The sequence below is a fragment of the Pseudomonas sp. D2002 genome, from assembly GCF_013385735.1.
GTDB lineage: Bacteria > Pseudomonadota > Gammaproteobacteria > Pseudomonadales > Pseudomonadaceae > Aquipseudomonas.
Map to the genome: position 1 here is coordinate 99840 of NZ_JACAPL010000002.1, position 45588 is coordinate 145427.

General features: G+C 60.8%; 48 protein-coding genes and 2 pseudogenes. 25 read left to right on the forward strand and 25 right to left on the reverse strand.

Annotated elements, in window-relative coordinates; genetic code table 11:
• Positions 1 to 69 precede the first annotated feature (69 nt).
• Positions 70 to 2268, reverse strand: a complete 2199-nt coding sequence (locus HX783_RS00795) for an OsmC domain/YcaO domain-containing protein (protein ID WP_159956186.1) — start codon at positions 2266 to 2268, stop codon at positions 70 to 72.
• 163 nt (positions 2269 to 2431) lie between these two features.
• Entirely contained in the window at positions 2432 to 3088 is a 657-nt protein-coding gene (locus tag HX783_RS00800; RefSeq protein WP_177015588.1) for an O-methyltransferase, read from the reverse strand.
• A gap of 111 nt (positions 3089 to 3199) precedes the next feature.
• Here HX783_RS00800 and HX783_RS00805 point away from each other — a divergent pair, with 111 nt between their 5' ends.
• From HX783_RS00805 to HX783_RS00815, 3 genes are all read left to right on the forward strand, one after another.
• Positions 3200 to 3832, forward strand: coding sequence for a TetR family transcriptional regulator (locus HX783_RS00805; protein ID WP_177015589.1), 633 nt, complete (start codon positions 3200 to 3202; stop codon positions 3830 to 3832).
• A 77-nt stretch (positions 3833 to 3909) separates the two neighbouring features.
• A complete protein-coding gene (locus tag HX783_RS00810) occupies positions 3910 to 4065 on the forward strand; it encodes a hypothetical protein (RefSeq protein ID WP_174245624.1) in 156 nt (51 codons plus the stop codon).
• Positions 4066 to 4114: 49 nt separating this feature from the next.
• A complete protein-coding gene (locus HX783_RS00815) occupies positions 4115 to 5428 on the forward strand; it encodes an FAD-binding oxidoreductase (RefSeq protein ID WP_177015590.1) in 1314 nt (437 codons plus the stop codon).
• Between the two features lie 5 nt (positions 5429 to 5433).
• Here the strand turns inward: HX783_RS00815 and HX783_RS00820 are convergent, their stop codons facing one another.
• From HX783_RS00820 to HX783_RS00830, 3 genes are all read right to left on the reverse strand, one after another.
• Complete coding sequence (locus HX783_RS00820) at positions 5434 to 6846, reverse strand: hypothetical protein (RefSeq protein WP_177015591.1); 1413 nt, start codon at positions 6844 to 6846, stop codon at positions 5434 to 5436.
• A gap of 96 nt (positions 6847 to 6942) precedes the next feature.
• On the reverse strand, positions 6943 to 7464 hold the full coding sequence (locus tag HX783_RS00825) for a GNAT family N-acetyltransferase (RefSeq protein ID WP_177015592.1): 522 nt from the start codon (positions 7462 to 7464) through the stop codon (positions 6943 to 6945).
• A gap of 30 nt (positions 7465 to 7494) precedes the next feature.
• Positions 7495 to 8880, reverse strand: coding sequence for a hypothetical protein (locus HX783_RS00830; RefSeq protein WP_177015593.1), 1386 nt, complete (start codon positions 8878 to 8880; stop codon positions 7495 to 7497).
• A 126-nt stretch (positions 8881 to 9006) separates the two neighbouring features.
• On the opposite strand from HX783_RS00830, the gene HX783_RS00835 reads away from it, so the two are divergent.
• Positions 9007 to 9567: a cysteine hydrolase family protein gene (locus HX783_RS00835; protein ID WP_177015594.1), complete on the forward strand. Its 561-nt coding sequence runs from the start codon at positions 9007 to 9009 to the stop codon at positions 9565 to 9567.
• Here the strand turns inward: HX783_RS00835 and HX783_RS00840 are convergent.
• Together HX783_RS00840 and HX783_RS00845 are read right to left on the reverse strand one after the other, a co-directional pair.
• On the reverse strand, positions 9564 to 10019 hold the full coding sequence (locus HX783_RS00840) for an NUDIX hydrolase (RefSeq protein WP_177015595.1): 456 nt from the start codon (positions 10017 to 10019) through the stop codon (positions 9564 to 9566). The genes HX783_RS00835 and HX783_RS00840 overlap by 4 nt on opposite strands.
• A 5-nt stretch (positions 10020 to 10024) precedes the next feature.
• Positions 10025 to 10657 (reverse strand): TetR/AcrR family transcriptional regulator, encoded by a 633-nt coding sequence (locus tag HX783_RS00845; RefSeq protein ID WP_177015596.1) that lies wholly within the window; start codon positions 10655 to 10657, stop codon positions 10025 to 10027.
• Between the two features lie 72 nt (positions 10658 to 10729).
• Between HX783_RS00845 and HX783_RS00850 the strand changes: the two genes are divergently transcribed.
• Positions 10730 to 11596 carry an aldo/keto reductase family oxidoreductase gene (locus HX783_RS00850; protein ID WP_177015597.1) on the forward strand — a complete coding sequence of 289 codons (867 nt, stop codon included), beginning with the start codon at positions 10730 to 10732 and terminating at the stop codon, positions 11594 to 11596.
• A gap of 8 nt (positions 11597 to 11604) precedes the next feature.
• Here HX783_RS00850 and HX783_RS00855 read toward each other — a convergent pair whose 3' ends face one another.
• From HX783_RS00855 to HX783_RS00870, 4 genes are read right to left on the reverse strand one after another with little or no spacing between them, the layout of a single operon-like run.
• Positions 11605 to 12051: a VOC family protein gene (locus HX783_RS00855; protein WP_177015598.1), complete on the reverse strand. Its 447-nt coding sequence runs from the start codon at positions 12049 to 12051 to the stop codon at positions 11605 to 11607.
• Positions 12048 to 12494: an HIT family protein gene (locus HX783_RS00860; protein WP_177015599.1), complete on the reverse strand. Its 447-nt coding sequence runs from the start codon at positions 12492 to 12494 to the stop codon at positions 12048 to 12050. The genes HX783_RS00855 and HX783_RS00860 overlap by 4 nt, the downstream gene beginning before the upstream one ends.
• A gap of 56 nt (positions 12495 to 12550) precedes the next feature.
• Positions 12551 to 12697: a helix-turn-helix domain-containing protein gene (locus tag HX783_RS00865; RefSeq protein WP_371317647.1), complete on the reverse strand. Its 147-nt coding sequence runs from the start codon at positions 12695 to 12697 to the stop codon at positions 12551 to 12553.
• Between the two features lie 54 nt (positions 12698 to 12751).
• On the reverse strand, positions 12752 to 14260 hold the full coding sequence (locus HX783_RS00870; RefSeq protein ID WP_177015600.1) for an FAD-dependent oxidoreductase: 1509 nt from the start codon (positions 14258 to 14260) through the stop codon (positions 12752 to 12754).
• 49 nt (positions 14261 to 14309) lie between these two features.
• Between HX783_RS00870 and HX783_RS00875 the strand changes: the two genes are divergently transcribed.
• From HX783_RS00875 to HX783_RS30165, 3 genes and pseudogenes are all read left to right on the forward strand, one after another.
• Entirely contained in the window at positions 14310 to 14807 is a 498-nt protein-coding gene (locus HX783_RS00875) for a MarR family winged helix-turn-helix transcriptional regulator (protein ID WP_371317648.1), read from the forward strand.
• A gap of 258 nt (positions 14808 to 15065) precedes the next feature.
• Positions 15066 to 16070 (forward strand): annotated as a pseudogene (locus tag HX783_RS30160) (cache domain-containing protein); the annotation flags it as partial.
• Positions 16071 to 16157: 87 nt separating this feature from the next.
• Positions 16158 to 16925, forward strand: coding sequence for a methyl-accepting chemotaxis protein (locus HX783_RS30165; RefSeq protein WP_371317652.1), 768 nt, complete (start codon positions 16158 to 16160; stop codon positions 16923 to 16925).
• 22 nt (positions 16926 to 16947) lie between these two features.
• Here HX783_RS30165 and HX783_RS00885 read toward each other — a convergent pair.
• The 4 genes and pseudogenes from HX783_RS00885 to HX783_RS00900 form a co-directional block, all read right to left on the reverse strand.
• A pseudogene (locus HX783_RS00885) lies at positions 16948 to 17097 on the reverse strand (alpha/beta hydrolase); the annotation flags it as partial.
• 19 nt (positions 17098 to 17116) lie between these two features.
• Positions 17117 to 17887, reverse strand: a complete 771-nt coding sequence (locus HX783_RS00890) for a nucleotidyltransferase domain-containing protein (RefSeq protein WP_177015601.1) — start codon at positions 17885 to 17887, stop codon at positions 17117 to 17119.
• A complete protein-coding gene (locus tag HX783_RS00895) occupies positions 17884 to 18363 on the reverse strand; it encodes an ATP-binding protein (protein WP_159956146.1) in 480 nt (159 codons plus the stop codon). The genes HX783_RS00890 and HX783_RS00895 overlap by 4 nt, the downstream gene beginning before the upstream one ends.
• Positions 18364 to 18403: 40 nt before the next feature.
• On the reverse strand, positions 18404 to 19432 hold the full coding sequence (locus tag HX783_RS00900; RefSeq protein WP_177015602.1) for a UV damage endonuclease UvsE: 1029 nt from the start codon (positions 19430 to 19432) through the stop codon (positions 18404 to 18406).
• Positions 19433 to 19607: 175 nt separating this feature from the next.
• Between HX783_RS00900 and HX783_RS00905 the strand changes: the two genes are divergently transcribed.
• The 3 genes from HX783_RS00905 (at position 19608) to HX783_RS00915 (ending at position 22299) form a co-directional block, all read left to right on the forward strand.
• Positions 19608 to 20024 (forward strand): DUF2231 domain-containing protein, encoded by a 417-nt coding sequence (locus HX783_RS00905; RefSeq protein WP_162530293.1) that lies wholly within the window; start codon positions 19608 to 19610, stop codon positions 20022 to 20024.
• Entirely contained in the window at positions 20021 to 21313 is a 1293-nt protein-coding gene (locus tag HX783_RS00910; protein ID WP_177015603.1) for a sorbosone dehydrogenase family protein, read from the forward strand. The genes HX783_RS00905 and HX783_RS00910 overlap by 4 nt, the downstream gene beginning before the upstream one ends.
• A 68-nt stretch (positions 21314 to 21381) precedes the next feature.
• A complete protein-coding gene (locus HX783_RS00915) occupies positions 21382 to 22299 on the forward strand; it encodes a helix-turn-helix domain-containing GNAT family N-acetyltransferase (RefSeq protein WP_177015604.1) in 918 nt (305 codons plus the stop codon).
• Positions 22300 to 22460: 161 nt separating this feature from the next.
• On the opposite strand, the gene HX783_RS00920 is transcribed toward HX783_RS00915, so the two are convergent.
• Together HX783_RS00920 and HX783_RS00925 are read right to left on the reverse strand one after the other, a co-directional pair.
• On the reverse strand, positions 22461 to 23864 hold the full coding sequence (locus HX783_RS00920; protein WP_177015605.1) for an MFS transporter: 1404 nt from the start codon (positions 23862 to 23864) through the stop codon (positions 22461 to 22463).
• 143 nt (positions 23865 to 24007) lie between these two features.
• Positions 24008 to 24538 carry a GNAT family N-acetyltransferase gene (locus HX783_RS00925; protein WP_177015606.1) on the reverse strand — a complete coding sequence of 177 codons (531 nt, stop codon included), beginning with the start codon at positions 24536 to 24538 and terminating at the stop codon, positions 24008 to 24010.
• A 153-nt stretch (positions 24539 to 24691) separates the two neighbouring features.
• On the opposite strand from HX783_RS00925, the gene proP reads away from it, so the two are divergent.
• Both proP and HX783_RS00935 read left to right on the forward strand, forming a co-directional pair.
• A complete protein-coding gene (gene proP / locus HX783_RS00930; RefSeq protein WP_177015607.1) occupies positions 24692 to 26194 on the forward strand; it encodes a glycine betaine/L-proline transporter ProP in 1503 nt (500 codons plus the stop codon).
• A 54-nt stretch (positions 26195 to 26248) separates the two neighbouring features.
• Positions 26249 to 26755, forward strand: coding sequence for a GAF domain-containing protein (locus HX783_RS00935; protein WP_177015608.1), 507 nt, complete (start codon positions 26249 to 26251; stop codon positions 26753 to 26755).
• On the opposite strand, the gene HX783_RS00940 is transcribed toward HX783_RS00935, so the two are convergent.
• Positions 26730 to 27662, reverse strand: a complete 933-nt coding sequence (locus HX783_RS00940; protein ID WP_177015609.1) for an AraC family transcriptional regulator — start codon at positions 27660 to 27662, stop codon at positions 26730 to 26732. The genes HX783_RS00935 and HX783_RS00940 overlap by 26 nt on opposite strands.
• A gap of 165 nt (positions 27663 to 27827) precedes the next feature.
• Here HX783_RS00940 and HX783_RS00945 point away from each other — a divergent pair, with 165 nt between their 5' ends.
• Positions 27828 to 28850, forward strand: a complete 1023-nt coding sequence (locus HX783_RS00945; protein ID WP_177015610.1) for an alpha/beta hydrolase — start codon at positions 27828 to 27830, stop codon at positions 28848 to 28850.
• Complete coding sequence (locus HX783_RS00950) at positions 28850 to 30037, forward strand: MFS transporter (protein ID WP_177015611.1); 1188 nt, start codon at positions 28850 to 28852, stop codon at positions 30035 to 30037. Before HX783_RS00945 ends, HX783_RS00950 begins: the two co-directional genes overlap by 1 nt.
• Here the strand turns inward: HX783_RS00950 and HX783_RS00955 are convergent.
• Positions 30030 to 30851 carry a helix-turn-helix domain-containing protein gene (locus HX783_RS00955; RefSeq protein WP_159956126.1) on the reverse strand — a complete coding sequence of 274 codons (822 nt, stop codon included), beginning with the start codon at positions 30849 to 30851 and terminating at the stop codon, positions 30030 to 30032. The genes HX783_RS00950 and HX783_RS00955 overlap by 8 nt on opposite strands.
• A 97-nt stretch (positions 30852 to 30948) precedes the next feature.
• Between HX783_RS00955 and HX783_RS00960 the strand changes: the two genes are divergently transcribed.
• The 4 genes from HX783_RS00960 to HX783_RS00975 all read left to right on the forward strand — a co-directional run bounded on the left by HX783_RS00960 (position 30949) and on the right by HX783_RS00975 (position 35367).
• Positions 30949 to 32160, forward strand: coding sequence for an MFS transporter (locus HX783_RS00960; protein WP_177015612.1), 1212 nt, complete (start codon positions 30949 to 30951; stop codon positions 32158 to 32160).
• A 110-nt stretch (positions 32161 to 32270) separates the two neighbouring features.
• A complete protein-coding gene (locus HX783_RS00965; protein WP_177015613.1) occupies positions 32271 to 33437 on the forward strand; it encodes a GGDEF domain-containing protein in 1167 nt (388 codons plus the stop codon).
• A gap of 192 nt (positions 33438 to 33629) precedes the next feature.
• Positions 33630 to 34427, forward strand: a complete 798-nt coding sequence (locus tag HX783_RS00970; RefSeq protein ID WP_177015614.1) for a M12 family metallopeptidase — start codon at positions 33630 to 33632, stop codon at positions 34425 to 34427.
• 193 nt (positions 34428 to 34620) lie between these two features.
• Positions 34621 to 35367 carry a M12 family metallopeptidase gene (locus HX783_RS00975; RefSeq protein ID WP_177015615.1) on the forward strand — a complete coding sequence of 249 codons (747 nt, stop codon included), beginning with the start codon at positions 34621 to 34623 and terminating at the stop codon, positions 35365 to 35367.
• A gap of 93 nt (positions 35368 to 35460) precedes the next feature.
• Here the strand turns inward: HX783_RS00975 and HX783_RS00980 are convergent, their stop codons facing one another.
• Positions 35461 to 35784, reverse strand: coding sequence for a DUF2834 domain-containing protein (locus HX783_RS00980; RefSeq protein ID WP_159956114.1), 324 nt, complete (start codon positions 35782 to 35784; stop codon positions 35461 to 35463).
• An 83-nt stretch (positions 35785 to 35867) separates the two neighbouring features.
• Here HX783_RS00980 and HX783_RS00985 point away from each other — a divergent pair, with 83 nt between their 5' ends.
• Together HX783_RS00985 and HX783_RS00990 are read left to right on the forward strand one after the other, a co-directional pair.
• Positions 35868 to 36656, forward strand: coding sequence for a helix-turn-helix domain-containing protein (locus HX783_RS00985; RefSeq protein WP_177015616.1), 789 nt, complete (start codon positions 35868 to 35870; stop codon positions 36654 to 36656).
• Positions 36657 to 36711: 55 nt separating this feature from the next.
• Entirely contained in the window at positions 36712 to 38421 is a 1710-nt protein-coding gene (locus HX783_RS00990; RefSeq protein ID WP_159961429.1) for an amidase, read from the forward strand.
• Between the two features lie 406 nt (positions 38422 to 38827).
• Here HX783_RS00990 and HX783_RS00995 read toward each other — a convergent pair whose 3' ends face one another.
• Genes HX783_RS00995 through HX783_RS01005 form a run of 3 tightly spaced genes read right to left on the reverse strand, consistent with a single transcriptional unit; the run spans position 38828 to position 40258 of the window.
• On the reverse strand, positions 38828 to 39565 hold the full coding sequence (locus HX783_RS00995; RefSeq protein ID WP_177015946.1) for a CPBP family intramembrane glutamic endopeptidase: 738 nt from the start codon (positions 39563 to 39565) through the stop codon (positions 38828 to 38830).
• Positions 39566 to 39572: 7 nt separating this feature from the next.
• Complete coding sequence (locus tag HX783_RS01000) at positions 39573 to 40043, reverse strand: RidA family protein (RefSeq protein WP_159956110.1); 471 nt, start codon at positions 40041 to 40043, stop codon at positions 39573 to 39575.
• Complete coding sequence (locus HX783_RS01005; protein ID WP_177015617.1) at positions 40040 to 40258, reverse strand: DUF6434 domain-containing protein; 219 nt, start codon at positions 40256 to 40258, stop codon at positions 40040 to 40042. Before HX783_RS01005 ends, HX783_RS01000 begins: the two co-directional genes overlap by 4 nt.
• A 258-nt stretch (positions 40259 to 40516) precedes the next feature.
• Here HX783_RS01005 and HX783_RS01010 point away from each other — a divergent pair, with 258 nt between their 5' ends.
• Positions 40517 to 40948, forward strand: a complete 432-nt coding sequence (locus HX783_RS01010; RefSeq protein WP_159956106.1) for a nuclear transport factor 2 family protein — start codon at positions 40517 to 40519, stop codon at positions 40946 to 40948.
• Between the two features lie 29 nt (positions 40949 to 40977).
• Here HX783_RS01010 and HX783_RS01015 read toward each other — a convergent pair whose 3' ends face one another.
• On the reverse strand, positions 40978 to 42303 hold the full coding sequence (locus HX783_RS01015) for a PLP-dependent aminotransferase family protein (protein WP_177015618.1): 1326 nt from the start codon (positions 42301 to 42303) through the stop codon (positions 40978 to 40980).
• 89 nt (positions 42304 to 42392) lie between these two features.
• Between HX783_RS01015 and HX783_RS01020 the strand changes: the two genes are divergently transcribed.
• Positions 42393 to 43283, forward strand: coding sequence for a DMT family transporter (locus HX783_RS01020; RefSeq protein ID WP_177015619.1), 891 nt, complete (start codon positions 42393 to 42395; stop codon positions 43281 to 43283).
• Here the strand turns inward: HX783_RS01020 and HX783_RS01025 are convergent.
• The gene (locus HX783_RS01025; RefSeq protein ID WP_371317653.1) at positions 43280 to 43834 is read right to left on the reverse strand and encodes a YceI family protein; all 555 of its coding nucleotides are present in this window, start codon (positions 43832 to 43834) and stop codon (positions 43280 to 43282) included. The two genes, HX783_RS01020 and HX783_RS01025, sit on opposite strands and share 4 nt — an antisense overlap.
• A 136-nt stretch (positions 43835 to 43970) precedes the next feature.
• Between HX783_RS01025 and HX783_RS01030 the strand changes: the two genes are divergently transcribed.
• Entirely contained in the window at positions 43971 to 44465 is a 495-nt protein-coding gene (locus tag HX783_RS01030) for a PaaI family thioesterase (protein ID WP_177015621.1), read from the forward strand.
• Positions 44466 to 44509: 44 nt separating this feature from the next.
• A complete protein-coding gene (yghX, locus tag HX783_RS01035) occupies positions 44510 to 45397 on the forward strand; it encodes a YghX family hydrolase (RefSeq protein WP_177015622.1) in 888 nt (295 codons plus the stop codon).
• The last annotated feature ends 191 nt before the right edge of the window (positions 45398 to 45588 follow it).

The window sequence follows — 45588 nt, forward strand, 5'->3', positions numbered from 1 at the left end:
CCCGCCTGGAAAGGCTGACGCGGAGCGTCACGGGATACATTCCCACGCAGAGCGTGGGAACGATCGGTGTCAGGCTGAGGTGATGTTGGCGCGCGCGCTGTGCAGCTTTTTATAGCTGTCGATCAAGCGCAAATGCCGATCCAGGCCTTCCAGCTTCATGCTGGTCGGCGTCAAGCCATAGAAACGCACCGTGCCGTTCACCGAACCAATCACCGCGTCCATCCGCTCGTTGCCAAACATGCGGCGGAAGTTGGTCTCGTAATCCTCAAGTTCCAGATCTTCGTCCAGGTGCATCTCCAACACCGCATTCACCGCCTGATAAAACAGGCCGCGCTCAGCGGTGTTGTCGTTGTACTGCAGGAACATCTCCACGCACTCTTTCGCCTCCTCATATTGCTGCAAGGCGAGGTAGATCAGCAGCTTCAACTCCAGGATGGTCAGCTGACCCCACGCCGTGTTGTCGTCGAATTCGATGCCGATCAAGGTGGTGATGTCGGTGTAGTCGTCCAGCTCGCTTTCCACCAGGCGCTCAGCCAGCGCTTTAAGCTCGTCGTCGCTGAGGCTGTGCAGGTTGAGGATATCGGCGCGGAAAAACAGCGCCTTGTTGGTGTTGTCCCAGATCAGGTCGTCCACCGGGTAGATTTCCGAGTAGTCCGGCACCAGGATGCGGCAGGCGGTTGCGCCGAGGTGTTCGTACACCGCCATGTAGGACTCTTTGCCCATGCCTTCGAGAATACCGAACAGGGTCGCGGCTTCCTGGGCGTTGGAGTCTTCGCCGTGGCCGGAGAAATCCCACTCGACGAATTCGTAATCCGACTGGGCACTGAAGAAGCGCCACGAGACCACACCGCTGGAGTCGATAAAGTGCTCGACGAAGTTGTTCGGCTCGGTCACCGCATGGCCTTCGAAGGTCGGCTGTGGCAAATCGTTCAAGCCTTCGAAGCTGCGGCCCTGAAGCAGTTCGGTGAGGCTGCGTTCCAGCGCCACTTCCAGGCTTGGGTGGGCGCCGAAGGATGCAAATACGCCGCCGGTGCGCGGGTTCATCAGGGTCACGCACATCACCGGGAATTCACCGCCCAAGGACGCGTCCTTGACCAGCACCGGGAAGCCCTGGGCTTCCAGGCCCTGGATACCGGCGAGAATGCCGGGGTATTTTGCGATCACTTCAGCCGGCACGTCCGGCAGCGCGAATTCGCCTTCGATGATTTCGCGTTTCACCGCACGCTCAAAAATCTCCGACAGGCACTGCACCTGGGCTTCCGCCAAGGTGTTGCCCGCGCTCATGCCGTTGCTGAGGTAGAGGTTTTCGATCAGGTTGGAGGGGAAGTACACCACTTCGCCGTCGGACTGGCGCACGAACGGCAGCGAAACAATGCCGCGTTCTTCATTGCCCGAATTGGTGTCGTACAGGTGCGAGCCACGCAGCTCGCCGTCGCGGTTGTAGATCTTCAGGCAGTAGGCATCGAGGATTTCAGCCGGCAGTTCGTCTTTGCGGCCCGGCTGGAACCAGCGTTCATCCGGGTAATGCACGAAGGGCGCGTTGGCCAGTTCCTCACCCCAGAACTGATCGTTGTAGAAGAAGTTGCAGTTGAGCCGCTCGATAAACTCGCCCAACGCCGACGCCAGCGCGCCTTCCTTGGTCGCGCCCTTGCCGTTGGTGAAGCACATCGGCGAGTGGGCATCGCGGATATGCAGCGACCAGACGTTGGGCACGATATTGCGCCACGAGGCGATTTCGATCTTCATGCCCAGGCCCGCGAGAATGCCGGACATATTGGCAATGGTCTGCTCCAGCGGCAGGTCTTTGCCGGCGATGTAGGTGCCCGCCTCGCCAGTCGTATTCGGCATCAACAGCGCCTGGGCATCGGCGTCGAGGTTTTCCACCTCTTCAATCACGAACTCGGGCCCGGCCTGCACGACTTTCTTCACGGTGCAACGGTCGATGGAACGCAGGATGCCCTGGCGGTCCTTGTCGGAGATGTCGGCGGGCAACTCGACCTGGATCTTGAAGATCTGGTTGTAGCGGTTTTCCGGGTCGACGATGTTGTTCTGCGACAGGCGAATATTCTCCGTGGGGATATTGCGCGTTTCGCAGTACAGCTTCACAAAGTACGCCGCACACAACGCCGACGAAGCCAGGAAGTAATCGAACGGACCCGGTGCCGAACCATCGCCTTTGTAGCGAATCGGTTGGTCGGCAATTACCGTGAAGTCATCGAACTTGGCTTCAAGCCGAAGGTTGTCGAGAAAGTTGACCTTAATTTCCATGCGGGCACACCAGAATAACGGGCTAAACAAATTGGCCGCCATTATGAAGATTTTCGCCGGGAAGTCTCAGGGTTTTCCGAATTGCCTGCCGATCGGTGCTGACGTTTCCCTCAGCAACTCCCGATGGCTCCCGTGACAAATACAGGCATAAAGGTCGCTCCTGTCAGCCCAGGCGAATCGAAAGCTCAATATCATCGGCAAATGGCACGGACAGATAGCCGTTCGCAGGCTCGCGCACATGTGCCAGGTATTCCGGGCAGTAGTTGGTGTTGTCGGCCACCACCCATGCGCCGGGGCGCAGGTGTTTTTCAACCAGGTTCAGCACGTCGCCATACAAGGCCTTGGCGCCGTCCAGCAGCAACAGGTCGACGGCTTCAGGCAAGTCGCTGGCCAGCGTCACGAGGGCATCGCCTTCACGGATTTCGATCAGGTCACTCACGCCGCCCTGGATGAAATGCTCGCGCGCCAGGGCGATCTTTGCGGGCTCGAACTCGCTGCCAATCAGCACACCGCCGCCGTTGTCGCGCAGTGCGGCGGCCAGGAACAAGGTGGACAGGCCAAACGAAGTGCCGAATTCAACGATAGCCCGCGCGTTGCTGCTGCGCGCCAGCATGTAGAGCAAGTTGCCGGTGTCGCGGGAGACCGGTAGCCACAGGTCCTTGAGCAGCGTGTAGAGCTCAAGGTAATCGGTTTTGCTGTGCATCAGGCGGTCGCGCTCTTCGCCGGATATATCGTTGAAGGTCGGGCTGGTGGTTGCGTTGGCTTGTGCGTAGAGGCGTTCGATCAGGGGCGCCAATGGCGCGGTGGTCAGGGTCGTCATGATTGATTTCCGTCAGGTTGGGACTAAGATGCGACTAATCCGTCGCATTTAAAGTATGCGAGTGATTCGTCGCATTCGCTATTCGCGTTAGCCCCGCCGCTGGAGCCCCAGATGACAACCCGCCAGACCGCCCGTATTTCCTCACGCAAGCAGCCACAACAGGCGCGTTCCACCGAGCTGGTGGCGGCGATCCTCGAGGCGGCTATTCAGGTTTTGGCCAAGGAAGGCGCCACGCGTTTCACCACCGCGCGGGTGGCGGAAAAAGCAGGCGTGAGTGTGGGCTCGGTGTATCAATACTTCCCTAACAAGGCGGCGATTCTGTTTCGCTTGCAGAGCGATGAGTGGCAGCAAACCACGCAGTTGCTGCGCAGCATCCTCGAGCAAACCGACCTGCCGCCGCTGCGGCGCCTGCGCACCCTGGTGCATGCGTTTATCCATTCCGAATGCGAAGAAGCGCAGATGCGCGTGGCGCTCAACGACGCCGCGCCGTTGTACCGCGATGCGCCCGAAGCCGTCGAAGTACGTGCGGCAGGCCAGCGCGCATTTGAGGCGTTCATGCTCGAATTGCTGCCGGACGTGCCTGAACAGACGCGCGCACTGGCATGCGATTTGATCCTGACCACGCTCAGTTCGGTGGGCAAGGATTTTTCCGGCAGCCCGCGTACGGCCGGCGAAATTGAGGGGTACGCCGAGGGTATGGCGGACATGTTTAGCGCCTACACGAATGCGCTCAATCAACCCTGATTGTTTAACAAAGGCATAACTGAAGGTACACAAACGGCGATTGAACGCATCCACGTGCGATGGGAGCATCGGCAGCCATGATTTCGCGCTTGTGTGTGTTCCGTCGCCAGCTGCAGCCTTCCTTCCCGAAGGTGCAGGCGCGTCCCTGCGAAAATCCGCTGTTCAATATCATCCTGGCCTTCTGGGCACTGTGGCATTGCCGCCATGCGCGCCCGCCCGATGCACACCTCTGATTAATCCGAACCGGCCTCGCCGGCATTCATTTATCAGAAGGAACATGCCATGACCGCAGCCATGCGCCCTGTCACCGGTGCTGCCCAGCGCAGCGCCTCGTATTACACCGCCAGCCTCAACGACGCCACCCACTACCCGACCTTGCACGGCCAGGTCAGTGTCGACGTGGTGATTATCGGCGGCGGCTTTACCGGCGTCGCCAGCGCGGTCGAGCTGGCCGAACGCGGGCTCAAGGTCGCGATTGTCGAGAGCAATCGCATCGGCTGGGGCGCCAGCGGGCGCAATGGTGGGCAAGTCACCGGTAGCCTGTCGGGCGACGAGGCGATGCGCGCGCAAATGCGCAGCCGCCTGGGCGCTGAGGTCGACGATTTCATCTGGCACCTGCGCTGGCGCGGGCATCAAATCATCGAGCAACGCGTCAATAAGTACGCGATTGCCTGCGACCTCAAGCACGGCCACTTGCATGCCGCGATGAAGCCCTCGCACCTGACCGAACTGCGCGCCTTTCACGATGAAGCGCAACGGCGCGGCATGGGCGATCAGGTCAGCCTGCTCGATCAAGCCGGTGTGCGTCAGCATCTGGGCAGCGAGCTGTACCTGGGCGCGCTGAAAAACACGCGCAACCTGCACCTGCACCCGCTCAACCTTTGCCTGGGCGAAGCGCGCGCGGCGCACAGCCTCGGCGCGTTGATTTACGAGAACACCGAAGTGCTGCAAATCGTGCATGGCGAGCGGCCTGCGGTGGTCACCGCCCATGGCCGCATTGACGCACGCCACGTGCTGCTGGCCGGCGACGTGTACCACAAGCTCGAACCCAAGCAGCTCAAGGGCAAGATTTTCCCGGCCATGGGCGGCATCGTCACCACCGCGCCGTTGGGCGAACTGGCGCAGCAGATCAACCCGCACGACCTGGCGGTGTACGACTGCCGGTTTGTGCTCGATTACTACCGCCTGACCGGCGATGGCCGCTTGCTGTTCGGTGGCGGCGCCAACTATTCCGGGCGCGATTCACGCGACATCGCCGCGGAGCTGCGCCCGTGTATCGAGCGCACGTTCCCGGCACTCAAGGGCGTCGACATCGAGTTCCAGTGGAGCTGCGCGATGGGCATCGTGATGAACCGCATCCCGCAGCTGGGCAAGCTCTCAGACAACGTCTGGTACTGCCAGGGCTATTCGGGGCATGGCATCGCCACCAGCCACATCATGGGTGAAATCATGGCTGAAGCGCTGACCGGCACACTGGAAAAATTCGACACCTTTGCCGGCTGCAAACACATCAAGGTGCCGCTGGGCGATGTGTTCGGCAACCCGATGCTGGCGGTGGGCATGTGGTACTACCAGATGCTCGAGAAGCTGCGCTGAACGGCTCAGGGTTGAGTGGGCTGCTTGCGGTACATCCCGGTGAAAAAGTGGTCATTGTCCGGCGCCGCGTTGTGGTTGATCACCGCGAAGTTTCTCACCAGTTGAATGTGATACGGACCGTTTGAACGCGGCGCCAGCGGCTCAGGCACGATGATCAGGTTCTCGGTTTCCATTGGCACGGTGTGGTGTGCGGTCACGATCTCCTGGCCGGTTGCGGTGGTTTTCAGGCGGATAGTGAACTCCGCCACTTCCCGGCCCTGGGCGTCGCGTTCAGGCAGGATGTGCACATCAAGGTCGCCATCACGCCCGAGGAAATCATCGCGCATCTGGTAATGCCCGCTGCGCTGATCGCGGGCCACATCAGTGGCTTTCTCGTAGTCGGGTTCGCGCGCTTCAGGCTGTAGCCGGATCACCCGTTCAGGTTTGGCGACTTTGGCTTCACGCACCCAGGTGCCGCCGTACTCGTAGGGCTCACGGTCACTGCGCGTGATCCGCCAGATGCCCGTCTGGTGGCCGTCGTCGGCGGATTCGAACAGGTAGAGGAAGTTGTCTCCGTCACTCTCTTCTTTTTCCCCCACCAGTTGGATCGGCTGCCTGCTGCCGCTTCGGGTGTAGCGCAGTTCGCCAATAATCACCGCGCCTTGCTCCTGATACCAGAGTTGCACCGGTAGCGTGCCGTCCAGGGTGCCGGAGAGTGACTGCACCTCCTGATTGACCGGGCCTTCGAGGCTCGGCTGCTCATGCCACTGGCCGTCCTTCCATCCGCCAGTGGTGCGCAGCAAATAGCCACGCGGCATGCTGGAATTTTCGCCAGACTCGGTGGCCGGGACTTCTTCCTGGGTGTACGCGCTGAGCCGCTTGAGCTCGCCGTTGCGCATTTGCCATTGGGTCGAGCGTGTCCAGCAGCAGCCACGGTCAACCTGCGAAAGCAAAGTGCCTTCGAACGGGCTGAGGGAGAACATACCGCTGCTGGTTTCCCAAGCCAGTTTGGTCAAGGGCGCGTTAAGCACCCAGCGCTGGGTTTGCGGGTCTTGCAGGTAAACATCGAACATCGGTTTGTAGCGCTGCGTCGGGTCGTTGCCATTTCGAATCGCGAGGTCTTGGCGGCCGTCCAGGTCGAAGTCAGCGAAGTACAGCAGGCTGAACGGCCCAAGCAGCCAATTGTCGATCTTGCCGTTTTGGTCCACCGGCACATTGGCGGCCGGCGAATGCAGCTGCTGGAGGGTTTCAAGGGTGTTTTTATCGCGCACGGTGATCAGTGCAGGCGCCAATTCGCCGGGGTCCTCGGGCACCTCCGGGAACAACACGTCGACCAGGTAGTGGCCGCTGGGGTCATTGACCGACACCGAGCGTGGTTCGGCGATGGCAGTCGCCGTCAGGGCCAGGGAGATGAGCACACCGTTGAAGAGCGAACGCATCCAGCGCTTCCTTGCTGAGATTGGGGGGGGGCGACAGTGTATGCGCTCAGTGCGCCGTAAACACTGGGTTTAAGCAAACGTTAAAGCGGCGTCGTCTCAAGTGCCTTTGTTGGGTGACACCCACCACGTCATCGCGCAGCGGCTACCGGGCTCGAAGCCGTAGGCGTACTCGTCGGCCAGGATGTCCGCCAGGCGCTTGTCGCCTGTCGGCTGAAACCCAAGACGGGTGTAAAACGGCGCATTCCACGGCACGTGCCTGAACGTGGTCAACGTGACTGAACGCAGCAGGTTCGCGCGCGCACAGTCCATCGCCGTTTCCACCAACCTACGGCCCCAGCCTTGGCCTTGTATGGATTGCCCGACCGACAGTTCATGGATGTGCAGCGCATCACCCTGGCGTTCGGCGCTGAGAAAGCCGTGTGGCTGGGCATCAGCGTCGACCACCACCCAACAGGTGGCTAACGCAATCAGTTGACGGTGACGTTCGACGCTCATCGTGGCGGTGTCCGCCAGCCAGCTCAGGCCATCGATACGGCGGAATACCTGGGCGGCGCTCAGTTCAACGCGGGGCAGCAGCGGCGCGTCATCGGCAAGCGCCAGGCGAATGTGTACAGGCATGCGTTATCAAGTCCGTGCTGGGCAGGCGAATCAGGGTTGTTTGCGGTACATGCCGGTGAAGTAGTCCGAACTGTCCGGTGCGGAGTTGTGTTCGATCACCGCGAAGTTTTTCACCAATTGGATGTGATACGGGCCAACCCGCGGCGATGCCAGCGGCTCGCGCACGATGATCAGGTTTTCGGTTTCCATCGGCACCGTATAGTGCGCCGTCGTGATCTCTTTTGCGCTCGCAGTGTCTTTCAAAGTCAGGGTGATGTCTGCAAGCTCCCGGCCCTGGGCATCACGCTCGGGCAGGATTTTCAGGTCGAGGTCGCCGTCGCGCCGCAAAAAGTCATTGCGCATCTGGTAGTGGCCGTCGCGCTGATCCCGCGCGACTTCATCGAGTTTGGCGTAGTCCGGTTCGCGGTATTCGTCGCGCAGTTGGATCGTCAACTCGCGGTCATCGTCCCTGGCGCCACTGACCCAGGTGCCGCCATAGTCACGGGAGATCCGCCAGATGCCGGTTTGATGACCATCGTCCGTGTATTCGTGAAGATTGAGGAATGGCTGGTTGTCGTAGTCCTCGCGCGCACCGATCAATTTGATCGGCTCACCGCTGCCACTCTGGAGGTAACGCAACTCGCCTATCACCACCGCGCCCTGATCCTGATACCACAGCTCGACCGCAATCTTGCCATCCAGCGTGCCGACCAGCCGGTGTGGGTCTTCGTTGACCGGCCCTTCCAACCTTGGTGTTTCCTGCCATTTGCCGTCTTTCCACTCGCCGGTGGTACGCAGCATATAGCCGCGCGGCATGCTGGAGTTCTGGCCAAATTCGGTGGGCAGCACCTCTTCCTGCGTGTACGCACTCAACTGCACCAACTGACCGTCGCGCATTTGCCATTGCGCGGAGCGCATCCAGCAGCAGCCACGGTCCGTTTGCGAATGCAGCGTGCGGTCTTTCGCGTTGACCGAAAACATCCCGCCTGAGTTAGCATTCGCCAGTTCGGTCAGGGGCCCATTGAGTACCCATTGGGTCTTCTGCGGGTCTTGCAGATATACATCGTAGTTGTACTGAAAGCCTTCATCGACGCCACTGCTATTGCGGATCGCCAGGTCTTGGCGGCCATCGAAGTCGATGTCGGCGAAGTACAGCACGCCGTATTCACCCACCAAATGATCCGGGTCTGTTTTGCCGTTGCGCAGCGGCACGTTAGCGGCCGGGGTGCGCAGCTGCTGAAGGATTTGCAGGGTGTTTTTGTCGCGCACGGTGATCAGTGCCGGCGCCGGTTGATCCAGCGCTTCGGGCACTTCGGGAAACAGCACTTCGACGAGGAATTTGCCGCTGGGATCATTGACCGAAAAGGAGCGCGGCTCGGCCATTAGCGGCGCCACGAAGGTCATGGAAAGGAACACACCGCAAAGTAGCGCGCGCATCCAAAGCATCCTTGCTGAAAATTGGGTGCGCAGTGTAAAGGCAAACGGGGTTAGGTTCGAACAAATCCCTGTTTGCACCCTTGCATTCGCTGCTATGTTTCGTGCTCGATCAGGAAAGGATGTGCCATGGAACCGTTAGCGCCAAACGCAGCATTGGTGATCATCGACATGCAACAGGGCATGAACAACCCAACGCTTGGGCGTCGCAACAATCCCGACGCCGAATTGCATATGCAGCAACTGCTGGGCGCCTGGCGGCAGTCGCAGCGCGCGGTCGTCCATGTGCGGCACCTGTCGCGCACGCCCGGCTCGGTATTTTGGCCAGGCCAGCCAGGCTGCGAGTTCCAGGCTGAACTGGCGCCGCTCAAACATGAGCATGTGCTGGAGAAGAACGTGCCGGATGCGTTTGCGGCCACGGGCCTGGAGCGCTGGCTGCACATGCGCGCGATCCGGCAGTTGGTGATCGTCGGCGTGATCACCAACAACTCCGTGGAATCCACGGCACGCTCCGCCGGAAACCTGGGCTTTGAGGCGATCGTGGCCGGGGATGCCTGCTACACGTTTGACCAAACCGATTTGTCCGGGCGGCTGTGGCCTGCCGAGGATGTGCATGCGCTGTCGCTGAGTAACCTGGCGATGGACTACGCCAGGGTGATGGAAACGGCCGAGATTCTCGCCGCTACTTAAGCGGTAAAGACGCCCGCCTCCACCAGCATTTCTACCAGCCCCTCGGGCCATACCCTTTCCTCGGTCAAGCGCAGCGCCTGGGCGGACCACCAGCGATGGTCCGCCATCACCTGGGTCTCTTCCTGCGTCCACTCGGCCCTGGACAGCGCCGCGCTGGCGGCGTGAACGATAAAGTAGTGCTCGATCGCCAACACCGTCTCGCCGCTGGGCAGCATCAGCTCGAAGCTGCGCTCGGCCACAGATGCGTCCACGCCGCTGACCACAATCCCGGTTTCTTCGCGCAGCTCCCGGATCGCCGCCGCGTGGAAGCTTTCGCCCGCCTCGACACCGCCGCCTGGCGTGGCCCAGTAATTCCTGCCGGCCAGCGCGCCGTCTTTATGCACAAACCGGAACAGCAGGACTTCGCCGGCGGGGTTTATAACCAGTAATCGCGACGCTTTGCGCTCGCGCATCGGCGCTACTCCTTGTGTATATGGGTTTGCAAATAGGCCTTCAGCAACAGTGTGGTCTGTTGCTCAAGCCCCGCTTCGAATGCAGGCGACGCGTTGCCCTCGAGCAAGGTCCGCACCGGGCCGACAATAGCGCTCAGGGCAATGCTCGCCGTCAGGACCGGGTCGTCAAACTGAGCATCCGTTGCCGTGCGCAACATCGCAGCAATCACCGCCACCATCCGCGCATTGATACGCGCGACCAATTCAGCACCGCCCCGCTCGCCTGCAATCGCATACAGCGCCTTGGACACGCCCTGGTCGCGCAGCTTGGCGTTGAGCAGCGCCGTCACCAGCCCGGACGCCATCTCGGCCACCGGCAGCTGTTGATGGCGGCTGCAGGCCAACTCGACCGCCTCGGCCACCCACTCCAAATGTTTTTGCAGCACGGCGGCCAGCAGCGCGTCGCGGTTCGGGTAGTACTGATAGAGGCTGCCCACCGACATACCGGCGCGCTCAGCCACGCGGGTGGTGGTGCAGCGGATCAGGCCCTGCTGGGTCAAAACCTGAAGGGTTGCCGTGTGCAGCGCCTCGACGGTGGCGACGGAACGCGCCTGAACCGCTGATTTTCTTGGCTTTAACGTGGCTTTGACGGGGCTCATGGAATGCGAATTCCAATATCTGAAGGATCCTTCATATTAGAGCCTTACTCCGATGACGCAAGGGTGACAGCAATGACGGGTTTGGCAAACAGCGGCACATTTACCTTGGGCGACCGCCAGGTCAACCGCATCGGCTATGGCGCGATGCAACTGGCCGGCCCCGGCGTGTTCGGCCCGCCCAAGGATCGTGCCGGCGCGTTGGCGGTGCTGCGCGCGGCCGTCGCCGCCGGCGTCAACCATATCGACACCAGTGACTTCTACGGGCCGCATATCACCAATCAACTGATCCGCGAGGCGCTGCACCCGTACCGCGACGACCTCACCCTCGTCACCAAGATCGGCGCGCGCCGTGATAACGAAGGCGGCTGGCATGCCGCGCCGTCCAAGCAAGAACTGACACAGGCCGTGCATGACAACCTGCGCAACCTCGGGCTGGATGTACTCGACGTGGTCAACTTCCGCGCGTCCCATAACCTGATGGGCCCTGGCGAAGGTTCCAATGAAGCGCCACTGACCGTGCTGGCCGAGTTGCAACAGCAAGGCTTGGTGCGCCATATCGGCATCAGCAACGTGACCCCGACACAGGTGGCCGAGGCGCGCAAAATCGTCAAGTTCGTGTGCGTGCAGAACCTCTACAACATCGCCCATCAGCACGATAACGCGCTGATCGACGAACTGGCCCGCGACGGCATTGCCTACGTGCCGTTCTTCCCGCTGGGCGGTTTTACCCCGGTTCAGTCATCGACGCTGACACGTGTTGCCCAACGGCTGGGCGTGACACCCAAGCAACTGGCACTGGCCTGGTTGCTGCGACGCTCGCCAAATATCCTGCTGATTCCCGGCACCTCGTCGGTGGCGCACCTGCATGAAAACCTGGCGGTCGGCGAACTGGCGTTATCCGATGAGACCTTCGCTGAGCTGAATGCCATCGCGGGCTGAAACCGGCGCTATTCGGGCACCTCGGCTTCAACCGGGCGTGCCCTTTCACCGAGCCTTTCTACAAGCCTGACCAAATAACCATCCGGGTCCTGCAGCAGAAACTCACGCTGCCCGACCTCGACCTCGCCGGCCCTGTACCACACATCCTTACTCGGCTTGAACAAGGGATACGCCGCCGCGTCCAGCCGTTGAATCACCGGCAGCACCGCCGCGACGTCAATCTGCAAATTCATCCCACGCCCGAACGGCCGCTCCAGCGCGGCGGTCAGCCATTGGTTGGCGAGCGGGTCGACTTGCTCAAGCATCACCTGCGCGCCGTCCAGATCCAGGTAGGCAAAACCGTCTTCCAGGCGTTGATAAGCGATCTTGAACCCTACCAACGCCACCCAGAATTCGAGGCTGTCACTCAGGTTGCTCACCATCAATTCCGGGACCAGCTTATTTCTGTGCATCATCCTGCTTTCCTTGTAGCTGTCAGCAATTGCGCGATCTTCGTGCGCAGCTCGCCGTGTTGGGCGTCTGCGTAAGGCGTGGCGGTTTTCCAGTCGTAGAACCAGACCGGCATCTTGCGCTTGTCGTCCGGCTCCGTGGCGTAGCGAGGAAAGAGATGGCAGTGCAGCTCCGGCTCGGAATTGCCGAGGATCTCGTAGTTCATGCGCACCGCGCCAGTCGCCGCCAGCACGGCGTCGCCAAGGCGGGCCATATCGAGCAGATAGGTCGCGCGGGCTTCGGCATCCAGGTCATTCAAGCTGGCCACCACCGGGTCGGGCAGCAGCAGGCAATATCCCGGCAGAAACTGCACATCGCCCATCACTGCCCAGCCCGAGGGCATGCGGCAGATAACTTTGTTATTGGCGCCGTTGCGGGCCAGTGCTACGCGTTGCGAAATCAGTGACATGCATTGTCCTTAATGATGACGTTCAACTCAGGCGAACGAACATAGCCAAGCCGTCCTCAACTGTCGATAACGCGCTGCACGTGGATCGCCGGCTCCGTGACAAACCGGCGCTCCGGCGTTTCCACATCAATCCCGAAAAGCTCCTGAATGCGTGCCAGGTGGTAGCGCAGCGTGCCGGGTAAGCAGCAGGCCGTCAGCGACACGTGCCTGCATCAGCCTGTATGACGAACGGGTCCAGAGTTACCAGGACGCAGGGCTTATCCCGGCATAACGGGCCCCAGGCCGACTTGCAGCAAGTAGCCTTCGAGCCTTTCGAGCGCAGCCGAGGGTACGAATGCGCCGATATAACCGTCCGGGCGCACCAGTACCCAGTCGCCAACGGCCAGCTCATACGCATGTTGCAACTGCCCATGCTCATCCACCCATTCAAACTGCGGGCCGATGTGATGGATATGCAGCCCCGGCCGAGGCGACACCGCACCGGGTGTAACGCCATAGCCCAGCAGCGTCCAATGCGCGCCTTTGTACAGGTCGAACAGGCGCAGCACTTGGCCGCTGGCGCCGCGCAGGTGTGCATCCGGAGCACGATCACCTGCCAGCAGGTTGCCGGTGCGCTCGGCGTGCTGCAGCGCGAGTGATGTTTGCGCGTAGCCGAGATCCAGTTGATGCACTTCCCTGCCCCGGCGCATGTCGCCACGCTGCATGCCGTCGAGCAGTTTGGTCGACAAGCCCAGTACCGAAGCGGCTATGGGGCGCCGCTCTTCTTCGTAACTGTCGAGCAACGTTTGCGGTGCACCGTTGGCCACCGCCGCCAGTTTCCAGCCCAGGTTGTAGGCGTCCTGCACGCTGGTGTTGAGGCCTTGGCCACCGGTTGGCGGATGGATATGTGCAGCGTCACCGACCAGAAACACCTGGCCGACACGGTAATGATCAGCCAACCGCGCATTCATGTTGTAGGCCGAAGCCCAGGACACCGAATGCACTTGAATACCATCGCGCCCGGTGCGCTCGGCCAGGATCGCCGTCAGCCCTTCGGCGCTGAGGTCGATGTCAGCCTCCAGCGGGATTGGCGCCTGAATCTGGAACAACTCGGTGCCGGCCAGCGGGCACACGGCGATCTGTCGGAGCATGTCGCCTTCGCCAAAACGGTGCCAGCAATCGGCTGAGAGGCCGGACAACCGCACATCCGCAACCAGCGCACGCACGCCCAGCGTTTTGCCTGGGAAGCCGATATCCAGGGCGTGACGCACAAAGCTGCGACCGCCATCGGCGCCCACCAGCCAGCGCACACGCACAGATTGCTTGCCATTGTTGTCGGCCAACTGTGCGCTGACACCCTCGGCGTCCTGCTCGAACGCCACCAACTCGCAGGCAAATTCCGGCGTGTGGCCCAGCTCCAGCAGGCGTTCGCGCAGCACGCGTTCGGTGAGAAATTGCGCCACCATCAACGGCTGTTGATACGGCTCGGCCGACGTCGGCGCGTTGTGTTCAATGGAATTGGCCTCGCTGTAGCTGCCATCGTCGCGGTAGCGCCGCTCAGTCGGATAGACTCCACCCACAGCGAACAGGCGATCCAGAATCCCCAGGTCTTCGAACAGTTCCTGAGAGCGCGGCTGAATGCCCTTGCCCCGCGAACCGTGAAAAGGCTCGGCGTTTTTCTCGATCAGGCGAAAGCGGATACCACGGCGTGCCAGGTCAATCGCCAGGGTCAAACCGGCCGCACCGGCACCGCAAATCAGTACATCAACAGCGCATTGCTCGTTCATACGGATCACCTATATGTGCAATACGCACATATTAAGATGGAGAAACACGGTGTCAAGAAAAAGCGTGCAAAACGCACATATAAGCGCACAACTGCGAGACCTGCATGACTCGCTGGTGGAAATTGTCGGGGTGATGAACCGCCCCCAGCGTGACGAGGCGATGGTTCGCGAGGCCGGGATTTCCCTGGACCGCGCGCTGTTTCCGCTGCTGGTGCTGGTCGAGCGGCTCGGCCCGATTGGCGTGGTTGAACTGGCCGACCGCGTGGGCCGCGACTACACCACCGTCAGCCGCCAGGTGGCGAAACTCGAAAGCCTGGGCCTGATCCTGCGCCAGGAAAGCGCCGTGGACCGCCGCGTGCGTGAGTCGGTCATCACCGAAAAAGGCAAGGCCATGACCGACCGTGTGGATGACGCCCGCGAGCGCATGGGCGTGTCGATCTTCTCGACCTGGGACGAAGGCGATTTCGAAAACCTGGTGCGCCTGATGCGCAAGTTCGCCGCGGACATCAAGGACGATTCGATACTGGCAACCAAAGACATACGCTGACCCGCCGCAGATCGGGATTACCACGCTAACGTCACGCCGAAATGAGCGGTTTTGCGGCCGGTAAAATTCCAGGACAAAAACTATTTTTGTTGTACACAAAATATCGCTAAAGATTTAGCGTGCCCGAGCCGAAACAGCAGTGATAGCAAATCGCCCTCCCTGCTGATGGTCGTCTCGATGAAAATAAAAAACAAGCTGGTGCTCGCGTTCGTCTCCGTGGCGTTTATTCCGGTCAGCCTGGTCGCGGTGATCTCCGTGATGAACACTCGGACCCAGGCGGTCGAGCAGTTCATTGACGGCAGCACCCGCGAAATACGCCAGATCGACGGCAATATCCGGCAGTTTTTCGATGGCACGCTGCAGAACGTCGATCAAATGTCCGCCGATCCTGTATACACTTCCGTGAACACTCTCAAGGATTACCAGCCCGCCAACGCCGCCAGCCAACCGCTGCCGGCGCAGGCTAAGCAGGTGATCGACCAGTTCGCCCGGTTCGGCGCCAGCCATCCTTCGGCGGCGATCCTGTCCATCGGCCTCGAAGACGGCACCTACGCCAAATGGCCCGATGACCCGCAACTGGCCAAGTACGACCCGCGCACCCGCCCGTGGTACAAGGCCGCCATGGCCAGCCCGAATAAAACCGTGCGCACGCCGGCTTACTATTACGACAAAGATGACGTCGCCCTGGTCGGCACCGCCCGCGCCCTGCTGGACACCAACGGCAAGGCCAAAGGCGTGTTCGTGGTCAGCGTATCGCTGAAGAACCTCACCGAATTGCTCAAGAGCATCAAGCTGGGTGAAAGCGGCTACGTGATGCTGATCGAAGACGGCGTGGTGCTGGTTGACCCGCGCGATGCCGCGCACAACTTCAAGCCGCTCAAGGACCTCGGCGCGCCCTATGCGCACTTGGCGCAAACGCCGCAAGGCTCGACCGAAGTGGTCATCGACGGCGTGCGTTACATGGCCAACGTGTGGACCTCGCCGGGCCTGGGTTGGCGCTATGTCGGGCTGATCGAATACAACGAAGTAATGGCCGCCGCCACGCGCATGACCTACCTGACCACTGCGATCGTGGCGGTGCTGGTGCTGATCTTCGGGTTGATTGCCGCAGCGTTTTCCAAAGTCATCGTCAAGCCGATCGGTCAGGTCAGCACCGGCTTGCAGTCCATCGCCCAAGGCGAAGGCGACTTGCGCCACGAATTGCAGGTGCAGGGCAAGGATGAAACCGCTGAGCTGGCGGGCTGGTTCAACAAGTTTCTCGCCGCGATCCGCCAATTGATCCAGCACATCGGCGCCGCCTCGACCAACTTGCAGGACGCCTCACGGGTCAACAGTGAAGTGGCGCACAACATGAACGAAGCCGCCGGGCGCCAGCGTGAGGCGGTGGAGTTGGTGTCGACCGCGTTCAACGAGATGGTCGCCACCGCCAACGAAGTCGCGCGCTCGTGCAGCGGCGCGGCGGAATCGGCGGAGAACGGCCATCGCCGCGTGGCCGAGGGCAAGCAGCAGATCGAAGTCACCACCGACAACGTCAATCGCCTCGGCCGGCGGTTGACCGAGTCGTCCCAGGCCATGGTCGAGCTGGAAGCCGGCAGCCGCAGCATCAACCAGATCCTCGGCACCATTCGCGCGATTGCCGAACAGACCAACCTGCTCGCGCTCAACGCGGCGATTGAAGCCGCCCGCGCCGGTGATCAAGGCCGTGGTTTCGCGGTGGTCGCGGATGAAGTGCGGGCGTTGGCCAAGCGCACCTCCGACTCCACCGGCGAGATCGAGCAACTGCTCGGCACCCTCGGCAGCAAAACCGAGGAAGTCACGCAGAAGATGAGCAGTTGCCTGGACCTGTCCCGCGCGAGCGTATCATCCATCGAAAACGCGCGGGACAGCTTCGAAGGCATCCAGTTGTCGGTGAATGAAATCCGCGACCAGAACCTGCAGATTTCAGCCGCCGCCGAGGAACAACACAGCGTTGCCGAAGAGATCAACCGGCATATCCAGCAGATCTATGACGAAGCGCGGCTGGTGGAAAGCCTGGCCAATTCTGCGCAGGATGACTCGGGGCGCCTGGCCAACTTGTCGGATGAGTTGAACGGTTTGGTGGGGCGCTTCAAGTCCTGACGCGTACGGCCCTGGAAATACGCGATCTGTTGCCACGGGAAGTGCCCGCACGCGGCAATTTCGGGCACGCCAGGCCGAGGAACTTGCCCATCAGGTCGCCATGGTCGGACAGCTCGACCATCGACTGGAATATCCCGCGCACCGCGCCGGCGCGCACCTTGTGGCGCATAGTCCTCTTTGGTCGATCCAAACTATGCCTGCTGTGAAACCATCCAGCTGACAAAGGCCTGCAGCCGCGTGCAAAAGGCCTCGCGCTCAGCGCTCGGGTTGCGCGCTTCAAACAGGAAGTAGGCGATCTGGATGCGCATCGTTGGGTAATGCTGCACGAACAACGCGACGTGTTCTTCAAGGCTGTGTGGCCAGCCTGCGGCGTCTGCTGCGCGCAACGTGTGCGTCGCCCGAATCAGCTTGCGTGCGGCTTCGCGTTGCAGGCGATGGCGTTGCTGTTCGGTGCCGGCTTGCTCGATACGTGTGAGATAGGCCGTGAGCACGGGTTCGAAGTCGCCATTGAGCGCCAAGGCGATCTCACGCGACGGCCGAAACGGTTCCAGGCGCAGTGAAAGGTCATCGCCCCACACGCACCGGCAATGATGCTTGAGCCAGAAGCCCCAGCGATTGTGGTTTTCAGCCGCCAGCACCTCGGCGCTGTGGCCGATATCGAAGTCGATTTTGGTCACCGTAGAATGCCGTTGCGCCAACGCCTGGCGAAGCTGCTCCCATCGCTCAAGCACGAGCGAATCTGGCGGTTCACTGAGTACCAGCGTGAGGTCCAGGTCCGACTCACCCGGGATCGCGTCGCCCCTGGCGACGCTGCCATACAGATAAAGGCTGTGCAGCCCCAAACCGGCCTGCGCAAGCGTGGTACACACGTCGGTCAGCACCGGTTGAAACTCAGGCTGCAGGGGCGCATCGCCAACCGTCAACACACAGCCGTTTGCATCGAGACCTTGAACGGTGCTCATGGGCGATGCACCTCAATCACCAGGCCTTCGGCCTCACTCGGCACACTGAAGTGTCGGGTGATCAGTTCGAATTCGGCATCGGTGGCGGCGAAATCATGCTCGCCCTGGGCATTGCGTGCATGCAGGCGCGCGCGGCAGGTAGCATCGTCCAGTTCGAGGTAATGCAGGCAGTGCGGCACCTGCGCGGCGTGCGCCAGGCCGAGCAGCCATTCGCGATTGGCCCGTGTGTTGGCGGGGACGTCCAGCACCACATTGACGCCCGATTGCAGCAGGTTGATCACCAGCGGCCCCAACACCCCGCGAACACGCTGGGCGCAGCGCAGGTAATCGGCAATCGACTGGATCTCGGCAGGATACAGCTGCGCGAGCCAGTGGTCTTCGCTGAGCACGACGGCGGCGTGCTCGGCGGCCAGGGTCTTAGCCAGGGTGGATTTGCCGGAGGCGATCTTGCCACAGAGCAGGTGCAGGGTTGGCATGGCGCGGGTCCTTATATCGGGCCGTCAAGCATGCCATTTTTTACGCCGAACGACGTTGCCAATACTCATAAAACGCCAGCGCCGCGACGTTCTTGTCCTTGGCTTCGAGCATGATGTCGAAACGGTCGAGAAACTGCAGGGCGTAATCGTTGGTCCAGCGGTTCCACATGTGTGCGCTGTGGGCGTACAGGTCGCGTTTGGAGACCACCTTCAACAGCGCGTCCATCTCCAGTTTGTGCTCGGCGTCGAAACCCAGCGCTTGCAGGCTTTCCTGGGGCTGGGAGTAATGCATCGTGGGGCGCACGCCGCGCCAGCTGTCAATCACGCGGGCGACCCGTGGCGAATCGGGGTCGATGTACTGGTCTTCGTGGATCCAGCAATGGTGGATGTCCAGCACCACCGGCGCCAGGTCGGCGACTTGCAGGCAATGGTCGAGGCCGTAGGTTTTTTCGTCGTTCTCGAAGGTGATGCAATTGCGCGCCACTTCGGACAAGCGCGACCACACCGCGCGCGTGCCTTCAACGCCCAGGCGGCCAGCAATGTGCACGTTGCACTTGAGGTCCTGGAAGCGTCGACCGTAGCCCATCATGCGAATCATGTCGGCGTGGTATTCGAACTCGGCCACACTGTTTTCCACCACGCCGGGGTTTTCCGAGCCCAGTACGCAGTATTGGCCTGGGTGGAATGACAGGCGAATGTCCGAGGCGCGCGCAAAGTCGCCGATGGCCGCAAAGCCCTCGATCAACTGGCGTTCGATTGCCGGGTCTTTGTACACGTCCGCGACTTTCGGGTGGCTGTAGAACGGCAGCAAGTCACTGCTCAAGCGCAGCATGCGCAAGGTCGGCGGCAGCTCGGCGACGTAGGCCAGCAAGCGCAATTGCGCCGCCAGATTATGCGTGACGATTTCCACCAGCTTGTCGCGGGCCACAGACGGCGCCACGCCTTCGAGCCAACGCAACGTCGTGGTGCGCGGGTTGAACGGGCCTTCAATCAACTTCAAGGCGCTGGCCGAGAGTTGACGGTCGGAATGCTTGTATTGGCAGACGAAGCCGATGCGCGGGTGGGTCATAACACTGCCTGGCGGGGACAAAGGGTTGGATGATACGGCGTTAGGCCCAGGCCTACCCAGTGGGTTCATAATATTTCGACACGAAATACCCTGAACTTTCTGACAAACGCTGCGCTCCTCTCCTATGCGCTGCCCCGACCCCAGGGGCGTTGTACAACAAGGAGCCGCCATCAACATGACTACCCTTCCCGTCTATAGAAGCTCAACGCCGGGGCCGCTGCATGCGACCTTATTGGCAGGCACGGTGCCGCTGTTTCTCGGCGCCCTGCTCAGCGACATCGCCTACACCCAGACCTACCAGATTCAATGGGCCAACTTCGCCTCGTGGCTGATCGCCGGTGCCTTGGTGTTCGCGGGTTTCGCGTTTTTGTTTGCGCTGGTCAATCTGCTGCGCGCCGAGCGTAAAGCAGGTCAACCTGTTGTGTATGTGCTGCTGCTGTTGGCCACCTGGGTACTGGGCCTGATCAATGCCTTCCAGCATGCCAAGGACGCATACGCCGCCATGCCTGCCGGCCTGGTGCTGTCGGTGATCGTCACGGTGTTGACACTCGCCGCCACCTGGACCGGCCTGCGCACCGGAGGTGCCAAATGAAAACGTCCCACACACTGACCCTGCTCAGCACCGCCCTGTTGCTGGCTGCCTGCGGTGGCGAAGGCGACAAGACCCAGGCCCGTGGCCCTGATCCGAAATTGCCGGAACAACAAAGCAGCCTGTTGCCGAGCATGAAAATTGCCGAACCCACGCCCTGGGGCGCGCAAAAACCCAAGGTGCCCGAAGGCTATAGCGTCACCGCCATCGCCACCGATTTGGCGATCCCGCGCCAAACCCTGGTATTGCCCAACGGCGACATCCTGGTTGCCGAAGGCCGTGGCGGCAGCGCGGCCAAGCTCAAGCCCAAGGACGTGATTGCCAGCGTGATCAAGGCCAAGGGCAACACCCAGGTCAAGGGCGGCAACCGCCTGACCCTGCTGCGCGATGCCGACGGTGACGGCACCTACGAACTGAAAACCGTGTTCGCCGACAACCTCAATGCGCCTTACGGCCTGGCGTTCGCCGACGGCAAACTCTACGTCGCCAACCAGGACGCGCTGGTGCGCTTCGACTATGCCGACGGCCAGACCAAGGCCAGCGGCCCACCGACCAAAATCACCGACCTGCCGGCGCAGATCAACCACCACTGGACCAAGTCCCTGGCCGTGAGCGAGGACGGGCGCCAGCTCTACGTGGGCATCGGCTCCAACAGCAACATCACCGAGCGCGGCATGGAAGTGGAAATCGACCGGGCAATGGTCTGGCAGATCGACGCCGCCACGGGCGCACACAAACCCTACGCCACCGGCATTCGCAACCCGACCGCACTGACCATTCAGCCGGGCTCGGGGCAATTGTGGGCGGTGGCCAACGAGCGCGATGAACTCGGCCCGGACCTGGTGCCGGACTACCTGACCTCGGTGCGTGAAGGCGCCTTCTATGGCTGGCCCTACAGCTACTGGGGCCAGAATGTCGACCCGCGCGCGCAACCGCAGAACCCGGCAAAAGTCGCCGAGGCGATCAAGCCGGATTACAGCCTGGGTTCCCACGTCGCGGCGCTGGGCGTGGATTTTTCCATCCCCGCCATGGGTGAAAAATTCGCCGACGGCGCATTCGTCGGCGAGCACGGCAGCTGGAACCGTGACAACCCGGTGGGCTACAAGGTGATCTTCGTGCCGTTCAGTAACGGTAAGCCGTCCGGTGAACCCATCGACTTCGCCACTGGCTTTCGCGGCGATGACGGCAAGACCCGTGGACGGCCGGTGGGCGTGACGGTGGACCCGAAAGGTGCGCTGATTATCGCCGATGACCTGGCCAACACCATTTGGCGGGTGACGCGTAACCGCTGAACAAAGTGTTTGACTTGGTTGCCTAAAGCAACAATATAATTGCTTCAGGCAACCAAGCGAGCATCGTCATGTCTACGACCCTTGTCGAACGCGCCGCGACCATTCGCGGTTTCAACCGTTTCTACACGCACCAGATCGGTGTGCTGCAGGAACACCTGCTGCAAAGCGACTTCTCCCTCACCGAAATCCGTGTGATGTACGAACTCTCCTCGCGTGGCGACCTGACCAGCGCCGACCTGTGCCAGATGCTCGGCCTCGATGCGGGTTACCTGAGCCGGCTGATCAGCGGGTTTGAAAAGAAAGGCTTGATCCAGAAAGTTCGCTCCGTCACCGATGCGCGCGCCGTGCAATTGCACCTCAGCGACGTCGGCCACGCCGTGCTCGCACCGCTGGAAAACCAGACCCAACAGGAAGTCATTGCCTTGCTGGAGGCCCTGCCCGAGTCGCAGCAACAGCAATTGACGGCCGCCATGCAGCGTATCCAGACACTGTTGCAAGGCCGCACGCCGAGTTACTTGCTGCGCGACCCGCAACCGGGCGATATGGGCCTGGTGGTGCAGCAGCAATCGGCGCTGTATGCCCGCGAGTACAACTGGAACTGGGAGTTTGAAGCGCTGGTGTCGGAGATTGTCGCCAAGTACCTGCGCGAGTTTGACCCCGTCAGCGAGCGTTGCTGGATCGCGGAAAAAGACGGCGAAGTGGTGGGTTCGGTGTTCGTGGTGCGCCATGACGAAACCACGGCGAAGCTGCGCATGCTGTATGTGGACGCCAGTGCGCGCGGCATGGGCATCGGCCAGCGCCTGGTGGACGAATGCCTGCGCTTTGCACGCAATGCAGGGTACAAAAGTATGTTGCTGTGGACGGTGGACGCGCTGACCGACGCGCGCAGGCTGTATCAGAAGGCCGGGTTCAACCTGGTTGATGAAGAGGCCACGGTCAGTTTCGGCAAATCGCTGGTGAGTGAAACCTGGGCGCGTGAGTTGTAAGGCATGCAACAAAACCATTCAGTTCAGCGCAAATCCACTGTGGGAGCGGGCTTGCTCGCGAAGGCGGAGTGTCAGTCGACTTATGCGTGTCTGACACTCCGCTTTCGCGAGCAAGCCCGCTCCCACATTAGATCTTCGCAGCTTTGAGGTTTGTGTCCGTTTTACAGATCAGTGATTTCCTTATGACGCGGCACCAGCGCCTTCATCACGCTCCACGCCACCAGGTAAGCCAGGGCACAGATTGCGAACATGATCATGTAGCCGGTGTGGATGTCGTTGATGGACTTGTAGTAGTCGAACACCCAACCGCCAATCTTGGTCATCACCACACCACCCAAGCCGCCGGCCATGCCGCCGATGCCGACCACCGAGGCCACGGTTTTTTGCGGGAACATGTCGGAAACGGTGGTAAAGATATTGCACGACCATGCCTGATGCGCCGAGGCACCCACGCCGATCAACAGCACCGGCACCCAGAAGCTCAGGTAGCCGAAAGGCTGGGCCAGCAACACCACCAGCGGGAACAGCGCGATCACCAGCATGGCTTTCATGCGGCCGTCATACGGTGCGTCGCCGCGGGCCATGAAGTAGCTGGGGAACCAGCCGCCGCCAATACTGCCGACCATGGTCATGCTGTAGAGCACGGCCAGCGGCATCACGATATCGGCGCCTTTCATGCCGTATTGCGCTGACAAGTAGGTGGGCAGCCAGAACAGGAAGAACCACCACACGCCGTCGGTCATGAACTTGCCGAAGGCAAACGCCCAGGTTTGGCGGTAAGTCAGCAACTTGAACCACGAGACTTTCTTCGGCGTTGTACCAACAGGTTCAGGTGTGAACGGCTGCACGGTCTGGTCGCTGCGGATGTAAGCCAGCTCTGCAGCCGACAGGCGTTTTTGCTGCTCCGGTTTTTCGTAGACCGCCGCCCACACCGCCACCCATACAAAACCCAGCGCGCCGATGACAATAAAGGCGGCTTCCCAGCCCCAAATCCCGGCAATCAACGGCACACAGATCGGCGCCAGGATCGCGCCGACGTTAGCGCCGGAGTTGAAAATACCGGTGGCCAGGGAACGTTCTTTTTTCGGGAAGTATTCGGCGGTGGCCTTGATCGCGATGGGGAAGTTGCCCGCCTCGCCAATCGCCAGCACCGCGCGTGACAGCATGAAACCGGCAATCGATACCGGAATCACCGCCAGGCCGATGGCAGTGCTGACCGCCGCGATGCCCTCGCCCATCGGCACCGCGAACGCGTGCATGATGGCGCCCGAAGACCAGATGCCAATCGCCACCACGTAGGCGGCTTTAGTGCCGATCTTGTCGACAAAGCGTCCGGCAAACAGCATCGAAATCGCATAAACAAACTGGAAGACCGCCGCAATGTTGGCGTAGTCGGTGTTGCTCCAGCCAAATTGCGTCGACAGCTGCGGCGCTAGAAGGCTGAGGACCTGGCGGTCGAGGTAGTTGACGGTGGTGGCGAAGAACAACATCGCGCAGATGGTCCAGCGATAGTTGCCGACGGCCGTGCCGACGCGATGGGCGTTGAGGGGCTCATTCAAATTCATGGCATCACTTTTTATTTTTGTTAGGTAGGACATACGTAACGTCATATGTCGTCGTACAACTATGACTTTTATAGCGGGCTGCCTGTGCGGTGTCAATCTCAAAGATTGCGGTTTATTGAGGTGTAAGGCCGGTATAGATCGGCTCAATCAACGGAAGTTGTAGGATGACAAATCCGTAATACCAGGCTTGGCGCCTGGCCCGGCACATCGTCGAGCACGCCGAAAGGCTGCATGCCGAGCTTTTCCAGCACACGAATCGACGCGGCGTGGTCCGGGCGCACCAACCCGAACACAGCCGGCAACCGCAGCGGTCCGAACGCCTGCGCCAGCGCATCACGGCCAAGCTGCGTGGCGAAGCCCTGACCCCAGGCCTCGACGGCAAAGCGATAACCCAGGTTGATACGGCGCTCGGTCAGGTAATTAAGCGGCGCCACGCCGCCGAAGCCGATGATGCGTTCAGGCTGCTCGCTGCGGGCAACCGCCCACCAGCCGTAGCCTTGAGTGGCCCATTGTTCGCGCCAGTGGTCGAGCAAGCGTTGGGCGTCGGCCAGGCTGGCCATCGGGCCGTTGGGATTGAACAGGTTAGTCTGCGGGTCGCCGAAGATCGCGAACAATCGCTGCACGTCACTGGCTTCGGGCTTGCGGTAGGTCAGGCGTGAGGCGGCGGCTGGCATTCGGATATTTCCCTCGTAAAGCCACGAAGTTCAATGCATCTGCAAAAAAACGCAAATAGTGGTGAATTATTTGATGTCCTCTTGTATCTGAACTGACAGAGCGGTGCCATCGCAACGATGGCACCTCCCCTGTTCTGTTTTAGAGTGGCCCGCATGAAAATACGTAAGAAAAGCGTCAAACCCATCGGTTTGAAAGACATCACCATCGTCGACGATACCAAGGTGCGCAAGGCAATCACCGCCGCTGCCCTGGGTAACGCCATGGAATGGTTCGACTTCGGCGTCTACGGGTTCGTCGCCTATGTGCTCGGTAAGGTGTTCTTCCCCGACGCCTCGCCCAGCGTACAAATGATCGCTGCCCTGGGTACGTTCTCCGTGCCGTTCCTGATTCGGCCGTTGGGCGGCCTGTTCTTCGGCGCCCTGGGCGACAAATACGGGCGGCAGAAGGTCCTTGCCGCCACCATTGTGATCATGTCCCTGAGCACCTTCGCCATCGGCCTGATTCCCGGCTATGCCTCGATTGGCATCTGGGCGCCGATCCTGCTGTTGCTGTGCAAAATGGCCCAAGGCTTCTCGGTGGGCGGTGAATACACCGGCGCCTCGATCTTCGTCGCCGAATATGCGCCGGACCGCAAACGCGGGTTCCTCGGCAGCTGGCTGGACTTCGGCTCCATCGCCGGCTTCGTGCTCGGCGCGGGTGTGGTGGTGCTGATCTCAACGATACTGGGTGAAGCCGATTTCGAGGCGTGGGGCTGGCGCCTGCCGTTCTTCCTCGCCCTGCCCCTGGGCATCATCGGCCTTTATCTGCGTCACGCGCTGGAAGAAACCCCAGCCTTCCAGCAGCACATGGACAAACTCGAACAAGGCGACCGCCAGGGCCTGACCCATGGCCCCAAAGTGTCGTTCAAGGAAGTCGCCACCAAGCACTGGCGCAGCCTGCTGACCTGCATCGGCATCGTCGCGGCCACCAACGTGACGTACTACATGCTGCTCACGTATATGCCGAGCTACCTGTCGCATAACCTGCATTACAAAGAAAACAGCGGCGTGCTGATCATCATCGCGATCATGGTCGGCATGCTGTTCGTGCAGCCATTCATTGGCTTTGTCAGCGACAAGATCGGCCGCAAGCCCTTCATCATCGCTGGCAGCGTCGGTCTGCTGTTTCTGTCGATCCCGGCGTTCATGCTGATCACCAGCGGCAAGATCGGCCTGATCTTCGCAGGCTTGCTGATTCTTGCCGTGGTCCTCAACTTCTTTATCGGCGTAATGGCCTCGACACTGCCGGCGATGTTCCCCACGCACTTGCGCTACAGCGCGCTGGCCAGCGCGTTCAACGTCTCGGTATTGATCGCCGGCCTCACCCCAACCGCCGTGGCCTGGCTGGTGGAAAGCACCAACAACCTGTACATGCCCGCCTACTACTTGATGGTGTTTGCCGTGGTCGGCCTGGTCACCGGCCTGACCATGAAGGAAACTGCCAACAAGCCCCTGCGCGGCGCGGCCCCGGCCGCTTCGGACATGGAAGAAGCCAAGGAAATCCTGCAAGAGCACCACGACAATATCGAGCAGAAGATCGAAGACATCGACGCCGAAATTGCCGCGCTCGAAGCCAAGCGCCAGAACCTGGTGCAACAGCATCCACGCATTAACTAACACCTGACCCTGCGTGGTGGGCCCCAGGCCGCCACGCCATTGGAGTGCTCAAGCATGCTTCCAAGCGTCACCGCAGCCCATTCGTTACTCAGCGCCGATGAGCGCGCTGCCATCGCCGAAATCGAAGCCACTACCAGCGTCCTGCAACTGGTCACCCGCCTGACCGGCATGCGCTTTGCCGGCATCGCCAAATTCACCGACCTGGAATGGGTGGTGTGCTCCGCGCACGATCCGCTCGACATGGGCATTCATGTCGATGACGTACTCGACCTGGAAACCACCCTGTGCAGTGAGTTCTGCATCAACCCGCAAACCCTGTTTATTCCGCAAATCAGCCAGAACGGCCGCTTCGCCACGCGCCCGGTGGTCAAGCAATACGCCATCGAAAGCTACGCCGGCGCGCCGATCTTCCTGCCCGATGGCCGCCTGTTCGGCGCGCTGTGTGCGCTGGATTCGCGGGCGATGTTGTTTGACGACCCCAACTTGCCGGAAACCTTGAGCCTGTTTGCGCGGCTGATTGGCTGTATTTTTTTCGCTAACCTGACAACGACTGATCAGTAACGGCCGTTTTCCCTCGCAGCGCAGCAATATCGCGCTTGGGCGGCACACCAAACAGTCGGCTGTACTCCCGACTGAACTGTGAGGGGCTTTCATAGCCCACTTGGAACGCGGCACTGGACACGTCCCGATGCTCGTTCAACATCAAACGTCGCGCCTCGTTCAAGCGCAACCACTTCTGATACTGCAGCGGGCTCATGGCCGTCAGTTGGCGAAAGTGATGGTGAAAAGTGGCCGCGCTCATTTGTACCCGCGCGGCCAATTCATCCACGCGCAGCAGTTCGCCGTAATTCAGTTTCAGCCAATCGATCGCCTTGGCTATTCGATAACCCGGCCCATCAATGGAACAGATCTGGCGCAATCGGCTGGCCTGATCGCTTTGCAACAACCGGTAGTGAATCTCGCGCTGAACCAGCGGAGCCAGTACCGGTATCGCCTCAGGCTCATCCAGTAAGGCAACCAGGCGCGCGAAAGACGCCAGTATCCCATCGGTGACAGTGCCAATACCCACTCCTTTCAGTATCGCCCGCTCACGCGTCGGCGGCGCGCCACTCTGGCCAATCAGTTCGGCGAGGATGCGTAGATCCAATTTGAAGGTCAGGCCCAGGCAGGGTTCCAACGGGCTGGCGGCCAGCACTTGCGAATTGGCCGGGATGTCCAGTGACGTGACCAAAAATCGCGCGGTGTCGTACGAATAGCCATGGCCACCGACCCATAATTGCTTCTCGCCCTGGGCAACCAGGACGATGCTCGGCTCGACCATGCACACCACCGGCGCAGCGGGCTGCTCACGCCGATAAAAGCCCAGGCCCGGGATCGGCATGGGGTAGTCGCCGGGTGCCGCGACCCGCGAGGCAATCGACTGAACCAGCGTTTGCAGAGGCGATTGGGGGATGTGCTGTGTCTTCATGGCGGGCTCTTTCTGTTCTTCACTGGACTTTACCGCGCCAGCCCCTTGGCGTCCCAAGTGAGCACGCACACTCAGAGGATCAGGCAAGTATTCCAGTGGAACACACTACAGAACCTTCGAGCGCACCGGGAAAATGGGCCACCCCACTTCGCCAAGGTTCAACCAATGAAACGCCTATTGCTCGCCCTGGGTTTGCTGGTGACTTCTTTCTCTTCAATAGGAGCCGACATGTCCAACGGTGCTGACAACTTCTACAACAGCGACACAGTGACAATGGAAAAGGTCACCTTCAATAATCAGTATGGGATGCAGGTCGCCGGCAATCTGTTCTTACCCAAGCGTATTGCTGCGGGGTCAAAGAATCCGGCGATAATCGTTGGTCATCCGATGGGCGCCGTAAAAGAACAGAGCGCCAATCTCTACGCCACCAAAATGGCTGAACAGGGCTTTGTGACCCTTTCCCTGGACCTGTCGTTCTGGGGTGAAAGCGCAGGTTTGCCACGCAACGCGGTACTGCCTGACCTCTACGTTGAAGACTTCAGCGCCGCCGTCGACTTCCTCGGCACTCGCCCGCTGGTGGATCGTGAGCGCATTGGCATAATCGGCATTTGCGGCAGCGGTAGTTTCGCCATCGCGGCGGCAAAGATCGACCCTCGACTCAAGGCCATCGCCACCGTCAGCATGTACGATATGGGGGCTGCCAACCGCAACGGCCTCAAGCAGGGTGTCACTCAGGCGCAGCACCAACAACTGTTGCGCCAGGCAGCCAACCAGCGTTATGTGGAATTCCAGGGCGGCAACACCGTCTACACCGGCGGCACCCCGCACACCCTCACTGGCGATGCGGTGGGCGACGAGTTCTACGATTTCTACCGTACCCCGCGCGGAGCATTCACCTCGGCCAGTGCTTCGCCGCAAAACACCACACGGCCCACGCTCACCAGCAATGTGAAGTTCATGAACTTCTACCCGTTCAACGACATCGAGACGATCTCCCCGCGCCCTCTGTTGCTGATTGCCGGGGCCGATGCGCACTCCCGCGAATTCAGCGAAGACGCCTACCAGCGTGCCGCCGAACCCAAGGAACTGGTGATCATCCCGGGTGCAGGCCATGTCGACCTCTACGACCGGGTGAACCTGATCCCGTTCGCCAAGCTCGCCACCTTCTTCAAAAGCAGCTTGAAGTAATGTCCCAAAACGCTCTCACGCCCCACTGGGGCGCGGTACTCGCCATGTCCCTCGCGGCGTTCGCCCTCGTGGCGTCTGAATTCATGCCCGTGAGCCTGTTGACGCCGTTGGCGGCCGACCTGCACATCTCTGAAGGCCAGGCCGGCCAAGGCATTTCAGTGTCTGGGCTGTTCGCCTTGCTGACCAGCCTGGCCATTGCCGCAGTGGCCGCGCGGGTGGATCGCAAGGGTTTGTTGTTGGCGCTGACTGTGCTGATGATCCTGTCCGGAACGGTGGTGGCGCTGGCGCCAAACTACCTGGCGTTCATGCTCGGCCGTGCGTTGATCGGCGTGGCGATTGGCGGCTTCTGGTCGCTGTCCGCCGCTACCGCGATGCGCTTGGTGCCCGCTGCGCAAGTGCCGCGTGCCTTAGCGCTCGTCAATGGCGGGAACGCGCTGGCGACGGTGATTGCAGCACCGTTGGGTAGCTTCCTCGGCGGACTGATCGGTTGGCGTGGCGCGTTCTTCTGCGTTGTGCCGGTGGCGATTGTGGCCAGCGTGTGGCTGCTGATAAGCCTGCCTTCGATCAAGGCGGACGCTGCAGCCAAGACCGGCAACGTATTTCGCCTGATGAAGAGCACGCCCGTGGCCTTGGGCATGGCGGCCGCCAGTGTGTTCTTCATGGGGCAGTTCATGCTGTTCACTTACCTGCGCCCATTCTTGGAGAACGTGACCCAAGTCAGTGTGCCCACGCTTTCACTCATGTTGTTGGTGCTGGGGTTGACTGGGCTTGCGGGGACGTTCCTGATTGAGCGCGTGCTGAAAAACAGCCTGTACTTCACGTTGATGACTATCCCACTGGTAATGGCGGTGATCGCCCTGGGGCTGGTTGCAGGGGGGCGCTCGCCAACCGCTACCACCGTTTTGCTGGGCCTGTGGGGGCTGATTGCCACGGCCGCGCCAGTGGCTTGGTGGACGTGGTTGTCGAGGGTGCTGCCGAACGATGCCGAGGCAGGCGGCGGACTGATGGTCGCTATCATCCAATTGGCAATCGCCTCCGGTGCCACACTCGGCGGCGTGGTGTTCGACCTGAGCGGCTACCGGGCGACCTTTGAACTCAGCGCGGCATTGCTGGGCGTCGCCAGTCTGTTGGCGTACCAGACCTCACGGTGCTCTACAGCCGCACACAAGGCCATCCGAACTACCTGAAAAACTGACTCGGCGTCTTGCCAAACTGCTTCTTGAACATGCTGGTAAAGGCGCTCGGGCTTTCATAGCCCAACTCGATGGCCACATCGATAATCTTCTCCCCTACCGCGATGCGCTCCAGCGCCAACAGCAAGCGCGCCTGTTGGCGCCACTGGCCGAAGGTCAGGCCGGTTTCCTTGCGGAACAGGCGCTGGATGGTTTTCTGGTCCAGGGCCAGCCGTTCACTCCAATCCGCCACCGTTGATGCATCCCCCGGCTCGTGTTGCAGCGCCTGGCAAATACGGTTGATGCGCAGGTCCGCAGGCTGGGGCAGCGACAGCGGCAATGCGGGCAGAATCGCCAGCTCATCGAGGATCAGGTGCATGATCCGCGCATCACGCGAATCCTCGGCGTACGGCGGTTTCAAGCTGACCGAAGCCTTGATCAACTCGCTCAGCAGCGGCGAGACGCTGACGGTCTTGGGCTCGGTGGGCAGGTTGGGAAAGCGCTCCGGGCGCACAAACACACTGCGCATTTTGAGCGTGCCGACGCAGCGCAGCGAATGCACTTGACCGCAGGGCATCCAGAAGCCGCGATTGGGCGGCACCGTCCATTGGTTCAGCGCCGAGTACACCACCATCACGCCTTCAACCGCATACAACAGTTGATGCTTCTCGTGGCTGTGCTCGGGGATCACCCAATTTTCGGGATAATCGGTCGCGGAACTGATCACAGACCAGTCGCCTTCGTCGATCTCCCGCAGAAATACATCCAGTGGTTTGATGATTTCGCCCTTTTTGCAACAGTTGGCGCCCGAATTTCGCGAGACAGGCATTTGCAGCAAATCTAGCATAAACACCGCAACATTTAGAAACGGACGGCGAGCTTAAGTACTCGCCGCCCCTGTTCGCTGCCCTGTATGGAATGCCTGCATGTCGAGCCTGACCGCGTCACCTGCCGCTGCAACCGCCACACCGCAAATAAGCCCCTTGGTCATGCGCGTCCTCGGCGCCTGCGCCCTGGCGCACATGATCAATGACCTGATCCAGGCCGTGCTGCCGTCGGTGTACCCGATGCTCAAGGCCAACTACGGGCTGAGCTTCACCCAGGTCGGCCTGATCACCCTGACCTTCCAACTGACCGCGTCCCTGCTGCAACCCTGGATCGGTTACCACACCGACCGCCATCCCAAGCCGTGGCTGCTGCCGGCCGGCATGGTGTGCACCTTGATCGGCATTCTGATGCTGGCGTTTGTCGGCAGCTTCCCGGCGATCCTGCTGGCGGCGGCGCTGGTCGGCGTTGGCTCGTCGACCTTCCACCCGGAAACCTCGCGCGTGGCGCGCCTGGCCTCCGGCGGCCGCTACGGCCTGGCGCAATCGACGTTCCAGGTCGGCGGCAACACCGGCAGCGCCTTCGGCCCGTTGCTGGCGGCGGCGATCATCATTCCCTACGGCCAAACCCATATCGCCTGGTTCGGGCTGTTCGCCGTGTTCGCCATTTTGGTGCTGTACGGCCTGAGCCGCTGGTATCGCAACCACCTCAACCTGTTCAAGCTCAAGCAAGGCGGCAAGGCCACCCACGGTTTGTCCAAAGGCCGCGTGACGTTTGCCCTGGTGGTGCTGGCGCTGCTGGTGTTTACCAAATACTTCTACATGACCAGCCTGACCAGCTACTTCACCTTCTACCTGATCGAGAAATTCCACCTGTCGGTGGCCAGCTCGCAGATGTACCTGTTCCTGTTCCTCGGTGCGGTGGCCGTCGGCACCTTCGCCGGTGGCCCGATCGGCGACAAGATCGGCCGCAAGAAAGTCATCTGGTTCTCGATCCTCGGCGCTGCGCCGTTCACCCTGGCCCTGCCCTACGTCGACCTGTTCTGGACCGCCGTGCTCAGTGTGGTGATCGGCTTCGTCATCGCCTCGGCCTTCTCGGCCATCGTGGTGTTCGCCCAGGAACTGGTGCCGGGCAATGTGGGGATGATCGCCGGCATCTTCTTCGGCCTGATGTTCGGTTTCAGTGGCATTGGTGCCGCACTACTGGGCTTGCTCGCCGACAACCATGGCATCGAGTACGTCTACAAGATCTGCTCGTTCCTGCCGCTGGCGGGCATCCTCACGATCTTGCTGCCTTCGACTAAAGGCGTCTGACCCGCCGATCATCGGCTGGCCGTGTGCTACTACACGGAATGCTCTGAAAAACCTGCGTGTGCGCTTACAATCCCGACTTAAAGCGCACACCCAGGCAGACCCGGCACGACATGACGCTCGACCCTCCTACGATTTTGACCCTGAGCATTGCGCTCGCCGCGGCCGCGGCCCTGTACCTGGCCGTTGAGTGGCGCAGCGTGCGCGAGCCGTCGCTGCTGTTCTGGGCCGCAGGCTTTGCGACCATCAGCCTCGGTTCCACCCTGGCGTTGCTGCGCGGCAGCGGCCTGTTGATGATCGGAATCTGGTTCGCCAACGGCCTGCTGGTGACCGCACACTTCCTGTTTTTACTCGGCGTGGCACGCTTTACCCAGGTGCGCCTGTCGCGGCTTTGGCTGCTGTTGCTGATCATCTGGCTCGGCATGCTCGCATTGCCAACCGACCTGTCGTGGTCCAAAGCCATGCTGGCCGTGCAGTCGCTGCTGGTGGCGCTGCCGACCCTGCGCGCCAGCTTCCTGCTGCGCCCCCACGGCAAATCCTTGAGCATCGGCGCGGTGCAGTTGCGCTATGTGTTGCTGCTGCACGGCGCCTTTTACGTGGCCAAGGCGCTGTCGGTGGTGATCCCCGGCACGCTGATCGACCTCGCCGCGTTCAAGGGCGAGATTATCCAGGTCTCGTTGGTGGAAGGTGCGATGGCGATCATGCTGATCGCCTTGTCGATGACCGGCTCGGAACGCTATCGGCGTGAACAACAAATCGCCCGCCTGGCGGCCCGCGACCCATTGACCGCGTTGTACAACCGTCGTGCCCTCGATTTACGCGCGCCGCAGCTGTTGGCCCAGGTATCGCCGGCACAACCGGGCGCCTTGCTATTGATCGACATCGACAATTTCAAACTGGTCAACGACCTCTACGGCCATACCGCCGGCGACCGCTTGCTGATCGCATTGAGCGAGATGATCCGCGCGGTGGTGCCCAGAGGTGCATTGGCGGCACGCCTGGGAGGGGATGAATTTGTGATCCTGCTGAACAAGGCTTCGACGCAGCAAATCGTTGAACTGGGCAGTCGTTTGCGTGAGCAGTTCCAGCAAACGACATCTGCGACTTTCACCACCCCGGCGCCGGTGACCTTGAGCATCGGTGCAAACCTGTTCGACCAACCACCGGAGAACCTCACGGCATTGATCGAACAGGGCGACACCGCGCTCTACGAGACCAAGCGCGGCGGGCGTGACAGCATACGGCTGGTGGATCGAACGAGTGCTCGCTCGTACAGCTAGGGTTGTTTGGTTCTAAAAGAAGGTGAAAACTCGCCTCAAAAGGCCGCCTCGAGCGTACATACTTTGCGTAATTAGACTGCGGTGCGATTGAAGCGAGTCCTACAGAAAACTGGAACTAAATCGTCAATACAACCACACATTTCATGCTCGTCGGCAGTGACGGCAGCCCCCTTACCCTAAAGAGGCTAAAGCATGAACATTTCAAACTCTGCGCCTTATAACCCCGCCTATTCGGCCGATTTTGGTCATGCCCCGGCGAGCACTGAAACGACGAGTGCCGCTCACGTCACCCGAACCAAACGCGGCGTGGCCGATACGCAAAAACTATGGCCACAGAACGGCACACTGACTATCGCGTTTATGGACACCACGCCGTCAAAGCAACAGTTTATAAAAAAGTATATCAAGGACACTTATTCACCACTGATTAATCTGACACTGAAATTCGTTGAAGGCACTGAAGCCGATATCCGCATCTCCATGAGTAAGACGTTAAACGGAAACTGGTCAATGGTAGGCACTGATGCCAAAAAAATTCCTGCCGACCAGCCAACCATGCATTTCGACTTCAACAGCACTAAAGACAGTGCAAAAAGAAATATAATCCATGAATTTGGACATGCACTGGGATTGTTACATGAACACCAGCATCCGGACAGATCATTTGAGTTCAATATTGCAAAAACGTATAGAATTTACAAAAAACATGCACAGTGGAGCCAGACAGAAACTTATGAAAATATTTTAAAAAAACTTAAACCTGCCGACATAACCCACTCACACTATGATCAAAAATCAATCATGCACTACGGACTGAGCAAAGACGTTCTGTGGAAACATGAAGACATCAATATTAGCTTTAAACCTTCCGATGAAGACCGTGCCTTCTGGAAGTCGCTCTACCCGCCTAAAATCGTCGAAAAGGCACCACAACCCACTGAAAACGAAATACTTTTTCAAAATTTTTTAAAGTTTGGCTTCCACCACTGATCGGGAGGCGAAACCTCGCACATGCGGGTAGGCGCGCGAATGCGAACTCGCCCGTCACAGGGAACGCAGGTTTCGATGTGATTCGTAACAACTGGCACACCTCCTGCTTATAGAGGCAGCTGGTCATTCATCTCGGCCCCTATTCGCGACGATGTAAAGCAACGGCAGCAGATGCCAAGAAGAGCGAAAAACCATGATAGTTAAATCTCCCCCGACTTATCATTCCGCCGTTTCAATTGATCCGCTGTCCGCTGAAGCGTCCACTGCGGCGTCGACCGTTAGAAATAAACGTGGCGTCGCCAGTAAATTGAATTTATGGCCGCAACACACGACACTGACTATCGCCTTCATGGACACCCCGGCGCACGAACAAGAATTTATAAAAAAAATCATAGAAGACACTTACGGCCCACTGATCAACTTACAGCTAAAATTTGTTGAAGGGTCTAAAGGCGACATCCGCATCTCCACCAGCAAGGCAGAAACGGGAACCTGGTCAGTCATTGGAACTGAAGCGCTAAACATTCCGCCCAATGAGCCGACTATGCATATCGACTACCCTCCCGACACGGGAAATCTTTCAGCGAATATCCTGCATGAATTTGGACATGCACTCGGCCTGCTGCATGAGCATCAACATCCCGATAGAACGCTTGAATTCAATATACGAGAAACTTACAAGCACTTCGAAAACGAATACAATTGGGGCGTCCCCCGCACCTACCACAATATTTTTAAAAAAGCCGATCCTGCCGACGTCATCACGTCACCCTATGATCAACAATCAATCATGCACTACGCCATGAACGATAAACTACTATGGAAGCAACCGTCGACTGGCGCTAATTACGTGCTCAGTGAAAATGACAAAACATTCCTGCCGACGCTTTATCCACACTACAATGGTCGCCCCCGGGAACGACCGCAAACACCGCGTTAATAACTATCCTTTGTGCCAACGGGGCCGGCGCACTGTGTTTCACCGTGCGCGCTCATCTAGCGCTCTCAAATAAAACGCTATAAATAAACGAGGCTAATGTTCAGTCTGCCATTCCTTGGCGGCACACCCATTCACAACGATGTAAAGCAACGGCCCCACCGACACAAACACCGCCGTCAGCAAAAAGTACGGCACCAGCGACCCTACCGACCGCCCTCGCCCGCGCGCATCCCGATACATCCACACACACGCCAGCACCGCCATCAGGTACAGGTCGATGACCACCTGCGCAGTGTCCGGCCGCGACATCAATTCGCGCCCAAACGCCAACAGTGATTGTTCGGCCGTGAGCAGCGTAGCCAAGGTGTACAACGAAAATCCCAGCAAACCGGCCAGGGCGAAATAGGGTCTGCGCATGGTGCCTTCCTTGAAAGGATCGAGGCTCAACATAGTGATAAGGTGGCGCCTCTCGCAATGACCTCGGAGGTCATGATCAGGCCATGGACACCCCTTCAACTGCCGGCCAGCACCTGCGCCAATTGCGTCGACACGCCAAGCTCAGCCAGCTGGACCTGGCATTGATAACCGGTGTTTCCCAGCGCCACCTCAGTTGCCTCGAAACTGGCCGCGCCAAGCCGAGCCCGGGCACCTTGCATAATTTGCTGACGGCGCTGGAAGCCCCGCTGGAGCGGTGCAACCAGGTGTTTCTCGCGGCCGGTTACGCGCCGCGTTACACCGCCACGCCACTGGCCTCCCCGCCCATGGCCGCCATACGTGAAGCCGTCAGCCATGTGCTGCATGCCAATAACCCGGCCCCGGCGATTTTGCTCGGCAGCGAGTGGCAAGTACTGGCCGCCAATGCCAGTACCGGCGTGTTGTTTGAGTTGGTCGGGATTGAGCCGAATGCCGCCGACGGGCTGAACCTGCTGACCACGCTGCTGCAAGCAGGCGGCCTGGGCGACCACCTGATCAACGCCGAGGAGATCCGCGCCGTCGCTTGGCAACGCGCAACCCGTGAGGCGCTGGGCAATCCGGCCTTGGCCCAGTTACTGGCGCGCTTGCCCATGCCGAGCAGCACCGAACTGCCCGATGCAATGCCGCCACTGGTGCTGACGCGCATCCGCTCTACGCGCGGTGAGCTGAGTTTCCTGTCGACCTTCACCACCTTCGGCATGCCCCAGGACATCACCCTCACCTCGCTGCGCATCGAACATCTGATTCCGGCTGACGCGCCCACGTGGCAAGTGATGCGCGCCGCCTATGCGGATTATGCCGCGCTGGTTTTGTGAAATATCTGTACGTAGACTGCCGCCATACCTCCCATTTGAAGGCGGCGAAAAAAACCTGATGCAAGTTACCGAAGTCTCCATTGCCCAACTGCGCGCGGCGCTTGAAAGCGGCCAGACCACTGCCGTAGAACTGGTCCAGGCTTACCTGGCGCGTATCGAAGCCTATGACGGGCCGCAGACCGCGACCGCGCTGAACGCCGTGGTGGTGCGCAACCCGCACGCCCTTGAAGAAGCCCAGGCCTCCGATGCGCGCAGGGCCAAGGGCGAAACCTTGGGGCCATTGGACGGCATTCCTTACACCGCCAAAGACAGTTACCTGGTCAAGGGCCTGACGGCTGCATCCGGCAGCCCGGCCTTTGCCAAGCTGGTCGCGCAGCGCGATGCCTTCACCATTGAACGCTTGCGCGCGGGCGGTGCCATTTGCCTGGGCAAGACCAACATGCCGCCGATGGCTAACGGCGGGATGCAGCGCGGCGTGTATGGCCGCGCAGAAAGCCCGTATAACGCCGACTACCTCACCGCACCCTTTGCCTCCGGCTCGTCCAACGGTGCGGGCACGGCCACGGCGGCCAGCTTCGCCGCCTTTGGCCTGGCCGAAGAAACCTGGTCGAGCGGGCGCGGCCCGGCATCCAACAACGGCTTGTGCGCCTACACGCCATCGCGCGGGGTGATTTCGGTGCGCGGCAACTGGCCGTTGACGCCGACCATGGACGTGGTGGTGCCCTATGCGCGCACCATGGCCGACTTGCTCGAAGTACTCGACGTGGTGGTCGCTGAAGACCCCAACCCGCGCGGCGACCTGTGGCGCCTGCAGCCGTGGGTGCCGATCCCGAGCGTGGCCTCGGTGCGCCCGGCGTCCTACGCTGAATTGGCGGTCAACAGTGCAGCCCTCGCCGGCAAACGCTTCGGCGTACCGCGCATGTACATCAATGCCGACCCCGAGGCCGGCACCAGCGAAAAACCCGGGATCGGTGGGCCGACCGGGCAAAAAATCAACACCCGCGCCAGCGTGATCGACCTGTGGCACGCCGCGCGCCAAGCGCTGGAAGCGGCCGGCGCCGAAGTGATCGAGGTGGACTTCCCACTGGTCTCCAACTGCGAAGGCGACCGCCCTGGCGCGCCGACGGTATTTACCCGTGGCTTGGTCTCCAAGGAATTTTTGCACGACGAATTGTGGGAACTGTCGGCCTGGGCATTCGATGATTTCCTGCGCGCCAATGACGACCCGGCACTGAACCGCCTGGCGGATGTCGACGGGCCGAAAATCTTCCCGCACGACCCCGGCACCCTGCCCAACCGTGAAGACGACCTGGCCGCGGGCATGGACGAATACGTGCGCATGGCCGAGCGCGGCATTACGCCGTGGAACGAAATCAGCACCGTGCCGGATGGTTTGCGCGGCCTGGAGCAAACCCGGCGCATCGACCTGGAAGACTGGATGGACACGCTGGGGCTGGATGCGGTGCTGTTCCCGACCGTGGCCGATGTGGGGCCGGCCGATGCCGATGTCAACGAAGCGTCCGCCGATATTGCCTGGAGCAACGGCGTCTGGGTGGCCAACGGCAACCTCGCGATTCGCCACCTGGGCGTGCCCACCGTCACCGTGCCGATGGGCGTGATGGCCGACATCGGCATGCCGGTGGGGCTGACCTTCGCCGGGCGTGCTTATGACGACTCAGCGCTGCTGCGCTTTGCCGCGGCGTATGAAGCCACCGGCAGCAAACGCCTGATCCCGCCACGTACGCCGCCGTTGGCAGCAGGCTAAACGCCGTTCAATTGTGGGAGCGGGTTTGCTCGCGAAGGCAGTGTGTCAGTCAATATATTGGGTGACTGACCTATCGCTTTCGCGAGCAAGCCCGCTCCCACAGTTTTAACTGCATTTCACCTCAAACCACGGTCAATCTGTGGGAGCTGGCTTGCCTGCGATGGCGGTGGGTCAGCCAGCCTATTTGTCACTGGCAGGCCGCTTTCGCAGGCAAGCCAGCTCCCACAGTTTTAACTGCATTGCACCTCAAACCATGCAGAGCACGGTGAGCAGCGACAGGCTAAATGCGGTTAAAAATGTGGGAGCGGGCTTGCTCGCGAAGAGGACGTGTCAGTCAATACATCGGGGGACTGACCCACCGCTTTCGCGAGCAAGCCAGCTCCCACAGGGTTTACTGCATTTCACATCAAGCCAGGTAGGGCACGGCGATTAGCAGGATGGCGGTGCCGTGGGCCAGGGTTGCCGGCAGCACGCCATAGCGCATGCGCACCAGTGCGCAGGCCAGCCCTTCGATCAGGGTGAACAGCAGCACCGGCCAGCCTAGCTGGGTGACGCTCAACGCCAGGAAAGCATGGCACGCCGCAAACGCCACGCCGCTGATCAACGCCGCACGCAATGGCGTCACCTGTTGCTCCAGGTAGCCCTGCAAGAACCCGCGAAACAGCACCTCTTCCAAGGCATTGGCGCCGTAGGCCAAGACCACCATGCCCGGCAGCCACACCCAATAGCCGTGGATCTCGGTCGCCTCGATACCTTGGTAAACCCGCAGCGGCACGCCGATCAAACAACCCACGAGAAGCCCGACGGCCAGGCCAACGAGCGGGTTGCCGATAGACCAGCGCACCAGCCGCCACAACTCCGGTGCCAGGCGTGCCAGCAGCATGATCAGCAACACCGAGAGCCCGCCCAGTGCCGCCAATACAAACGCATTGGCGCTGAACGCGATCTGCACGTCGCTGCTGAGCGCCCACATTCCCAAGGGCGTCATCGCATCGCGCATCAATACAAAGGCTGCCAGCAGGATCAGGATGCGCATCGCGCCCAACGCCCTGGGCGTTAGCGCGAACCACAGGCCAAACAGCAACAGGCCCGGCGCCACGTGGGCGCTGTAATCAATCAAGACCTCCAGGCCCTGGGTGATCATCGACGACTCAGCCGTGGGCCACAGCAATCATGTCGACCTCGACCGCTGCCGACTTCGGCAACTGCATCACCCCCACCGAGGTCCGCGTATGCACCCCGGCGCTGCCGAGGATCTCGTGCAGCAGGTCCGAGGCGCCGTTGGCCACTTCGCTCTGCTGGTCAAAATCCTCAGCACTGCGCACGTACACGGTGATGCGCGGGATGGCCTTGATCTGGTCCAACGAACCCAGCGCCTGCTTGAGCAAACCCAGGCAACGCAGCGCGCTGATACCCGCAGCGATTTGCGCCTGGGCCAGGGTCAGGCTGTCGCCGACTTTGCCCGGCAGCACAATCGTGTCGCCCACACGCGGAATCTGGCCGCTGATGTACAGGTGGTCGCCATCGCGAACCAGCGGCGTGTAATTGCCGCCGACTTTGAATTCGTCCAGTTGATAGCCGATGCGCTGTTGCGCGGCCTGGTATTTTTCATCGCGGGTCATGGGCGTGATTCCTCGTATCGACGTTGCCATTCATCCACCACATCGCCCAGGGTCTTGGGGATGTCGTTGCGAATCCAGGCCATGAATGGCCGGTCGAACTTGAACGCTGGGCCGCAGTGTTCAAGCATGAAACGGCGTACGTTCTGGGTATTTTTGTAGTGTGGGGTCACGGGAGTGGCGCGAGTGATGGCGTCGCTGTGCCAGTCAAAATCCATTTCGTCTCTCGGGCGGTGTGTGGTTTCGGCAGTAGCATAGCGAGGTGCTTGTTGGGCAGGAAGCAGCATGAAGAAACGGTTGAGCATTCAGGCAGTGTTGGGATGTCGTACAAGAAACCTGAATGTTTATAACGGCTAATCCGCTAACCTTTTCAAGATATTTCAAAATTTCACTTTCCTTCCCCAGCGAAAATATTGCATGGTTGTACGACGACTTAAATTGTCGCGTACGCCCCCAACAACAATAAGGAAACACCCATGCCAAACGTCAAAGTGCTGATCGGTTTTCTGTGCCTGTTCACCGGCTACGTCGCAGCAGCGCCTGCCCCTGCCGAGAAGGATGTGGCCCAAGCGGTCGACCAACTGACCCAAGCCATGCTGCACCTGGACCTCAAGCAGCTTCACGCCTTGACCTCCGACAAACTCACCTACGGCCACTCCAGCGGCAAGGTGCAGAACAAAGCGCAATTCATCGCGGACCTTGAAACCCACACCAGCGCCTTCAAAACCCTCGAAATGCAGAACCAGACCATCACCCTCGACGGCGACACCGCCCTGGTGCGCAACCACTTTCACGCGCTGGCGGTGAACAGCGGCGTCGACACGCCAACCGACATCGACAACTTCCAGGTCTGGCAGAAGCAAAAAGGCAAATGGCTGCTGATCGGGCGTCAGGCTTACAAATACTGATGGCTGACGGTGAGCTGACCGGCGTCAGCTCACCATCGCACCACCTCGCGCACCTTCACCAGCGCTTCGCGCAACGCCTGCATGTCCACCGAGCCCAAGGCCAAACGTAGCGCGTGCGGCACGGTTGCCGAGACGGCAAACGGCTCGGCGGTGGACACCGAAATACCCTCCCGCTGCAAGGCCATGGCCACCTGATCAGCCCGCACATCTTCCCCCAGCGGCAACCATAGAAAATACGACGAGGGATGGCTGATGTAATTCACGCCGTCCAGCACCTGCGCCGCCAGGGCTTGTCGCGCCTGGGCGTCCTGGCGCTTTTGCGCTTCCAGGTGGGCGACGGTGCCGTCTTCGATCCAGGCCACGGCCAGTGCGCTCATCACCCCCGGCACGTTCCAGGTGGTGGCCATGATGGTGCGCTCCAACTTCTTTACCAACGCCGCCGGCGCCGCAAGAAACCCAACGCGTAAACCGGTGGCAACGCTCTTGGAAAACCCGCCGACGTACACCGTGCGCTCCGGCGCCAGAGTCGCCAGTGGCGGCGGTGCCTCTGCGGCCAGAAACGCGTAGGCCGCATCCTCGATGATCATCAGGTTGTGCTGACGGGCAACCCCGACCAGTTGCTCGCGCTGCGCCAGGCTCATCACCCAGCCCAACGGGTTGTGCAGCGTCGGGATGCTGTACACCGCGCGCACCGGGCGCTTGCTGCACAGGCGTTGCAGGGCGTCCAGGTCCGGCCCGCTGGCGCTGACCGGTATCGCGACGATTTCCAGGTGCAGGGTTTCGGCCAGCACCTTGAAGCCTGAATAGGTCAGCGCATCAACAGCAACCACGTCGCCAGGCTTGAGCATTGCCATCATCGTTACGGCCAAGCCGTGTTGGGCGCCGCTGACCACCAGCACCTGCTCAGCCTCGACCGCCAGCCCTCGGCTCAACACGTGCCGCGCCACCGCCGCGCGCTCGTGCAGGCGGCCGGCATGGGGCTGGTAGCGCAGCAGCGCTTCCAGGTCGCCCGACAGCGCCAGTTGGCGCAAGGCCGTGCGCAACAGGTCGGCCTGGCCCGGCAGCGACGGGTAGTTGAAATTGAGGTCGAGCATGCCGGTGCCGACCGTCATCTGCCCACTGCCCTGCCCCGGCGGTAACGCGATCTCACGCACGAAGGTGCCGCGCCCGGTTTCACCGCTGACCAGGCCCATGGCTTCAAGCTCGGTGTACACGCGGCTGGCGGTGACCAACGCCAGGCCGTGGTCGGCGGCCAATTGTCGATGGGTCGGCAGGCGTATGCCGGGCGCCAGTGTGCCGCTGCGGATGTTCTCGGCGAAGGTGTCGACCAGCGACTTGTAGCGGGCGCGCGGCATAGGCGGTGTATCCATGACAATTTTTTGATTGTCTTAATCTTCGATCCTAGGATGGCCGAACGCAACTTATCCTTTTCGAGCACGCCCTCATGGAACGCACCTCGCGCCTCAACACCCTCGATAGCAGCGCCCAAGGCTGGGTCAATGGCTTTATCGGCGTGGTGATATTCAGCGGCTCATTGCCGGCCACGCGCCTGGCGGTGATGGAATTCGACCCGGTGTTCCTGACCATGATCCGCGCCACCCTGGCCGCCGCATTGGGGCTGTGCCTGCTGTGGCTGTTCAAGGAGAAACGCCCGGCGCGCGTGCAATGGATGCCGCTGGCAATCGTCGCGCTCGGCGTAGTGATTGGCTTCCCGCTGCTGACGGCGCTGGCGCTGCAATACGTGACCTCGGCGCACTCCATCGTCTTCATCGGCCTGCTGCCGCTGGCCACGGCGGTGTTTGGCGTGCTGCGTGGCGGTGAGCGGCCGCGCCCGGTGTTCTGGCTGTTTTCGATTCTCGGCAGCCTGTTGGTGATGGGCTACGCCTTCGCCCAAGGCTTGAGTGCCGCGCCGGTCGGTGACGTGCTGATGCTGCTGGCGGTGCTGGTGTGCGGTTTGGGTTATGCCGAGGGCGCCAAGTTGTCGCGCAGCCTCGGCGGCTGGCAGGTGATCTGCTGGGCGCTGGTGCTGTCGCTGCCGGTGGTGGCGCCGCTGAGTGTGATCCTCGCGCCGCCCACCTTGAGCGGCATCAGCCTGCCCGCCTGGCTGAGCCTGGGGTATGTGGCGCTGTTCAGCATGCTGATCGGCTTTGTGTTCTGGTATCGCGGCCTGGCCCAGGGTGGCATCGCCGCCGTCGGCCAATTGCAGTTGCTGCAACCGTTCTTCGGCCTGGCATTGGCGGCGGGCCTGCTGCATGAGCAGGTCAGCCTGGGCATGCTGATGGTCACGGTTGCGGTGATCGCCTGCGTGGCCGGCGCGAAACGCTTTGCACGTTAACGCTGCGGCGCGACCATCTTGAATTTGATGTTGATGTCGTTGGACACCACGCTGTTGCCGGCCCATTCGCCCTCGCCGATCTTGAAGTCGTCGCGTTTGAGCACGAATTCACCGTCAAACACGCCAATGCCGCTTTGCTCCTTGAGCAGCACAGTGATGTCCACCGGCCGCGTGATGCCTTTGATCGTCAGGTTGCCGGTGATTTTGTAGCGGTTATCGCCCAGCGCGGTGGCGCCATTGGATTCATACACACCGACCGGATAGGCCGCGGTGTCGAACCAGGCGGGCTGCTGCAGCTGGGTATTGGCGTCCTGGCTGCCGGCATCGATGCTGGCGAGCTGGATCTTGAGCAACGCATGCGCCGCCTCGGGCTTTTGCGTGTCGAAAATCAGGGTGCCCTCAAAGTCGCTGAAGGTGCCATACACCCGCTGCCCGAACTGCTGAAAGGTAAAGCTGATCTGACTGGCCGTGCGGTTGACATCTTTGTATTCCACGGCCTGCGCGTTGGCCAACCAACCGAAGACCAGCGCCAGCAAGCACACCTTGGACATTTGACGCTTCATGGAACACTCCGCAAGAGAAAAGGACACAGGTGCTGAGCTAACACGCCATGCCATGGATTTATTCCCTTTCGGTGCGCGCCCTGCTAAACAGAGTAGTCGCCAAAAGAAACAATAAGGACTTTGCATGCACACCCCTTCCCTGCAGGACACCACCGCCCCCGAAGGCATCTGCTACGGCTGCGGCGGCAGTAACCCGCATGGCCTGCACATCAAGAGCCGCTGGGCTGACGACGGCGTCCATGTCATCGCCGAGCATCAACCCGAGGCCAAGTACAGCGGCTGGCCCGACCTGGTCTACGGCGGCCTGATCGCCATGCTGGTGGACTGCCACTCCAACTGGACGGCGATGGCCTACCACTACCGCGCCGAACAGCGCGAACCCGGCAGCTTGCCGCGCATCGACTGCGTCACCGGCAACCTCGGCATCAAATTCATCAAGCCCACGCCCATGGGCGTCACGCTGAGCCTGCGCGCGCGGGTCGAGGGTGAGGTGGGGCGCAAAAGCCGCGTGGTCTGTGAGGTGTACGCCGGTGACGTGCTCACGGCTATCGGCGACTCGGTGTTCGTGCGCGTCGACACCGGCCAACTGGCCGCCGCCGCGCATGGTCGCGAGGGCTGATCCTGGTCTACATTGATTGCCACCGCTAATCGAGGATTGCACCGATGACTCGTCTCACCGCGAAAGACTTTGCCCCCGAACTGCTGGAACTCTACGACGGCTACGCCCACGGCAAGCTCAACCGCTGCGAATTTCTCGACCGCGCCGCGCTGTTCACCTTCGGCGGCCTCACCGCCTCCGCGCTGCTCGCGGCCCTGAGCCCCAACTACGCGCTGGCCGAACAAGTCAAATTCACCGACCCGGACATCGTCGCCGACTACATCACCTACCCCTCGCCCAAAGGCAACGGCACCGTGCGCGGTTACCTGGTGCGCCCGGCCAAAGCCAGCGGCAAACTGCCGGCGGTGGTGGTGGTGCACGAAAACCGCGGCCTCAACCCGTATATCGAAGACGTCGCCCGTCGCCTGGCCAAAGCCGGCTTCATCGCCCTGGCGCCCGACGGCCTGACCTCAATGGGCGGCTACCCCGGCAACGATGAAAAAGGCGTGGAGCTGCAACAGAAAGTCGACCCGGAAAAACTCATGAACGACTTCTTCGCCGCCATCGAATGGCTGATGCACCACGACAGCAGCACCGGCAAAGTCGGGATAACCGGCTTCTGCTACGGCGGCGGCGTGACCAATGCGGCGGCGGTGGCCTACCCGGAGTTGGGCGCGGCGGTGTCGTTCTACGGGAAGCAGCCGGAAGCGAAAGACGTGCCCCGCATCAAGGCGCCGATCATGTTGCATTACGGCGAGTTGGATACGCGGATCAACGAGGGTTGGCCGGCGTATGAGAAGGCGCTGAAGGCAGCGGGTACGACCTATGAGGCGTATATCTACAAGGGCGCCAACCACGGGTTTCATAATGATTCAACGCCAAGGTATGACGAGGCAGCGGCGAACTTGGCGTGGGAAAGAACCCTCGGCTGGTTCCACAAATACCTGGCCTGATCAGACTCTGAAATGTGGGAACTGGCTTGCCTGCGATGGCGGTCTGTCAGTGATAAATGGGCTGGCTGATTCACCGCTTTCGCGAGCAAGCCCGCTCCCACAGGTGGACCGCATTTATCCAGTTGCTGATCGCCGTGCACTGCATGACTTGATTTCAAACACGAGCAAATGGTGGGAGCTGGCTTGCCTGC

What these genes read in the sequence shown, in the direction of transcription:
- HX783_RS00935 (WP_177015608.1), top strand. Translation starts at nt 26,249, where the DNA reads ATGCTTCCAAGCGTCACCGCAGCCCATTCGTTACTCAGCGCCGATGAG.
- HX783_RS00840 (WP_177015595.1), bottom strand. Translation starts at nt 10,019, where the DNA reads ATGCGCGAGCGCAAAGCGTCGCGATTACTGGTTATAAACCCCGCCGGC.
- HX783_RS00965 (WP_177015613.1), top strand. Translation starts at nt 32,271, where the DNA reads ATGACGCTCGACCCTCCTACGATTTTGACCCTGAGCATTGCGCTCGCC.
- HX783_RS00925 (WP_177015606.1), bottom strand. Translation starts at nt 24,538, where the DNA reads ATGCCAGCCGCCGCCTCACGCCTGACCTACCGCAAGCCCGAAGCCAGT.
- HX783_RS00995 (WP_177015946.1), bottom strand. Translation starts at nt 39,565, where the DNA reads ATGATCACCCAGGGCCTGGAGGTCTTGATTGATTACAGCGCCCACGTG.
- proP (WP_177015607.1), top strand. Translation starts at nt 24,692, where the DNA reads ATGAAAATACGTAAGAAAAGCGTCAAACCCATCGGTTTGAAAGACATC.
- HX783_RS00900 (WP_177015602.1), bottom strand. Translation starts at nt 19,432, where the DNA reads ATGACCCACCCGCGCATCGGCTTCGTCTGCCAATACAAGCATTCCGAC.
- HX783_RS00940 (WP_177015609.1), bottom strand. Translation starts at nt 27,662, where the DNA reads ATGAAGACACAGCACATCCCCCAATCGCCTCTGCAAACGCTGGTTCAG.
- HX783_RS01005 (WP_177015617.1), bottom strand. Translation starts at nt 40,258, where the DNA reads ATGGATTTTGACTGGCACAGCGACGCCATCACTCGCGCCACTCCCGTG.
- HX783_RS00860 (WP_177015599.1), bottom strand. Translation starts at nt 12,494, where the DNA reads ATGTCACTGATTTCGCAACGCGTAGCACTGGCCCGCAACGGCGCCAAT.
- HX783_RS00970 (WP_177015614.1), top strand. Translation starts at nt 33,630, where the DNA reads ATGAACATTTCAAACTCTGCGCCTTATAACCCCGCCTATTCGGCCGAT.
- HX783_RS00975 (WP_177015615.1), top strand. Translation starts at nt 34,621, where the DNA reads ATGATAGTTAAATCTCCCCCGACTTATCATTCCGCCGTTTCAATTGAT.
- HX783_RS00890 (WP_177015601.1), bottom strand. Translation starts at nt 17,887, where the DNA reads ATGAGCACCGTTCAAGGTCTCGATGCAAACGGCTGTGTGTTGACGGTT.
- HX783_RS01010 (WP_159956106.1), top strand. Translation starts at nt 40,517, where the DNA reads ATGCCAAACGTCAAAGTGCTGATCGGTTTTCTGTGCCTGTTCACCGGC.
- HX783_RS00820 (WP_177015591.1), bottom strand. Translation starts at nt 6,846, where the DNA reads ATGCGTTCGCTCTTCAACGGTGTGCTCATCTCCCTGGCCCTGACGGCG.
- HX783_RS00955 (WP_159956126.1), bottom strand. Translation starts at nt 30,851, where the DNA reads ATGCCTGTCTCGCGAAATTCGGGCGCCAACTGTTGCAAAAAGGGCGAA.
- HX783_RS00960 (WP_177015612.1), top strand. Translation starts at nt 30,949, where the DNA reads ATGTCGAGCCTGACCGCGTCACCTGCCGCTGCAACCGCCACACCGCAA.
- HX783_RS00870 (WP_177015600.1), bottom strand. Translation starts at nt 14,260, where the DNA reads ATGAACGAGCAATGCGCTGTTGATGTACTGATTTGCGGTGCCGGTGCG.
- HX783_RS00815 (WP_177015590.1), top strand. Translation starts at nt 4,115, where the DNA reads ATGACCGCAGCCATGCGCCCTGTCACCGGTGCTGCCCAGCGCAGCGCC.
- HX783_RS00825 (WP_177015592.1), bottom strand. Translation starts at nt 7,464, where the DNA reads ATGCCTGTACACATTCGCCTGGCGCTTGCCGATGACGCGCCGCTGCTG.
- HX783_RS00830 (WP_177015593.1), bottom strand. Translation starts at nt 8,880, where the DNA reads ATGCGCGCGCTACTTTGCGGTGTGTTCCTTTCCATGACCTTCGTGGCG.
- HX783_RS00895 (WP_159956146.1), bottom strand. Translation starts at nt 18,363, where the DNA reads ATGCCAACCCTGCACCTGCTCTGTGGCAAGATCGCCTCCGGCAAATCC.
- HX783_RS00950 (WP_177015611.1), top strand. Translation starts at nt 28,850, where the DNA reads ATGTCCCAAAACGCTCTCACGCCCCACTGGGGCGCGGTACTCGCCATG.
- HX783_RS01000 (WP_159956110.1), bottom strand. Translation starts at nt 40,043, where the DNA reads ATGACCCGCGATGAAAAATACCAGGCCGCGCAACAGCGCATCGGCTAT.
- HX783_RS00905 (WP_162530293.1), top strand. Translation starts at nt 19,608, where the DNA reads ATGACTACCCTTCCCGTCTATAGAAGCTCAACGCCGGGGCCGCTGCAT.
- HX783_RS00805 (WP_177015589.1), top strand. Translation starts at nt 3,200, where the DNA reads ATGACAACCCGCCAGACCGCCCGTATTTCCTCACGCAAGCAGCCACAA.
- HX783_RS01015 (WP_177015618.1), bottom strand. Translation starts at nt 42,303, where the DNA reads ATGCCGCGCGCCCGCTACAAGTCGCTGGTCGACACCTTCGCCGAGAAC.
- HX783_RS00810 (WP_174245624.1), top strand. Translation starts at nt 3,910, where the DNA reads ATGATTTCGCGCTTGTGTGTGTTCCGTCGCCAGCTGCAGCCTTCCTTC.
- HX783_RS00855 (WP_177015598.1), bottom strand. Translation starts at nt 12,051, where the DNA reads ATGATGCACAGAAATAAGCTGGTCCCGGAATTGATGGTGAGCAACCTG.
- HX783_RS30165 (WP_371317652.1), top strand. Translation starts at nt 16,158, where the DNA reads ATGAACGAAGCCGCCGGGCGCCAGCGTGAGGCGGTGGAGTTGGTGTCG.
- HX783_RS00910 (WP_177015603.1), top strand. Translation starts at nt 20,021, where the DNA reads ATGAAAACGTCCCACACACTGACCCTGCTCAGCACCGCCCTGTTGCTG.
- HX783_RS00800 (WP_177015588.1), bottom strand. Translation starts at nt 3,088, where the DNA reads ATGACGACCCTGACCACCGCGCCATTGGCGCCCCTGATCGAACGCCTC.
- HX783_RS00945 (WP_177015610.1), top strand. Translation starts at nt 27,828, where the DNA reads ATGAAACGCCTATTGCTCGCCCTGGGTTTGCTGGTGACTTCTTTCTCT.
- HX783_RS00920 (WP_177015605.1), bottom strand. Translation starts at nt 23,864, where the DNA reads ATGAATTTGAATGAGCCCCTCAACGCCCATCGCGTCGGCACGGCCGTC.
- HX783_RS00850 (WP_177015597.1), top strand. Translation starts at nt 10,730, where the DNA reads ATGACGGGTTTGGCAAACAGCGGCACATTTACCTTGGGCGACCGCCAG.
- HX783_RS00845 (WP_177015596.1), bottom strand. Translation starts at nt 10,657, where the DNA reads ATGAGCCCCGTCAAAGCCACGTTAAAGCCAAGAAAATCAGCGGTTCAG.
- HX783_RS00915 (WP_177015604.1), top strand. Translation starts at nt 21,382, where the DNA reads ATGTCTACGACCCTTGTCGAACGCGCCGCGACCATTCGCGGTTTCAAC.
- HX783_RS00835 (WP_177015594.1), top strand. Translation starts at nt 9,007, where the DNA reads ATGGAACCGTTAGCGCCAAACGCAGCATTGGTGATCATCGACATGCAA.
- HX783_RS00980 (WP_159956114.1), bottom strand. Translation starts at nt 35,784, where the DNA reads ATGCGCAGACCCTATTTCGCCCTGGCCGGTTTGCTGGGATTTTCGTTG.
- HX783_RS01025 (WP_371317653.1), bottom strand. Translation starts at nt 43,834, where the DNA reads ATGTCCAAGGTGTGCTTGCTGGCGCTGGTCTTCGGTTGGTTGGCCAAC.
- HX783_RS00985 (WP_177015616.1), top strand. Translation starts at nt 35,868, where the DNA reads ATGGACACCCCTTCAACTGCCGGCCAGCACCTGCGCCAATTGCGTCGA.
- HX783_RS00795 (WP_159956186.1), bottom strand. Translation starts at nt 2,268, where the DNA reads ATGGAAATTAAGGTCAACTTTCTCGACAACCTTCGGCTTGAAGCCAAG.
- yghX (WP_177015622.1), top strand. Translation starts at nt 44,510, where the DNA reads ATGACTCGTCTCACCGCGAAAGACTTTGCCCCCGAACTGCTGGAACTC.
- HX783_RS01020 (WP_177015619.1), top strand. Translation starts at nt 42,393, where the DNA reads ATGGAACGCACCTCGCGCCTCAACACCCTCGATAGCAGCGCCCAAGGC.
- HX783_RS01030 (WP_177015621.1), top strand. Translation starts at nt 43,971, where the DNA reads ATGCACACCCCTTCCCTGCAGGACACCACCGCCCCCGAAGGCATCTGC.